This is a genomic window from Streptomyces vilmorinianum, from assembly GCF_005517195.1.
Taxonomy (GTDB): domain Bacteria; phylum Actinomycetota; class Actinomycetes; order Streptomycetales; family Streptomycetaceae; genus Streptomyces; species Streptomyces vilmorinianum.
This window is the reverse complement of sequence record NZ_CP040244.1, coordinates 4912723-4969409: the sequence shown is the minus strand read 5'-3', so window position 1 is coordinate 4969409 and position 56687 is coordinate 4912723. Positions and strand designations below refer to the sequence as shown.

General features: G+C 72.1%; 53 protein-coding genes and 2 pseudogenes (2 of these 55 only partly in view). 39 read left to right on the top strand and 16 right to left on the bottom strand.

Annotation, left to right across the window (positions count from 1 at the left end; genetic code table 11):
- Positions 1-674: the 5' portion of a type I methionyl aminopeptidase gene (gene map / locus FDM97_RS23245; protein ID WP_137992434.1), read on the bottom strand. The gene continues 94 nt to the left of window position 1, outside the view; the window shows 674 of its 768 coding nt (coding positions 1-674); the start codon lies at positions 672-674; the stop codon falls past the left edge of the window.
- Positions 675-706: 32 nt separating this feature from the next.
- Here map and FDM97_RS23240 point away from each other — a divergent pair, with 32 nt between their 5' ends.
- Positions 707-958: a helix-turn-helix domain-containing protein gene (locus FDM97_RS23240; RefSeq protein ID WP_137992433.1), complete on the top strand. Its 252-nt coding sequence runs from the start codon at positions 707-709 to the stop codon at positions 956-958.
- Positions 959-981: 23 nt separating this feature from the next.
- On the opposite strand, the pseudogene FDM97_RS23235 reads toward FDM97_RS23240, so the two are convergent.
- Positions 982-2214 (bottom strand): annotated as a pseudogene (locus FDM97_RS23235) (IS701 family transposase).
- 166 nt (positions 2215-2380) lie between these two features.
- Here FDM97_RS23235 and FDM97_RS23230 point away from each other — a divergent pair.
- From FDM97_RS23230 to FDM97_RS23185, 10 genes and pseudogenes are all read left to right on the top strand, one after another.
- Complete coding sequence (locus FDM97_RS23230; protein WP_023547126.1) at positions 2381-2785, top strand: mRNA interferase PemK; 405 nt, start codon at positions 2381-2383, stop codon at positions 2783-2785.
- Between the two features lie 90 nt (positions 2786-2875).
- Positions 2876-3803 (top strand): annotated as a pseudogene (locus tag FDM97_RS23225) (RNA-guided endonuclease InsQ/TnpB family protein); the annotation flags it as partial.
- Positions 3804-3938: 135 nt separating this feature from the next.
- A complete protein-coding gene (locus FDM97_RS23220) occupies positions 3939-4331 on the top strand; it encodes a PPOX class F420-dependent oxidoreductase (RefSeq protein ID WP_137992432.1) in 393 nt (130 codons plus the stop codon).
- A 120-nt stretch (positions 4332-4451) separates the two neighbouring features.
- Positions 4452-5720, top strand: a complete 1269-nt coding sequence (locus tag FDM97_RS35980; RefSeq protein ID WP_175439211.1) for a UL36 very large tegument protein — start codon at positions 4452-4454, stop codon at positions 5718-5720.
- Positions 5721-5958: 238 nt separating this feature from the next.
- Positions 5959-6801, top strand: coding sequence for a nitrilase-related carbon-nitrogen hydrolase (locus FDM97_RS23210; protein ID WP_137992431.1), 843 nt, complete (start codon positions 5959-5961; stop codon positions 6799-6801).
- Positions 6798-8078, top strand: coding sequence for an aspartate aminotransferase family protein (locus FDM97_RS23205; protein ID WP_137992430.1), 1281 nt, complete (start codon positions 6798-6800; stop codon positions 8076-8078). The genes FDM97_RS23210 and FDM97_RS23205 overlap by 4 nt, the downstream gene beginning before the upstream one ends.
- A gap of 32 nt (positions 8079-8110) precedes the next feature.
- A complete protein-coding gene (gene hydA, locus FDM97_RS23200; RefSeq protein WP_137992429.1) occupies positions 8111-9514 on the top strand; it encodes a dihydropyrimidinase in 1404 nt (467 codons plus the stop codon).
- 11 nt (positions 9515-9525) lie between these two features.
- The gene (locus tag FDM97_RS23195) at positions 9526-10524 is read left to right on the top strand and encodes a TIGR03842 family LLM class F420-dependent oxidoreductase (protein WP_137992428.1); all 999 of its coding nucleotides are present in this window, start codon (positions 9526-9528) and stop codon (positions 10522-10524) included.
- Positions 10525-10611: 87 nt separating this feature from the next.
- Positions 10612-10848, top strand: a complete 237-nt coding sequence (locus tag FDM97_RS23190; RefSeq protein WP_137992427.1) for a DUF6186 family protein — start codon at positions 10612-10614, stop codon at positions 10846-10848.
- A gap of 58 nt (positions 10849-10906) precedes the next feature.
- Complete coding sequence (locus FDM97_RS23185) at positions 10907-11254, top strand: DUF6256 family protein (RefSeq protein ID WP_137992426.1); 348 nt, start codon at positions 10907-10909, stop codon at positions 11252-11254.
- Between the two features lie 89 nt (positions 11255-11343).
- Here the strand turns inward: FDM97_RS23185 and FDM97_RS23180 are convergent, their stop codons facing one another.
- Complete coding sequence (locus tag FDM97_RS23180; protein WP_137992425.1) at positions 11344-11595, bottom strand: twin-arginine translocase TatA/TatE family subunit; 252 nt, start codon at positions 11593-11595, stop codon at positions 11344-11346.
- 39 nt (positions 11596-11634) lie between these two features.
- Positions 11635-12210 carry a TerD family protein gene (locus FDM97_RS23175; RefSeq protein WP_137992424.1) on the bottom strand — a complete coding sequence of 192 codons (576 nt, stop codon included), beginning with the start codon at positions 12208-12210 and terminating at the stop codon, positions 11635-11637.
- A 213-nt stretch (positions 12211-12423) separates the two neighbouring features.
- Between FDM97_RS23175 and FDM97_RS23170 the strand changes: the two genes are divergently transcribed.
- Genes FDM97_RS23170 through FDM97_RS23160 form a run of 3 tightly spaced genes read left to right on the top strand, consistent with a single transcriptional unit; the run spans position 12424 to position 14191 of the window.
- Positions 12424-12828 carry a BlaI/MecI/CopY family transcriptional regulator gene (locus tag FDM97_RS23170; protein ID WP_137992423.1) on the top strand — a complete coding sequence of 135 codons (405 nt, stop codon included), beginning with the start codon at positions 12424-12426 and terminating at the stop codon, positions 12826-12828.
- Between the two features lie 4 nt (positions 12829-12832).
- Complete coding sequence (locus FDM97_RS23165) at positions 12833-13765, top strand: M56 family metallopeptidase (protein WP_137992422.1); 933 nt, start codon at positions 12833-12835, stop codon at positions 13763-13765.
- A gap of 60 nt (positions 13766-13825) precedes the next feature.
- A complete protein-coding gene (locus FDM97_RS23160) occupies positions 13826-14191 on the top strand; it encodes a hypothetical protein (RefSeq protein ID WP_137994979.1) in 366 nt (121 codons plus the stop codon).
- Positions 14192-14249: 58 nt separating this feature from the next.
- Here FDM97_RS23160 and FDM97_RS23155 read toward each other — a convergent pair whose 3' ends face one another.
- The 3 genes from FDM97_RS23155 to FDM97_RS23145 form a co-directional block, all read right to left on the bottom strand.
- Positions 14250-14705, bottom strand: coding sequence for a tellurite resistance TerB family protein (locus FDM97_RS23155; RefSeq protein ID WP_137992421.1), 456 nt, complete (start codon positions 14703-14705; stop codon positions 14250-14252).
- A 121-nt stretch (positions 14706-14826) separates the two neighbouring features.
- Positions 14827-15378, bottom strand: coding sequence for a redoxin domain-containing protein (locus tag FDM97_RS23150; RefSeq protein WP_137992420.1), 552 nt, complete (start codon positions 15376-15378; stop codon positions 14827-14829).
- Between the two features lie 222 nt (positions 15379-15600).
- The gene (locus tag FDM97_RS23145; protein WP_137992419.1) at positions 15601-16605 is read right to left on the bottom strand and encodes a sporulation protein; all 1005 of its coding nucleotides are present in this window, start codon (positions 16603-16605) and stop codon (positions 15601-15603) included.
- A gap of 274 nt (positions 16606-16879) precedes the next feature.
- Here FDM97_RS23145 and FDM97_RS23140 point away from each other — a divergent pair, with 274 nt between their 5' ends.
- The 10 genes from FDM97_RS23140 (at position 16880) to FDM97_RS23100 (ending at position 28824) form a co-directional block, all read left to right on the top strand.
- Positions 16880-17116: a hypothetical protein gene (locus FDM97_RS23140; RefSeq protein ID WP_137992418.1), complete on the top strand. Its 237-nt coding sequence runs from the start codon at positions 16880-16882 to the stop codon at positions 17114-17116.
- A gap of 278 nt (positions 17117-17394) precedes the next feature.
- Entirely contained in the window at positions 17395-18729 is a 1335-nt protein-coding gene (locus FDM97_RS23135; protein WP_137992417.1) for a hemolysin family protein, read from the top strand.
- A complete protein-coding gene (locus tag FDM97_RS23130) occupies positions 18729-19745 on the top strand; it encodes a hemolysin family protein (protein WP_137992416.1) in 1017 nt (338 codons plus the stop codon). The genes FDM97_RS23135 and FDM97_RS23130 overlap by 1 nt, the downstream gene beginning before the upstream one ends.
- Before the next feature lie 139 nt (positions 19746-19884).
- The gene (locus tag FDM97_RS23125; RefSeq protein WP_137992415.1) at positions 19885-21207 is read left to right on the top strand and encodes a hemolysin family protein; all 1323 of its coding nucleotides are present in this window, start codon (positions 19885-19887) and stop codon (positions 21205-21207) included.
- Positions 21204-22223, top strand: a complete 1020-nt coding sequence (locus FDM97_RS23120) for a hemolysin family protein (protein ID WP_137992414.1) — start codon at positions 21204-21206, stop codon at positions 22221-22223. The genes FDM97_RS23125 and FDM97_RS23120 overlap by 4 nt, the downstream gene beginning before the upstream one ends.
- A 164-nt stretch (positions 22224-22387) precedes the next feature.
- Entirely contained in the window at positions 22388-22870 is a 483-nt protein-coding gene (locus tag FDM97_RS35975; RefSeq protein WP_175439210.1) for a hypothetical protein, read from the top strand.
- Entirely contained in the window at positions 22867-23145 is a 279-nt protein-coding gene (locus tag FDM97_RS35970) for a hypothetical protein (RefSeq protein WP_175439209.1), read from the top strand. The genes FDM97_RS35975 and FDM97_RS35970 overlap by 4 nt, the downstream gene beginning before the upstream one ends.
- Positions 23146-23474: 329 nt before the next feature.
- On the top strand, positions 23475-25640 hold the full coding sequence (gene helR, locus FDM97_RS23110) for an RNA polymerase recycling motor ATPase HelR (RefSeq protein ID WP_137994978.1): 2166 nt from the start codon (positions 23475-23477) through the stop codon (positions 25638-25640).
- A 218-nt stretch (positions 25641-25858) separates the two neighbouring features.
- A complete protein-coding gene (locus FDM97_RS23105) occupies positions 25859-27391 on the top strand; it encodes an NCS1 family nucleobase:cation symporter-1 (RefSeq protein ID WP_137992413.1) in 1533 nt (510 codons plus the stop codon).
- A gap of 32 nt (positions 27392-27423) precedes the next feature.
- Positions 27424-28824, top strand: a complete 1401-nt coding sequence (locus tag FDM97_RS23100) for an amidase (protein WP_137992412.1) — start codon at positions 27424-27426, stop codon at positions 28822-28824.
- Here the strand turns inward: FDM97_RS23100 and FDM97_RS23095 are convergent.
- Positions 28821-29705, bottom strand: a complete 885-nt coding sequence (locus tag FDM97_RS23095; RefSeq protein WP_137992411.1) for a hypothetical protein — start codon at positions 29703-29705, stop codon at positions 28821-28823. The two genes, FDM97_RS23100 and FDM97_RS23095, sit on opposite strands and share 4 nt — an antisense overlap.
- A 27-nt stretch (positions 29706-29732) precedes the next feature.
- On the bottom strand, positions 29733-30788 hold the full coding sequence (locus tag FDM97_RS23090) for a lipoate--protein ligase family protein (protein WP_137992410.1): 1056 nt from the start codon (positions 30786-30788) through the stop codon (positions 29733-29735).
- Between the two features lie 112 nt (positions 30789-30900).
- On the opposite strand from FDM97_RS23090, the gene FDM97_RS23085 reads away from it, so the two are divergent.
- The 3 genes from FDM97_RS23085 to FDM97_RS23075 all read left to right on the top strand — a co-directional run bounded on the left by FDM97_RS23085 (position 30901) and on the right by FDM97_RS23075 (position 33793).
- The gene (locus FDM97_RS23085; protein ID WP_137992409.1) at positions 30901-31737 is read left to right on the top strand and encodes an inositol monophosphatase family protein; all 837 of its coding nucleotides are present in this window, start codon (positions 30901-30903) and stop codon (positions 31735-31737) included.
- A 63-nt stretch (positions 31738-31800) separates the two neighbouring features.
- Positions 31801-33222 carry a phytoene desaturase family protein gene (locus FDM97_RS23080; protein ID WP_137992408.1) on the top strand — a complete coding sequence of 474 codons (1422 nt, stop codon included), beginning with the start codon at positions 31801-31803 and terminating at the stop codon, positions 33220-33222.
- A gap of 52 nt (positions 33223-33274) precedes the next feature.
- Positions 33275-33793, top strand: a complete 519-nt coding sequence (locus tag FDM97_RS23075) for an O-acetyl-ADP-ribose deacetylase (protein WP_137992407.1) — start codon at positions 33275-33277, stop codon at positions 33791-33793.
- Here the strand turns inward: FDM97_RS23075 and FDM97_RS23070 are convergent.
- The gene (locus FDM97_RS23070; RefSeq protein ID WP_137992406.1) at positions 33786-34280 is read right to left on the bottom strand and encodes an Lrp/AsnC family transcriptional regulator; all 495 of its coding nucleotides are present in this window, start codon (positions 34278-34280) and stop codon (positions 33786-33788) included. The genes FDM97_RS23075 and FDM97_RS23070 overlap by 8 nt on opposite strands.
- Before the next feature lie 221 nt (positions 34281-34501).
- On the opposite strand from FDM97_RS23070, the gene FDM97_RS23065 reads away from it, so the two are divergent.
- Positions 34502-35404: a DMT family transporter gene (locus FDM97_RS23065; RefSeq protein ID WP_254705724.1), complete on the top strand. Its 903-nt coding sequence runs from the start codon at positions 34502-34504 to the stop codon at positions 35402-35404.
- The gene (locus FDM97_RS23060) at positions 35397-36587 is read left to right on the top strand and encodes an amino acid aminotransferase (protein WP_137992405.1); all 1191 of its coding nucleotides are present in this window, start codon (positions 35397-35399) and stop codon (positions 36585-36587) included. Before FDM97_RS23065 ends, FDM97_RS23060 begins: the two co-directional genes overlap by 8 nt.
- A gap of 15 nt (positions 36588-36602) precedes the next feature.
- Here FDM97_RS23060 and FDM97_RS23055 read toward each other — a convergent pair whose 3' ends face one another.
- Positions 36603-38573 (bottom strand): cellulase family glycosylhydrolase, encoded by a 1971-nt coding sequence (locus FDM97_RS23055; RefSeq protein WP_137992404.1) that lies wholly within the window; start codon positions 38571-38573, stop codon positions 36603-36605.
- A 195-nt stretch (positions 38574-38768) separates the two neighbouring features.
- On the opposite strand from FDM97_RS23055, the gene FDM97_RS23050 reads away from it, so the two are divergent.
- On the top strand, positions 38769-40829 hold the full coding sequence (locus FDM97_RS23050) for a SpoIIE family protein phosphatase (protein ID WP_137992403.1): 2061 nt from the start codon (positions 38769-38771) through the stop codon (positions 40827-40829).
- 45 nt (positions 40830-40874) lie between these two features.
- Here FDM97_RS23050 and FDM97_RS23045 read toward each other — a convergent pair whose 3' ends face one another.
- Positions 40875-43652: a SpoIIE family protein phosphatase gene (locus FDM97_RS23045; protein ID WP_137992402.1), complete on the bottom strand. Its 2778-nt coding sequence runs from the start codon at positions 43650-43652 to the stop codon at positions 40875-40877.
- A gap of 214 nt (positions 43653-43866) precedes the next feature.
- Between FDM97_RS23045 and FDM97_RS23040 the strand changes: the two genes are divergently transcribed.
- From FDM97_RS23040 to FDM97_RS23030, 3 genes are all read left to right on the top strand, one after another.
- Positions 43867-45342 carry an AlkA N-terminal domain-containing protein gene (locus FDM97_RS23040; protein ID WP_137992401.1) on the top strand — a complete coding sequence of 492 codons (1476 nt, stop codon included), beginning with the start codon at positions 43867-43869 and terminating at the stop codon, positions 45340-45342.
- Positions 45343-45358: 16 nt separating this feature from the next.
- Positions 45359-45856 carry a methylated-DNA--[protein]-cysteine S-methyltransferase gene (locus tag FDM97_RS23035; protein ID WP_137992400.1) on the top strand — a complete coding sequence of 166 codons (498 nt, stop codon included), beginning with the start codon at positions 45359-45361 and terminating at the stop codon, positions 45854-45856.
- A 182-nt stretch (positions 45857-46038) separates the two neighbouring features.
- Complete coding sequence (locus FDM97_RS23030; protein ID WP_137992399.1) at positions 46039-46242, top strand: type II toxin-antitoxin system VapB family antitoxin; 204 nt, start codon at positions 46039-46041, stop codon at positions 46240-46242.
- 43 nt (positions 46243-46285) lie between these two features.
- Here the strand turns inward: FDM97_RS23030 and FDM97_RS23025 are convergent, their stop codons facing one another.
- The 3 genes from FDM97_RS23025 to FDM97_RS23015 form a co-directional block, all read right to left on the bottom strand.
- Entirely contained in the window at positions 46286-46777 is a 492-nt protein-coding gene (locus tag FDM97_RS23025) for an NUDIX domain-containing protein (RefSeq protein WP_137992398.1), read from the bottom strand.
- Positions 46774-47847, bottom strand: a complete 1074-nt coding sequence (locus FDM97_RS23020) for an ADP-ribosylglycohydrolase family protein (protein ID WP_137992397.1) — start codon at positions 47845-47847, stop codon at positions 46774-46776. Before FDM97_RS23020 ends, FDM97_RS23025 begins: the two co-directional genes overlap by 4 nt.
- Before the next feature lie 172 nt (positions 47848-48019).
- Positions 48020-49702: a BCCT family transporter gene (locus FDM97_RS23015; RefSeq protein ID WP_137992396.1), complete on the bottom strand. Its 1683-nt coding sequence runs from the start codon at positions 49700-49702 to the stop codon at positions 48020-48022.
- Between the two features lie 111 nt (positions 49703-49813).
- Between FDM97_RS23015 and FDM97_RS23010 the strand changes: the two genes are divergently transcribed.
- The gene (locus tag FDM97_RS23010; RefSeq protein WP_137992395.1) at positions 49814-50968 is read left to right on the top strand and encodes a glycerate kinase; all 1155 of its coding nucleotides are present in this window, start codon (positions 49814-49816) and stop codon (positions 50966-50968) included.
- 351 nt (positions 50969-51319) lie between these two features.
- Here the strand turns inward: FDM97_RS23010 and FDM97_RS23000 are convergent, their stop codons facing one another.
- The gene (locus FDM97_RS23000; protein WP_137992394.1) at positions 51320-52519 is read right to left on the bottom strand and encodes a PucR family transcriptional regulator; all 1200 of its coding nucleotides are present in this window, start codon (positions 52517-52519) and stop codon (positions 51320-51322) included.
- Positions 52520-52714: 195 nt separating this feature from the next.
- Here FDM97_RS23000 and FDM97_RS22995 point away from each other — a divergent pair, with 195 nt between their 5' ends.
- The 5 genes in view from FDM97_RS22995 to FDM97_RS22975 are tightly spaced (each overlapping or abutting the next) and all read left to right on the top strand, a layout consistent with a single transcriptional unit that may run on beyond the window.
- Positions 52715-53536 (top strand): ABC transporter ATP-binding protein, encoded by an 822-nt coding sequence (locus FDM97_RS22995; protein ID WP_137992393.1) that lies wholly within the window; start codon positions 52715-52717, stop codon positions 53534-53536.
- Positions 53533-54312 carry an ABC transporter ATP-binding protein gene (locus FDM97_RS36895; protein ID WP_137992392.1) on the top strand — a complete coding sequence of 260 codons (780 nt, stop codon included), beginning with the start codon at positions 53533-53535 and terminating at the stop codon, positions 54310-54312. The genes FDM97_RS22995 and FDM97_RS36895 overlap by 4 nt, the downstream gene beginning before the upstream one ends.
- Entirely contained in the window at positions 54309-55199 is an 891-nt protein-coding gene (locus FDM97_RS22985) for a branched-chain amino acid ABC transporter permease (RefSeq protein WP_137992391.1), read from the top strand. Before FDM97_RS36895 ends, FDM97_RS22985 begins: the two co-directional genes overlap by 4 nt.
- Positions 55192-56289: a branched-chain amino acid ABC transporter permease gene (locus tag FDM97_RS22980; RefSeq protein WP_137992390.1), complete on the top strand. Its 1098-nt coding sequence runs from the start codon at positions 55192-55194 to the stop codon at positions 56287-56289. Before FDM97_RS22985 ends, FDM97_RS22980 begins: the two co-directional genes overlap by 8 nt.
- Positions 56286-56687, top strand: the 5' end (the start) of a protein-coding gene (locus FDM97_RS22975; protein WP_137992389.1) for an ABC transporter substrate-binding protein. It continues 873 nt past the right edge of the window; 402 of the gene's 1275 nt are visible here — the first part of the coding sequence; its start codon is at positions 56286-56288; its stop codon lies beyond the right edge, outside the window. Before FDM97_RS22980 ends, FDM97_RS22975 begins: the two co-directional genes overlap by 4 nt.

Sequence of the window (56687 nt, the reverse complement as noted above, 5' to 3'; positions counted from 1 at the left end):
CACCCGTCCCGCGCCGTGCAGTGACCGTCCCCGCCACCGCCGATCAGCATGGGCTCGATCGCGATGACCATGCCGTGGCGCAGCGGCATGCCCCGGCCCGGGCGTCCCTCGTTGGGCACGCCCGGGTCCTCGTGCATCGTGCGACCGATGCCGTGGCCGCCGAAACCGTCCGGGATGCCGTAGCCCGCGCCCCGGCACACGCGACCGATCGCGTGCGCGACGTCGCCGATCCGCTTGCCGACGACGGCCGCGCCGATGCCCGCCTCCAGGGCGGCGTACGCGGTGTCGATCAGCCGGGTGTCCTCGGGGCGGGCCCGGCCGACCGTGAAGCTGACCGCGGAGTCGCCCACCCAGCCGCCGAGGGTCGCCCCGCAGTCGACGGAGACGAGGTCCCCGTCGGCGAGGCGGCGGTCGTCCGGGATGCCGTGGACGATCGCGTCGTTCACCGAGACGCACACGACCGCCGGGAAGGGCACCGGCGTCCAGTCGGGGTGGTAGCCCAGGAACGGCGACCCCGCTCCGGCCGCCGCCAGTATCTCCCGGGCCGTCAGGTCCAGTTCTCTCGCCGTGACCCCGGGCGCCGCCTTCGCTCGTACGGCCTCCAGCGCCTGGGCGACCACCCGTCCCGCCTCGCGCATGGACCGGAGGGACTCGTCCGTCTTGATCTCCACCATGCCAATTACTATACCGGTATTAGAATGGTGTCATGGTGCGTACACCCCTGACCCCCGAAGAGCGCGAACGCGGCGAGCGGCTCGGCCTCCTCCTGCGCGAGGCCCGCGGCGGCCGGTCCATGGTCGAGATCGCCGCGGCCGCCGGACTCTCCGCGGAGACGCTCCGCAAGATCGAGACCGGCCGGGCCCCGACCCCCGCCTTCTTCACCGTCGCGGCGCTGGCGGGGGTCCTGGGCCTCTCGATGGACGAGATCGTCGTACGGTGCGCCCTGGTGCCGCTCTAGCACTCCAGCAGTAATCGTGATCTTCACGTTCGAGCGGCTTGCCGCCGGTAGCGGCTGGTCTGGGATCGGGCCTGGTGGCGGCGTCGCCGGTCGGACCAGCCGAGCCGGTGGACCGTGTCAAAGGCGGGCCGGATGACGAGCGTGATGGACAGCCGTTGGATCTCGTTGCGTGAGCGGTATGAGGGCGTCTGGTGCGGGATCGCGGTCGTGTTCGTTCGCGCGGACGACGGTGAGGAAGGCGTGCGCGAGCATGGCCAGGGTGACCCAGCGGGACCAGGACGGGTAGCGGCGGACCTGGTGCTCGTCCAAGGCCGCCAGGCCCTTGCCGGACTGGAAGAACTCCTCGACCCGCCACCTTGATCCAGCGACGCGCACCAGGGTGGTTAGCGGCACTGCGGCGGCCGGCGAGTAGCAGCGGTAGTACGCGAGTTCGCCGGTGCTGCGGTTGCGGCGGATCAGCAACTGCCGGCTCCCGGGCCGGGGGTCGGTGAGGTCGATGACGGCCCAGTCGTAGAAGCGGTGGCCCTTGGCTCCGCTCCCTGCGGACAGCTTCTGCCAGGCCCTCTTGGGCACCTTCCTGGCCAGCGTGTCCGCGCGGAACTTCCGGGCGCCTGTGGTGACTTCGTGCGAGCAGGCCGCCGCGAGGACGTAGCGGATGCCGTCTTCCAGCGCGGCGCGTAGCGTCGGGTTGCCGCCGTGGACCTCGTCTCCCGCGAGCCAGGCGGCCCGGCGCCCGGCGTCCAGGAATCGGGTGACCATGCGGGCGGCAAGCTGCGGTTTGGTCGCGAATTCGGTCTTGTCACCGAGTCCGGCGGCCCGGCAGCGGTCGGGTCCGAGGTCCAGGAACGCGGAACGTACAGTTCCCGGTCTACCGCGGCGTGTCCGCGGCGGCCGGCGTAGACGAGATAGACGGCGACCTGCGCGTTCTCGATCCTGCCCGCGGTGCCGGTGTACTGGCGCTGGACACCGACGGTGTCGGTGCCCTTCTTCACGTCGCCGATCTCGTCGACCACCAGAACCGCCTGGTCGTCCCGCAGATGCTCCACCACGTAGGCCCGCACGTCGTCGCGGACCTGGTCGGCGTCCCACTTGGCACGCCCGAGCAGGTGCTGCATGCCGTCCGGGGTGCTCTCTGCGGCCCACTCTGCGATGGTCCAGCAGTTCTTGCGCGGCAGGTCCGACAGCAGCCCGAGCACCAACCGCCCGACCTGACGTCGGGGTTCGACCCGTGCGAACCGGCCCGCGATCCGGGCCATCAGGCCCTCGAACGCCTCCTGCCAGCGGGCAGGGTCTACGCTGTGACCCGCGGCCACCGCATGATCTTCAGTCTTCACACACCGATGATCAACGGTGGCCGCACCCGTCTCCACAGCGCGTCAGGGTCGCGCAGCGTCTGCCTGCCGTCATGTGTCTGGAGGACTTGTGCAACGTGGCGAAGTCTGGTGGGTCCAGTTCGACGAGCGGAGGTTGGTCGTACTGCTGTCGGGAGACGACACGTCCGGGATCCGGGTGATGCAGGTCGTCGCTCCGGCGGGCGTCGACATCAGCGGTCTGGGCATCGAAGTGACGGTCGGCGCCGGTGAAGGACTGCCGTTCGAAGGCGTGCTGCGGCTCGCGTTCCCGCGTCCAGGCTTCACCCCGTGCACGTGGCTGACCACTGTGTCCCGGGACGACCTGATAGAGCGGGCGGCCGTCCTGTCCTCCGTGAAGCTCAGCGAGATTGACGACGCCCTCCGACTCGCTGAACAAGCGCAGGAGCGGACCCCGGCCACGACCGCGAAGCTCAGCGAGATAAGGGATGCCCTCCGTCTCGGTGAACTCGGGTAGACGGGGAAGGAGCCGACGCCCGCGACGGCGTGGGCGATCTCGGGCGAGATGATCGACGCCGGCCACCTGCCGCCTCGGAAAGTGCCGTACATGCAGCTTCGCTACAACTACCGGGTCTATCCAGATGCCCGACAGCGCGCCGCGCTTGCTCAGGCTTTCGTGTCTGCGTGAGCGTAGAGAAGCTCATGCGGCGGGTCTGCCGTATGTGAAGTCGGCCGAACTGTCGAAGGTTCGCATTACGCGGGTCAAGCGCACCGAGAAGCGTGCGTGGCTGGCCGATGTGTCGGCGGTCGTGCTGCAGCAGGCCCTGCGGGATCTGGAGGCCGCCTACAAGAATCTCAAGGATTCGTCCGGCCGGTACTTCATGAGTTTCGTCGTGGACACCGTGCCGGACGTCCTGCCAGAGGTGGACACCGAGGCCGGTATCGACCTCGGACTGTCCACGTTCGCTGTTCTGTCCGACGGCACAAGGATCTCCTCGCCGAAGTTCCTGCGCCGCGCGGGAAAGAATCGGGCCAAGGCCAGGATCAAGGTCGCCCGACAGCACGCCAAAGTGGCCGACCGGCGCCGGGACTTTCGCCACAAGGCATCCATACGCCTCATCCGCGACAACCAAGCGGTGTATGTGGAAGACCTCGCGGTGTCCGGTCTCGCCCGCACCCGGTTGGCCAAGTCCGTGTACGACGCCGGATGGTCCCAGTTCGTGAACATGCTGGAGTACAAGGCCGCCAAGCACGGCCGCTATTTCGGGAAGATCGGCCGCTTCGAGCCGACCTCCCAGGACTGCTCCGCCTGCGGCGTCAAGGACGGCCCGAAGCCTCTCCATGTCCGGGAGTGGACGTGCAAGGCGTGTGGGACCATCCACGACCGCGACGACAACGCATCCAAGAACACCCTGGCCGCCGGACGGGCGGACAGGCTAAACGCCTCGCAGAGCGCAGGTAAGACCCGGACGAAAGTCCCGGCACCGCACGAAGAAGCAGGAAGCCACCCGGACGGTCAGGTGATCGTGGAGGGAACTCTCGCCCGTCAGGGCGGGAAGCGCGTCAATTCAACGGTACTGGGCTTTGGCGTCCCGGAGATCGCGGCGGGCGGGGACCTGCGAGGCGCCCTGACGCGGTGACGAATCCGCTACCTGCGTAGGCTCGGCCGCATGACGCCCCACGTGATCCCCGACGAGCTCCGGCGCGGCCGCTACGTCAGCCTGACCACCTTCCGTAAGAACGGGACCGGGGTGGCGACCCCTGTCTGGTACGCGGTGGAGGGCGACGAGCTGTACGCCTGGACGCGCAGCGACTCCTGGAAGGTCAAGCGGTTGCGGAACGACCCCCGCGCCGTGGTCGCGGTGTGCGATGTGCGCGGGAAGGTCGAGGAGGGTGCGGTGCGGTTGGAGGGGACCGCCCGGCTTCTGGAGGGGGAGGAGCTGCGGAGGGTGCGGAAGCTGTTGGCGCGCAAGTACACGTGGCAGTTCCGGGTCGTCGACTGGCCCGCCATGATCGCCCGGCTGGGCAAGCGTCCGCACACGGGGATCGCCGTGACGTTCTGACCCGTTCGCCGCGAGGCGGGCCCCGCCCGAAAACAGTCTGTAGCCGTCCCGTAACACGACTGGGGTCGAATACCTGCGGACCGGAAGGTTCCAGTCGAGTACGCGGGTGGTGCGGACGATATGACGGTGTATCAACTCCCGGTGGAGGTCGGCGCGTTCGCGCGCTATCTCAGAGAACTGGCGACCCGCCTGCGGCCGGGGGAGGGCTGGTACGGGGTCTTCGCGAGCCGGGACCCGGAGGGCCTGCGGGCCTGCTTCGACGGTACGGAGATCCTGCCCTGGGACGTCGTCGAATCCCTGCTCCAGGACCTGGGGGAGCCGGCCGTCGGGCCGCAGGCCGCCCGGGCGAGGGCCCTGTACGACGCGGCGGCCGCCGCGCACGACCGGCGGCCGGGCGGAGCGGAGGCGCTGCGCGAGCGCCTCGCGGCGATGGAGCGGGAGCGGCGGTACGCCGAGACCCGCTCCCAGGAACTCGGCGCCCAGCTGCGCGCGGCCCCGGCCTCCCCGGACGCCGCCCGGCTGAACGGCGAACTGGCCTGGACCCAGGACGATCACGCCCGTGCGACGGCGCGCATCGCGGAGCTGACGTCGCGACTCGCGGCGCTCGGGGCGGACGACGATCCCGCGCCGGTCCCCGTACCGGCGCACGCACCGCCCCCGCCACCCGCCCCCGCCCCGCCCAAGCGGCGGCCCCGGGGAGCCCGGTACGCATGGCTGGACGAGGCCGAGGAGGTCCAGGAGGCCGTACCCGTACCCGACCTGCCGGTCGCCGGCGCGGCCCCGCGCGGCGCCCGGTTCGGCGGATCCGAGGCGCCGGCCGCCCCCGCGCCCCGTACCGTCCCGCGCGAGGTCGCCGCGGAGGCGGCGCGGGCGGCCGGGAACGCGGTCTACGCCCTCCAGCGGCTGCGCGCCCAGGGCCGCAGCGGCGAGGCGCACGCGCTGCTCTGCGAGGCGGTGGCCGGTCCGCCCGCCTGGCTGCCGGCGCTCGCGGCGGAACTGCACCGCGTCGGCCTCGGCGCGGACTGGGCCACCCTGCTCTGGGAGGCGGCCTCGCTGCCGCCCGGACGGCTCGCCGCCGTCGCCGGGGCGCTCGCCGACGCGGGCCGGTCCGCGGACTGCGACCAGCTGCTGCGCCAGGGGGTCGCCCGCCCCGTGGAGGAGCTGGCCGGCGCCTGCGCCGCCCTGCACGCCGAGGACCACCACCGCGAGGCCCACGCCCTGCTCACCGCCTTCGTCCGGGTCCGCACGCCCGAGGACGCCGCCCACCTCGCCGCCGCCGACCCCCACGGCCTCGTCCCCCAACTCCTCGCGGCCGCCCGTACGGTGTCCCCGGCCCGCGAGCGGGACCTCCTGCACGCCCTGCGCGTCGGGGGCCTCGCGGGAGCCTGACGCGGAGGAGAAACGACGTACCGCGGAACTCGACGGCGGCCGGTCCGGGTTGCGTCAGGAACGCACCGTGACGTGTCGGTGCGTGTCCGACGTGGACCACTCGGGTAAGAAACATGATCGACTCCGGCGGTTCACGGCGGTGGTCTTGCTCCGGGATGTGACGGGGCTTACGTTCTCCTCCTACGCACCGTGTCTACGTGCGTAGAGGCTCTCTGACGCCGTGCCGAAGGAGCAGCTCATGACCGACGTCGTACGCGCCGCACTCGTCCAGGCGACCTGGACCGGCGACACCGAATCCATGATCGCCAAGCATGAGGAGTACGCCCGCGAGGCGGCCCGGCAGGGCGCCAAGGTCATCGGATTCCAGGAGGTGTTCAACGCTCCGTACTTCTGCCAGGTGCAGGAGCCCGAGCACTACCGCTGGGCCGAGCCCGTCCCGGACGGGCCGACCGTCACGCGGATGCGGGAGCTCGCCCGCGAGACCGGCATGGTGATCGTCGTCCCCGTCTTCGAGATCGAGGACTCCGGCTTCTACTACAACACCGCCGCCGTCATCGACGCCGACGGCTCCTACCTCGGCAAGTACCGCAAGCACCACATCCCCCAGGTGAAGGGCTTCTGGGAGAAGTACTACTTCCGCCCCGGCAACGCCGGCTGGCCGGTCTTCGACACCGCCGTCGGCAAGGTCGGCGTCTACATCTGCTACGACCGCCACTTCCCGGAGGGCTGGCGCCAACTCGGCCTCAACGGAGCGCAGTTGGTGTACAACCCGTCCGCCACCTCGCGCGGTCTCTCCTCCTACCTCTGGCAGCTGGAGCAGCCCGCCGCCGCCGTCGCCAACGAGTACTTCGTCGCCGCCATCAACCGGGTCGGGCAGGAGGAGTACGGCGACAACGACTTCTACGGCACCAGCTACTTCGTCGACCCGCGCGGCCAGTTCGTCGGCGAGGTCGCCTCCGACAAGGCCGAGGAACTCGTCGTCCGCGACCTCGACTTCCGCCTCATCGACGAGGTGCGGCAGCAGTGGGCCTTCTACCGCGACCGCCGCCCCGACGCGTACGACGGGCTGGTGCAGCCGTGACGAGCCTCCACGACCGGCACAAGGCCGTCATCCCCGACTGGGTCGCCCTCTACTACCAGGAGCCCCTGGAGCTCACCCACGGCGAGGGCCGCCACGTCTGGGACGCCGAGGGAAACAAGTACCTCGACTTCTTCGGCGGCATCCTCACCACCATGACCGCCCACGCCGTGCCCGAGGTCACCAAGGCCGTCAGCGAGCAGGCCGGCCGGATCATCCACTCCTCCACGCTCTACCTCAACCGCCCCATGGTGGAGCTCGCCGAGCGGATCGCCACCCTCTCCGGCATCCCGGACGCCCGCGTCTTCTTCACCACGTCCGGCACCGAGGCCAACGACACGGCCCTGCTGCTGGCCACCGCGTACCGCCGCTCCAACCAGATCCTGGCGATGCGCAACAGCTACCACGGCCGCTCCTTCTCCACCGTCGGCATCACCGGCAACCGCGCCTGGTCGCCCACCGGCCTCTCCCCGCTGCAGACCCTGTACGTGCACGGCGGCGTCCGCACCCGCGGCCCCTTCGCGCAGTACAGCGACGAACGGTTCATCGAGGCCTGCGTCGCCGACCTCGAAGACCTCCTCGGCCACACGCGCGACGTCGCCGCGCTCATCGCCGAACCCATCCAGGGCGTCGGCGGCTTCACCTCCCCGCCCGACGGGCTCTACGCCGCCTTCCGCCGGGTCCTCGACCGGCACGGCATCCTGTGGATCTCCGACGAGGTGCAGACCGGCTGGGGGCGCACCGGCGAACACTTCTGGGGCTGGCAGGCGCACGGCGAGAACGGGCCGCCCGACATGCTCACCTTCGCCAAGGGCATCGGCAACGGCATGTCCGTCGGCGGAGTCGTCGCCCGCGCCGAGATCATGAACTGTCTCGACGCCAACTCCATCTCCACCTTCGGCGGTTCGCCGGTCACCATGGCCGCGGGCCTCGCCAACCTCGGCTATCTCCTCGAACACGACCTCCAGGGCAACGCCCGCCGGGTCGGCGGCCTGCTGCTCGAGCGGCTGCGGGCCGTCGGCGCGGGCATCGAGGCGGTACGGGAGGTCCGCGGCCGCGGTCTGATGATCGGGATCGAGCTGACCCGGCCCGGCACCGACGAGGCCGATCCGGCGGCGGCCTCGGCCGTCCTGGAGGCCGCCCGCGAGAACGGACTGCTCATCGGCAAGGGAGGGGGCCACAACACCAGCTCCCTGCGGATCGCCCCGCCGCTCTCGCTCACCGTCGCCGAGGCCGAGGAGGGCGCGGCGATCCTCGAACAGGCCCTCCGTTCCCTGTAGTTCACCTCGTCCACGGCCCAGGGGAGAAGCCCGTGAGCACCCGAACCCTCATCCGCGGCGGTCTCGTCGTCACCGCCGCCGACGAGCTGCACGCCGACGTCCTGATCGAGGACGGCCGGATCGCCGCGCTCGCCGCGCACGGCTCCGACGCCGCCGCCGGCTGGACCGCCGAGCGCACCATCGACGCCACCGACCGCTACGTCATCCCGGGCGGCGTCGACGCGCACACCCACATGGAGCTGCCGTTCGGCGGCACCTTCGCCTCCGACACCTTCGAGACCGGCACACAGGCCGCCGCCTGGGGCGGCACCACCACGATCATCGACTTCGCCGTGCAGAGCGTCGGCCACTCCCTGCGCGAAGGACTCGACGCCTGGTACGCCAAGGCCGACGGGAAATGCGCCGTCGACTACGGCTTCCACATGATCCTCTCCGACGTCAACGAGCACACGCTCAACGAGATGGACAGGCTCGTGCAGGAGGGCGTCTCGTCCTTCAAGCTCTTCATGGCCTACCCCGGCGTCTTCTACAGCGACGACGGACAGATCCTGCGCGCCATGCAGCGCTCCGCCGACAACGGCGGTCTGATCATGATGCACGCCGAGAACGGCATCGCGATCGACGTCCTGGTCGAACAGGCCCTGGCCCGCGGGGAGACCGACCCCCGCTATCACGGGGAGGTCCGCAAGGTCCTCCTGGAGGCCGAGGCCACCCATCGGGCCATCCAGCTCGCCCGGGTCGCCGGAGCACCCCTGTACGTCGTGCACGTCTCCGCCGACGAGGCGGTACGGGAGCTGGCGGCCGCCCGCGACAAGGGGCTGCCCGTCTTCGGCGAGACCTGCCCCCAGTACCTCTTCCTCTCCACCGACAACCTCGCCGAGCCGGACTTCGAGGGCGCCAAGTACGTCTGCTCGACCCCGCTCAGGCCCCGCGAGCACCAGGAGGCGCTCTGGCGCGGCCTGCGGACCAACGACCTCCAGGTCGTCTCCACGGACCACTGCCCCTTCTGCTTCGTGGGCCAGAAGGAGCTGGGGCGCGGGGACTTCTCCCGTATCCCCAACGGCCTGCCGGGGGTGGAGAACCGCATGGACCTGCTCCACCAGGCCGTGGTCGACGGCCACATCAGCCGCCGCCGCTGGATCGAGATCGCCTGCGCGACCCCGGCCCGGATGTTCGGGCTCTACCCGCAGAAGGGCACGATCGCCCCGGGCGCGGACGCCGACGTCGTGATCTACGACCCGCACGCCGTACAGACCCTGTCCGTCGAGACGCACCACATGAACGTCGACTACTCCGCGTACGAGGGGAAGACCGTCACCGGACAGGTCGAGACGGTCCTGTCCCGGGGCGAACTCGTCATCGACCAGCGGAAGTTCACAGGCCGCGCCGGGCACGGCGTCTTCACCCCCCGATCCACCTGTCAGTATCTGAACTAGGAGGTCCCCACGTGGACTTCGGACTCGTCCTGCAGACCGATCCGCCCGCCTCGCAGGTCGTCGGGCTGATGCGCCGGGCGGAGCGCAACGGCTTCCGCTACGGGTGGACCTTCGACTCCGCCGTGCTCTGGCAGGAGCCCTTCGTCATCTACAGCCAGATCCTCGAGCACACGACCAAGATGCACGTGGGCCCCATGGTCACGAACCCGGGGACGAGGACCTGGGAGGTCACCGCCTCCACCTTCGCCACCCTCAACGACATGTTCGGCAACCGGACCGTCTGCGGCATCGGCCGCGGCGACTCCGCGATGCGCGTCGCCGGCCGCAAGCCGAACACCCTGGCCCGGCTGGGCGAGGCCATCGACGTCATCCGCGACCTCGCCGAGGGCAGGGAGGCGGTCGTGGACGGCAACCCGATCCGCATCCCGTGGATCAAGAACGGCAAACTGCCCGTGTGGATGGCCGCGTACGGCCCGAAGGCGCTCGCGCTCGCCGGGCAGAAGGCCGACGGCTTCATCCTCCAACTCGCCGACCCGTATCTGACGGAGTGGATGGTCAAGGCCGTCCGCCAGGCCGCCACAGATGCCGGCCGCGACCCCGACGCGATCACCATCTGCGTCGCCGCCCCCGCCTACGTGGGGGACGACCTGGCCCATGCACGCGACCAGTGCCGCTGGTTCGGCGGCATGGTCGGCAACCACGTCGCCGACCTGGTCGCCAAGTACGGGGAGCACTCCGACATGGTCCCCGAGGCCCTGACCGCGTACATCAAGGACCGGCAGGGCTACGACTACTCCCACCACGGCCGCGCCGACAACCCCGACACCACCTTCGTCCCCGACGAGATCGTCGACCGCTTCTGCCTGCTGGGCCCCGCCGAGGCTCACATCGAGAAGCTGCGGCACCTCAAGGACCTCGGCGTCGACCAGTTCGCCGTCTACAACATGCACGACGCGCGGGAGGCCACCATCGACGCGTACGGCTCCACGATCATCCCGTCGTTCAGCTGACTTTCGTCAGCGACGTACGGGCGCAGTGGCATCGGCCGCCGCACGGCGGGGGCAGCGCACGAGCGCACACGACTGTGGGAGGTCGCAATGGCAGCGCACCCGGTGATCGGGTATCTCGTCTGGGCGGTTCTGTTCGGTGCCATCTTCGCCTGGGAGGGGATCGGTCTGATCCGAGCCGGTGACGGCTTTCCCACCCTCAGCGATGCCACCGGCGCCGTCATGCGCTACCCGGTGGGGCGATGGGCGCTCTTCGCGCTGTGGCTGTGGTTCGGCTGGCACACCTTCGTACGCGGCTGGCACTTCCTGCTCCGGGACGCGTCGTGAGGGTTCATCAGCGGGTCGGAGGGGTTCCGTGCTCCCCGTCTCACTGAATATCGCGCTCATGCTGATCGGCTACCTGCTGGTCATGGGGTACCTCGCCATCGGCCTGCGCATCCTGCGCAGGCGGCCTGCCGGAGCCGCACGGGTGCCCCGGCGGTTCGTCGTGGGCGCCACGAGACGGGGGTGGCCCTTGCTGATCCGCCAGGTGGTCGGCACCGCGGTCGGCGGATACGTGCTGCTGATGGCCGTGGTGGTCCTCTACTACCAGGGTGTGGCGCGCCTGGGCGGCCGGTTCCTGGCGAGTGCGTTCACGGGTGCCGCGACGCTGGTGGGGATCACCCTGCCGGTGTTCTTCCTCGCGTCATGGGTGGTCGCACGGCGACGGAAGGACGGAGCGGCCACACGGTGATCAGCGACGGCGGACCCGCTGCCCCCACCACCAGCGATCACATCCTGCACGACCGCGCCTGTGGGGACCATCGAAGGCCCCGACTCGGATCAGGTGCGGGTGGAACCTGAGCCTTGGTCGCGGGTGTCGCTCGTGGGTGTGGGCGCAGCGGGTGGGGACTGCTTGATCTGGTAGGTCGGCTGTTGCTCGGCTGCGTCGCCCTCGGTCTTCATCGCCTTGGCCTCGCTCTTGAGGATGCGGGCCGCCTTGCCTGCGTTCCGGGCCAGCTCGGGGAGCTTCCTGGCACCGAGGAGGACTATGACGACGATCAGGATGATCGCGATCTCGCTGATTCCGAACACTGCTCTCCGCTTCCTGGCTGGGTAGGGGCTGGACCCGGGTCAGACGTTGACGCCGAAGTCGGCCGCGATGCCGGCGAGGCCGGAGGCGTAACCCTGGCCCACCGCACGGAACTTCCACTCGGTGCCGTGCCGGTAGAGCTCGCCGAAGACCATGGCGGTCTCGGTCGCGGCGTCCTCGGAGAGGTCGTAGCGGGCGAGTTCGGCGCCGCCGGCCTGGTTGACCACGCGGATGAAGGCGTTGCGGACCTGGCCGAAGCTCTGGCCGCGGTTCGCCGCGTCGTGGATGGAGACCGGGAAGACGATGCGCGAAATGTCGGCGGGCACGGTGGCCAGGTTGACCTTGATGGCCTCGTCGTCGCCGTCGCCCTCGCCTGTGAGGTTGTCTCCGGTGTGTTCCACGGAGCCGTCGGGGCTGGTGAGGTTGTTGTAGAAGACGAAGTGCCGGTCGGAGGCGACCTTCCCGGTGTCATCGAGGAGGAGGGCGCTCGCATCCAGGTCGTAGTCGTTCCCGGTGGTCGTGCGCACGTCCCAGCCCAGGCCCACCAGAACGGCGGTCAGGCCCGGCGCCTCCTTGCTCAGCGAGACGTTGCCGCCCTTGGCGAGGCTCACACCCATGTCGTCTTCCTTTCGGCCCGTAGCGTGCTGGAGCCAGCAAATCTACAGTGATGTAGAAGCGGCGGGAAGTGCGGAGCGCGTGACGTGGTCCGTATTCCCTCGCCGTAGGACATCGCCACCAACACCACAGAAACGGAAGCGGGCCGAACCGTGTCGTCTCAGTACGATGAACCGCCCCACAGAGGCGGGACGAGTCGGCGGGAGGGCGGCGGTATGACGGAACACAAGCGGGAGGGGCGTGACGTGCCTCCACGACGGCGGGGCCAGGGCGAACTCGAAGCGCAGGTGCTGGCCGCGCTGCGTCAGGCCCCCGGTGCCCGTACCGCGGGATGGGTGCAGGAGCGTCTCGGCGGCGATCTCGCCTATACGACCGTCATCACGATCCTGACGCGCCTTCACGCCAAGGGCGCGGTGAGCAGGGAGAGGGCGGGCCGGTCGTTCGAGTGGACGGCGGTCGCCGACGAGGCCGGACTCGCGGCGCTGCGGATGCGGAAGGTCCTGGACGCCGAGGCGGACCGGGAGGCGGTGCTGGCCAGCTTTGTGACGACGCTCTCGCCCCGCGACGAGCGCCTGCTGCGCGACCTGTTGGCTCAGGAGCCCGAGGAGGGGGAAGACTGACGGCATGGGGGTCTTCGTCTTCCTGCCGCTGGTCCTGCCGTTGACGGCATGGCCGGTCGCACGTCTCGCCGCACACCACCTGCATCCGCGGATGGCCACCTGGCTGCTGACCGGTGTCTCCGGCGTGCTCGCCGTGTGCAGCACGCTGTGCCTGGCCCTGCTGATGGTCGTCGGCACCGCGCAACTGCCCGGCAACCCGCTGCCGGACGGCTGGTCCGACCCTGAAGTCCGTGCGGCCGTCCCGTACGACGAGGTCGCGGGCAAGGTCGCCATCCCCACCCTGATCGCCGTTCTCGCCTCCTGTGCCAGGGCGGCGTGGCGGCACCATCGCGTACGACGCCGGGCCGGCCGGGCGCTGGCGGGCCTGCCCGCCACATCGGTCGTGGTGCTGCCCGACGAGACGCCCTACGCGTACGCCCTCCCGGGCCGGAAGGACCGCGTCGTGGTCACGACCTCGATGCTCGCCACGCTGACCGGACCGGAACGCCGCGCGCTGTTCGCCCACGAGCGTGCCCACCTGGACGCCCGGCACCACCGGTTCCTGCTGACCGTGCAGCTCGCCGCGCGGGCCAACCCGTTCCTGCGGCCCTTGCGTACGGCGGTCACCTACACCACCGAGCGCTGGGCGGACGAGGAAGCCGCCACCCGGATCGGCAGCCGCCGCACCGTGGCCCGAGCCGTCGGCAAGGCGGCGCTGATCTCCCAGGGCGCGCCCTCCGTGACGCTCGCGGGATTCGCCGCCTCGGCCGGACCCGTACCCCGCCGCGTGGCAGCCCTGTTGGGCCCTGCTCCCGCCGCACGACTCTGGCCGTCCTTGTTCACCACCGCGGGTCTGGCCGCGTGGGGGGCCGCGGCCGGCACGACGGTCTCCGCGCTCTCATCGGCGAACTCGGCGGTCACGCTGTTCTTGATCCTGAAGGCGTCGACCCCGCTCTGACACCCGCCGTCCGGTCTTATCTATCCTGGTTTCCAAGTACCGGGGGGCATAGGGGGAATGATGGACTGGTTCTGGTGGATTCTCATCCTGTTCTGGACAGGCGGCTTCGCGTGGGCGGCCGACAACGTCCGTACCGCGTTGCGTCATCGGCACGAGCGCAAGATGGAACGTCTGGAGGCGGCGAAGCAGGAACGTCTCGCCCTTGAGGCCGCGCACAAGACGCCGGAGCCGGTGTGCGGGTGCACGCACCATCTCGCGAAGCACGACAAGCAGGGCCGGTGCCATGAGCGTGTCGAGGTCCCGACGGCGTGGGACGAGAACAAGAAGCCGCTGCGGTATGAGGCCGGGCAGTGCAACTGCCAGCAGTACGTGGGGCCGCAGCCGTTGTCGCAGGTGTTCGCGGAGGAGCTGACCGACCGGGCCTGACGCGGAGAGGGCCGGGGCCCGCGACGACGGGACGGGCCCCGGCCCTGGACGAGGAGGACTACAGGTCGAACTCGTGCGGCGGGAGGTCGAGGGCGAAGCACGCTTCCCGTACGACCGCCTGCTCGTCCTTGTCGAAGTCGCCGTCGGCGCCGCCGATGATGATGCCGATCTGGATGACGGCGCGGGCCTCGGCGGGCTTCTTCTTCGCCTTCGCGACCTCCTGGAGGACGCTGACCTTGCCGAAGTCGAAGTCGGCGGTGAGCTTGTTGCAGTTGTCGTCGAAGCGGCGCTGGAGGTCCTCCGCCGGGAAGTTCTGCAGCACCTCGTTGTTCATGATCAGCTGGGCGACCTTCTGGCGCTCGGACGGGTCGATGCTGCCGTCGGCGGCGGCGACGAGCGCGCACATCGCCATGCTGGCGTCACGGAAGGCGCCGCTCTTCAGGTCGTTCTTCTTCGCCATGAGCTGGGTCTGCATCGTCGATGCGGACTCCTTGATGCGGTCCCACAGGGCCATTTCGCAACTCCGTCATGTGTCGGAGGTGGTCCGGGCCGGATGGGGACGGTCCGGACCACCCGCATCTTCTACATTGATGTAGAAGCTATCAGGTACCGGGAGGTAGTCGATGTGGTTCCAGTCAACTCGTGTGGGGCCACGTCACGCGGGAGGCGGCTTCCTTGGCGAGTCGCCCGTCGAGATCCCCGCGAACGGCGACCTCGCCCGTCGCGTCGAGCAGGGCGTACGAACCCGGCCGGGTGATCCCGAACCGCTGCCAGATGCGCCGGTCGGGATCCGCCAGGTGGCGCAGGTGCCGCGTGCCCGTGGAGGCGACGAACTCGTTCAGGTGGGCGGTGCCTCCCGCCCCTGCGATGCCGACGACGTTGAGCTCCCCCTCGTACAGGTCGGTTGTCATCGCGGTCTCGGAGCTCTGGGCGCGGCACTTGGCGCACGACGGCTCCCAGAACCACAGAACGGTGGGCTTGCCCGCGAGCTGCGAACCCTCGAACGGGCGCCCGTCGAGTCCGGTGCCGGTGAACCGCAGGATGTCCGGAACAGCTCCGGGCCGCGCCCCGCCCGCGGCCTGCCGGCCGGACGGGCCGTCAGCCGACGTCGCGAGGCCGGGCCCGCATGCTGATGCGGTCAGCAGGGTGGCGGCGATCAGAGTGAGGGTGAGGAGACGGGCTCGCATGGCGGGCTCCTGGGAGAGAGGTGGCGTCCCTGTGCCCCCCGAGCGCGGAATCTACAGTCCCGTAGAGGCAATGCCGGTGGACACACTCGGGTACGCCTACGGGTTGGTCCAGGTGGCCGTACGGAGTCGGGCTCCGGCCGGCCGCCGGTCGTGGAGAAGGCCCGCGACCGGATGCGGTCGCGGGCCCAGGAGGCGTCCGGGGGAGCACCCGGCAGGCTGATCTCAGCCTTCGTCGCCTTCCTCCTCGTCGCCCTCGAAGAAGTCGCCGATCTCGTCGACGGCTTCGGCGGCGACCATGCCGCCGACGACACCGACGGCGAGTCCAGCCGCACCGGCAGCGACCGCGGTGCCCATGCCAGGGCCGGAGCGGTGACCATGCCCATGCCCATGCCCGTGCCCGTCACCGTGCCCGTAGGCATCGTGGGAGCCGTACGAGGAGTGCGAGCCGTACGCGGCGCGGTGCTCCACGAGCTGCCGCATCCACGAGCCGACCTCGGCGTTCCAGTCGACCTGGCCGACGCCATGGTGGCTGACCGTGTAGCGGCTGACGGTGTCGTGGCCCTCGGTGAAGAAGCCGCCGCGCTTGTCGGCCTCCAGGACGACCTCCATCCCGGCCGGTCCTGCGAGGAAGGTCACCTCGATCTCGTTGACCTGGTGCGCGTACTGAGGTGAGGGTGCGACCTCGATCTCCTGGTAGAAGGGCAACTGCTGCCCCGTCCCCCGGATGTGCCCGAGTTCGAGGTCCGCCGACTTGAAACCGAAGCCGAGCTGGCCGAGGGCTTCGAGGACCGCCTCCTGGACCGGCAGGGGCCGCACCGCGAGTGGGTCGAGGTCGCCCTTGTCCTTCGCGCCGGCGACGCCGATTTCGGTCCGTACGCCGAGGGCGATGCCGAGGCCCTGGCCGTACAGTTCGGTGATCGGGGTCTCCCAGGGCAGGTCGACACTGAACGGGATGCTGCGCTGCTCGCCTTCGGCGAGGCGGAAGTTGCCGCCGACGGTGAAACGGTCGAAGACGACCATCCCCTCGGACTCCCCGTCCTCGTGCTCGGCCTCGACGCGGGCCACCAGTTCGAGGGTGATGTGCTCGATCGTGAAGTCGGCGTTGCCGCCCTTCAGGTGGACCTGGCCGGTCAGACTGCCGCCCGGCGTCACCGCGCCGGGGTCGAGGACCGTGTCCACCGAGGGGCCGCCGACACCGAGGGATCCGAGCAGCCGTTTGAACACCATCGTGGCGTTCACTCCTTCTTGCGTACGTGTGTTTCCGAGGTCGTCGCCGGCGCGCCGGCGCGGTGTTGCCGTTGATTGGGTAGCGAGGGGCCTGGATCAGGCCGCCGACACGTGCGTGAGCCCGGCCCCGCGCTCTCTACATCACTGTAGAAGAATAGGAGGGCGGGCACCTCAACCGAAGGGCGCCCCAAGGGGCTTTGGAAAGAAAGTCCGAAAGAAGCGTGTGCGGGGAAGGGCTGCGACGGGCGGGTTCCGCCGCGAGGAAGGTGGCGAAGTGACGGACGAGCCGCAGGATGCAGGCGTGACGGACAAGGGCGGCCCTGCCCGCCGATCCCGCGGCGCGGTGGCGGCGTTGGCGATCCCGCTCGGCCTGCTGGGCGGCGTCCTGTTCGGCGTGGTCTGGCTCGAAGACATCGGGCTCGGTATCGCCTTGGGGCTGGGCGCGGGTGCGGTCGTCGCCGGCGTCGGATCCAGGGACTGGGGCCGGCCCGAGAGGGGCGTGAAGCGATAGTCCGGCGCCTCCACAGGGGCGCCCATGGCACTGGCCAGGCCCTGGACGCATGCCCCCGGGTCTGCCCGCGCCCGCGTGCCCCGGCCAGGCGACGCGCCCTCGGCTCTCGATGCCCGTTTGCCTTTCCTTTACAGTGGTGTAGAAGCCCGTGTGGTCTCTGACCACCGATTCCGCCCGAGGAAGAGAAGGAGTGAGCGACCCGCAATGGGTGAGCCTCCCAGTACCGGCCGTGCCACCGCCTGCCCGGCCGAGTCGAGCCAGGGAGCGGGGGTGGCACGGTGACCGAAGTGCTTCTGCTGCTTCTGGCCCTGGCCCTCACGCTGGCGTGTGCGGTGTTCGTCGCGGCCGAGTTCTCCCTCACCACCGTCGAGCGCGGTGAGCTGGAGCGGGCCGTCGAGGCGAAGGAGCGAGGCGCCGAGGGTGCGCTGCGCGCCGTCCGGCGGCTGACCGTCCAGCTCTCCGGCGCCCAGCTCGGTATCACCGTCACCTCGCTGGTGATCGGCATGCTCGCCGAGCCTTCCCTGGCGGCGCTGCTGCGCGGCCCGCTGGAAGCGATCGGCCTCGGCGGCGCGGCGTCCTCGGTCGCCACCGTTCTCGGTGTGGCGATCTCCACCGTCGTGCTGATGGTCGTGGGCGAGCTGGTCCCGAAGAACTGGGCGATCTCGCGCCCGCTGGCCGTCGCCAAGGTCGTGGCCGGACCCCAGCGGGGCTTCACCGCCGCCTTCGGGCCGTTCATCCGGCACCTCAACAACACCGCGAACCGGTTCGTACGCCGCTTCGGCCTGGAACCGGCCGAGGAACTCGCCACCGTCCGCACCCCCGCCGAGCTGGCGTCCCTGGCCCGGCACAGCGCCGCCGAGGGCGCCATCGAGGCGGACTCCGTCGAGTTGTTCGTCCGTACCCTCCACCTGGGCGAGCTCACGGCCGAGAACGTGATGACGCCGCGCGTCGATGTCCGCGCCCTGGAGGCCCAGGCCACGGCCGCCGACGCCGCGAACCTCACGTACGCCACCGGGCTGTCCCGCTTCCCGGTCTACCGGGTCTCCCTGGACGACGTGATCGGCACCGTCCACATCCGTGACGTCCTGGCCCTGGAACCGGCCGCCCGGGCGGCCACCCCGATCACCGAGCTGGTGACCGAGCCGCTCCTCGTGCCCGAGACGCTGCCCGCCGACCGGCTCCTGGAGCGGATGCGGGAGCACCGGACCATGGCGGTCGTCATCGACGAGTACGGCGGTATGGCGGGTGTGGCGACGGTGGAGGACATCGTCGAGGAGGTCGTCGGCGAGGTCCGCGACGAGCACGACCCCGTCGAGGTCCCCGACCTGCTCCCCGCGCCGCCCACCGAGGACGGCCGCGCCACCTGGGAGGCCGACGGAGGCGTACGGATCGACGAGCTGGCCCGCATAGGGCTGAGGGCGCCCGACGGCCCGTACGAGACGGTGGCCGGCCTGATCGCCACCCGCCTCGGCCGGATCCCCGCCCAAGGCGACGCGATCCTGCTGGACGGCTGGCGACTCGACGTCCTCGACATCGAGCACCGCCGGGCCGACCGGGTCCACCTCACCGAGCCCGCCCGCCGTTCGGAGCACCAGCACGCCGAGGTGGCCTGATGACCGTGCTCCAGCTCACCATCGGCTTCCTCACCCTCCTGACGAACGCGCTCTTCGTCGGCGGCGAGTTCTCCCTGATCTCCGTGCGCCGCAGCCAGATCGAGCCGCCGGCCCGCGAGGGCGACCGGCGGGCCCGCATGGTCCTGTGGGGCCTGGAGCACATCTCCGCCCTGCTGGCCACCGCCCAGCTCGGCATCACCGCCTCGTCACTGGTGCTCGGCGCGGTCGCCGAACCGGCCATCGCCCACCTCCTGGAACCGGCCTTCGAGGCCACCCACGTACCGGACGCCCTCGTGCACCCGATCGCCTTCGTCATCGCGCTCACCCTGGCCACGTACGCGCACATGCTCATCGGCGAGATGGTCCCCAAGAACATCGCGCTCGCCGCCCCGGTGAAGACCGCGCTGCTCCTCGGCCCGCCGCTGGTCGCCCTCACCCACGCGCTGAAGCCCGTCGTCTTCGGCATCAACGCCTTCGCCAACGCCCTGCTGCGCCTGCTGCGCGTCGAACCGAAGGACGAGGTCTCCTCGGTCTTCACCGACGACGAACTCGCCCGCATGGTCCAGGACACCAGTGAGGCCGGACTGCTGTCGCCCGCCGACGGCGAGCGGCTGCGTGACGCGCTGGAGCTGGGGACCCGGCCGGTCGGCGAGATCCTCGTTCCGGCGGCGCGGATGGTCACGGTCGACCACCGGATCACCCCTGCCGAGCTGGAGCGGGCCGCGGCACGCGCGGGCTACTCCCGATTCCCGGTCACCGGCCCGGCCGGGGCCGTCCTGGGCTACCTGCACATCAAGGACACCCTCGGTGTCACCGACCGCGACAAGCCGTTCCCGCGCACCGCGTTCCACGCCGTGACGCGCGTACGGATCGACACCCCGCTGGACGACACCCTCACCGCCCTGCGCGCCGCCGGCAGCCACCTCGCCGCCGTCACCGGCCAGGCCGGGACCGTTCTCGGCTACGTGACGATGGAGGACGTCCTGGAGGAGCTGGTCGGCCCCGCCGCCGTGTGACCCGCGCGGCCCGTCGCGTACCCGTAGATCGCCGTACCCGCAGATAGTCAGTTCTGATCACCGCCCCACGAAGGAGCACCACCTTGTCCGCCAGACCGACGCACCCCTACGCGACGTACGTGATGGGGTGCGGCAGCCGATGAACGCCGCTCTCGGCCTGCTGGCCGTCCTCGTGCTGACCGCCGGCACCGGCTATTTCGTCGCGCAGGAGTTCGCCTACGTCGCCGCCGACCGCATCGCGCTCGCCGGTGAGGCAGCGGCCGGCGACAAGCGGGCCGCCCGCGCGCTGAAGGTCCTCGAACGGCTCTCCTTCATGCTCTCCGGCGCACAGCTCGGCATCACCGTCACCGGTCTGGTCGTCGGCTTCCTCGCCGAGCCGTCGGTCTCGGCGCTCCTGAAGCCCGCATTGGAGGGGACGGGGCTGTCCGAGGGCGCCGTCTCCGCGATCTCCGTCACGCTCGCCTTCGTGGTGGCGACCGTGCTGCAGATGGTGCTCGGCGAACTCGCCCCGAAGAACCTGGCGCTGGCGGTGCCCGAGCGGCTCGCCAAGTCGCTGGCCTCCTCCACTCTCGTCTATCTGAAGATCGTCGGACCGGTCGTCCACGTCTTCGACGGCGCCGCCAACAAGCTGCTGCGCAAGGTCGGCATCGAGCCGGTCGAGGAACTGCACCACGGCGCGACGCTCGAAGAGCTCAGCCACTTGATCGGGGAGTCCCACGAACAGGGCCAGCTGCCCGCCGACACGGCCGAACTCCTCGACCACGCCCTGGAGTTCTCCGAGCGGACCCTGGACGAGGTCATGGTTCCGCGCGTGGACGCCGTGTTCGTACGCAAGGACGCCCCGCTCGCCGAGGCCGTCGAGCTGATCGCGAAGTACGGCCACTCCAACTACCCGGTGCTCGGCGACCATCCGGACGACGTCGCCGGTGTCCTCGGTGTACGGGAACTCGTGCGCCTGTCGGCAGACCGCTTCGAGAACATGACGGCGGGGGAAGCCGGCCGCTCGCCACTGCTGCTGCCCGACACGCTGCCGCTGCCGCAGGCGGTGGCACAGATGCGGGAGGCGGACGACGAGTTCGCCGTCGTCCTGGACGAGCACGGCGGCGTCGCCGGCATCGTCACCTACGAGGACATCGCCGAAGAACTCGTCGGCGACATCGCCGACGAGAGCGACACCGTCGTCGCCCTCGCCGTCCAGGACGGGGAGGGCTGGCGGGTGGACGCGGGCCGCCGCCTGGACGAGGTCGAGGACGCCACCGGCATCGCCCTGCCCGAGGAGGAGGACTACGACACCGTGGCCGGCCTGATCATCGACCGCCTTGGCCGCTTCCCGACCATCGGCGACCGCCTCACCGTCGACGATGTCCGCATCGAGGTCCTCAGCCTCGACCGGCACGTCCCCGAACGCGTCCGCCTCGAACGCGTCGCAGCCGCCGAATCCGCCGAGGAGGCGCAGGCATGAGCTTCCCCATGGCCCTCTTCGTCACCGTCCTGCTCCTGATCGGCAGCGGCTTCTTCGTCGCCGCCGAGTTCGCGCTCGTCGCCGCCAAGCGCCACCGCATCGAGAAGGCCGTCGCGGACGGACAGCGCGGCGCGAAGGCCGCCCTCGCCGGTATGCGCGAGCTGTCGCTGATGCTCGCCGGCGCCCAGCTCGGTATCACCATCTGCACCCTGGGGCTCGGCTCGATCTCCAAGCCGGCGATCTCCCACGAGCTCGACCCCCTGCTGGTCGAGCTCGGTCTGCCCACGGCCCTCAGCTACGGCATCGCCTTCGCCGTCGCCATGATCATCGTGGTCTTCCTCCACATGGTCGTCGGCGAGATGGCCCCCAAGTCCTGGGCCATCGCCCACCCCGAGCGCTCCGCGATGCTGCTCACCCCGCCCTTCCGCGCCGTCGTCAAGGCCGTACGTCCCCTGCTCTGGGTCCTGAACAAGGTCAGCAACGCGCTCGTACGGTTGTGCCGCGTCCAGCCCCGCGACGAACTGACCGCCGTCCACAACCGCGAGCAACTTACCCACCTCGTCGAGGAGTCCGAGCGCCTCGGCCTGATCAACAAGACCGACTCCCAGCTCATCACCCGCTCCCTGACCGAACCACAGACCCCGGTCGCCGAACTCCAGACCCCGGCGGACGACATCGTCACCGTCCCGGCCGGAGCCGACCTCGACGCGGTCCTCGACCGGGCCTCCCAGACCGACCGCGCCCGCCTCCTCGTCCGCGACGGGGACCACATCCTCGGCTCCGTCCACGCCCGCGACGCCCTGGTCGCCCGCACCCGCGGCCGCACCCTCACCGCCCGCGACCTCGCCCGACCCGTCCCTGAACTGGCCGCGACCGACACGGTCTCCCACGCCGTCGAACAGCTCCGCCAGCGCCGTGCCTCCCTCGCCCTCGTACGGGACGAACAGGGAGCACTCACCGGGCTGGTCAGCCTCGACGACCTCCTTGTCCGGATCATGGGGCCGCAGACCGTGTGACCTGGCGGTGACGGCCGGCCGCAGCCAGGCCCGGGTGACATCCACGCCCGGGCTCGGCTGCGGACCGACGGCTTCCTCACCGCTTCAGGCGACATGGCCTCAACAGCGAAGGCGACGAGGTCCTGGCCACGGACCCCGAGACCGGTCTCACCGGGCCCCAGCCCGTGACCGGCCTGATCACCGGCTCGGGGGAGAAGCGCCTGGTCACCCTGACCGTGGACACCGACGGCGACGCGGGTGACCGCACCGACACCGTCACGGCGACGGACCGTCACCCGTTCCGGACCATCGGCTCGGGCGAAGGCCCCGGCGAGTGGAGCGACGCCGTCGACCTGTCGCGCGGCACGGCCACGCAGAAGCAGGTCGACGCCGTCGTCGTGGCGATCAAGGCCGACCCGAAGGTGCGCGCGGACATGATCAGGGTGACGAAGGGGGTCAAGGAGGTGTTCGAGTCCAGCGCCAAGGCCATGAAGGAAGGCCGCTCGGCGCGCAGCCCGCCGAGTGGGCGGACCGGCTGGGCGACGACTACGTCGACGACGCGGACGCGGGGCTCCGGCGCCGGGACTACGGGCTCGTGGAGCTGTCGTTCCAGGAGGAGCGGGGTTCCTGGCCCTGCTTCGGAATCAGCGTGCAGGTGCACCGGTTGAGGTGGGACCCGGAGTCGGCCGTGGTGGCCGCCCTTCGCAACTCGTACGGCGCCTTCGCCTCTTCGGCGCGCGCCGAGGACCTGATCGCGGCGATCAACGAACTGGGTCGCTCGGTCGAACCGGATGGCGACGCGACGGCCACGGACTTCCGCCGCTACCGGGTCCCCGGGTCCGGTGCGCGGCTCATCGTCCGGGTGGATGCCGACGCCCAGGGAGAGAGGGGCGAACTGTGGAGCCTCAGCGTGTCCCCCGCCTGGTGGCGTGAGACCGGCTGACCGAGCCGGGCCCCGGCCGACAACCGTCGGCCGGGGCCGAATCTCCGCATGGACCCTGGTCATGGGACAGCCATCGCGCAACTCCATGAGGAGCGAAGCTCGTTGAGAGAGGTGACCGTCCGTCGACGCCTACGGCGTGCAGATCGTCCCGGCATCGCCCTGGAGGCCGCCTCGTCACACCTGGCGCTTGGGCACACGAGCGCACCCACTCCCCGCCACTCTTAACGTATAGCGCACCGGGGGGCTTGCGGCAAGGCCCGGGTCGTGCCGCAGAATTCGCAGGCCGAAGCCACAACCTGCGGAAACGGGAGATTCACCAAGTGCGTGTGATGCACCACCTGACCACCAGCGCGTTCGACCTTCCCGACCGCCTCGCCCCCAAGGCCGACCCGCGGCTGATCGCCGACGACGAGCAGCACTTCGCCGCCATCGCGGAGAGCCTCGAGCAGGCGATCGCCGAACTGTCCGACCGCCTCGACGCCGTGCGCAAGGCGCCCGGCGGGGTCGGCCGTGAGGCGATGGAGCGGGACATGGAGATCCACCGGCTCAGCGGTCGGCTGCGCACCTTGCGTCGCTTCGGCCTGGACCTGTGCCTCGGACACGTCGTCGGCGTGGACAGCCCCGAGCCCGTGTACATCGGACGGCTCGGCCTCACCGACAGCGCCGGTCGACGGCTGCTGATCGACTGGCGCTCGCCCGCCGCCGAGCCGTTCTTCGCGGCGACCCACGCCGACCCGATGGGTCTGACGAGCCGCCGCAGGTACCGCTGGACCCGCGGCCGGATCAGCGACTACTGGGACGAGGTGTTCACCGCCGACGCGCTCGAGGGGCATGCCGCGCTCGACGACCAGTCCGCGTTCATCGCCGGCCTGGGCGGCAACCGGTCGTCCCGGATGCGGGACGTGCTCGCCACCATCCAGGCCGACCAGGACGCCATCATCCGGGCGGAATCCCGTGGTGCGCTCGTCGTCGACGGCGGTCCTGGCACCGGCAAGACCGTCGTCGCCCTGCACCGCACCGCCCACCTCCTCTACTCCGACCCCCGTCTCGGTCACCGTCGGGGCGGCGTGCTGTTCGTCGGTCCGCACCGGCCCTACCTGGCGTACGTGGAAGACGTCCTGCCCAGCCTCGGCGAGGAGGGCGTGCAGACCTGCACCCTGCGGGACCTCGTCGACGAGGGCGCCACGGCGGGGGTCGAGACCGACCCGGACGTGGCCCGCCTGAAGTCGTCCGCGGACATGGTGAAGGCGATCGAGAAGGCCGTCAGGTTCTACGAGGAGCCGCCCGCCGAGGGGATGACGGTCACGACCGACTGGGCCGACATCCGGCTGAGCGCCGACGACTGGGCCGAGGCGTTCGAGGCGGCGGGACGAGGCACCGCGCACAACGAGGCGCGCGAACAGATCTGGGAGGAACTGGTCACGATCCTCATGGACAAGTTCGACGGCGACGTCTCGCCCGAGCAGTTCCGCGCGTCGCTCATGCGGGACAGGGAGCTGGTCAGGACCCTCAACGGGGCGTGGCCGCTGCTCGAAGCGACCGACCTCGTCGGCGACCTGTGGTCGGTCCCCGCCTACCTGCGGATGTGCGCGCCCTGGCTCGACCGCGAGGACGTGCGCAAGCTCCAGCGCAAGGAGGCCCCCCACGCCTGGACGGTGTCCGACCTGCCGCTCCTCGACGCGGCGCGGCAGCGGCTCGGAGACCCGGAGGCGTCCCTGCGCAAGCGCCGGCGCGACGCCGCTGTCGCCGCCGAACGCGAGCGCATGGCCGGCGTCATCGACAACGTGCTCGCCGCCGACGACGACGGTGAGGGCGCGGTCACGATGCTGCGCGGAAAGGACCTCCAGGACAGCCTGATCGACGACTCCGCACTGCCCACCACCGACCGGGACCTGCTCGCGGGCCCGTTCGCGCACATCGTCGTGGACGAGGCCCAGGAACTGACCGACGCGGAATGGCAGATGCTGCTGCTCCGCTGCCCGTCCCGGAGCCTCACCATCGTCGGGGACCGCGCCCAGGCCAGGCACGGGTTCACGGAGTCGTGGGAGGAGCGGCTCGAACGGGTCGGGCTGAACCGGATCACCATGGCCTCCCTGAGCGTCAACTACCGCACGCCGGAAGAGGTCATGACGGAAGCCGAGCCGGTCATCCGGGCCGTGCTCCCGGACGCCAACGTGCCGACCTCCATCCGCAGCAACGGCGTCCCCGTCGTCCACGGATCCGTCACGGAACTGGACTCGGTCCTCGACACCTGGCTCGCCACGCATGCCGAGGGGATCGCCTGCGTCATCGGCACCGGTGACACCGGCGAGGGCACGTTCCGGGAGACCTCCCGTGTCCGGTCGCTGACCCCGGAACTGTCGAAGGGGCTCGAATTCGACCTGGTCGTCCTCATCGACCCGGAGACGTTCGGCGAGGGCGTCGAAGGAGCGGTCGACCGCTATGTCGCGATGACCCGGGCGACCCAGCGGCTCGTCGTCCTCACGAGCGCCTGACGGTTCGAGGAGCGCCGCACGCCGAGTGCGGCCCGGAGGAGGTGTGCGGGGTCGTCGCGCGCAGACCGTGCGCGTTCGGCGCCGACACGCCCGGGAAGCCCTACCATCGACGCGTACGGCTCCGAGATCATCCGCCATCGACGCCCGACCGGCTCCCCGTCGAACCCCCCACGCCCCGCACGGCCTCGTTCCGTCCCCGAACGAAGGGTTCCGCAAGGATGACCGCCACCGCCCCCTCGGACAGACCCCGGATATCCGCCCACCGTGTCGAGCTCGCGCCGGGCGCGGTCCCGGCCGACCCCCGCTTCGTCAATGACGACCTGCTGCCCGTCCCCGTCGAACGGCGCCGCTGGACCACGTACAACTTCGCGGCGCTGTGGGTCGGCATGGCCCACAACATCCCCTCCTGGCTGCTCGCCTCCGGTCTCGTCGCCCTCGGCATGGACTGGAAGCAGGCGGTGTTCACCATCGCCCTGGCGAACGTCATCGTGCTGCTTCCGATGCTCCTCACCGGGCACGCGGGACCCAAGTACGGCATCCCCTTCCCGGTCCTCGCCCGCGCCTCGTTCGGGCTGCGCGGGGCCAATCTGCCCGCGCTGATCCGCGCCGGGGTCGCCTGCGCCTGGTTCGGCATCCAGACCTGGATCGGCGGGCAGGGCATCTTCATCCTGCTCGACAAGGTCTTCGGCGGCTGGTCCGAGGCCGCCCGGGTCGGCGGCCAGCCGTGGACGCTCTGGCTCTGCTTCCTGCTCTTCTGGATCCTCGAACTGGCCATCATCTACCGGGGGATGGAGGCCCTGCGCCGCTTCGAGAACTGGGCCGCTCCCTTCGTCATCGTCGGCGCGCTGGTCCTGCTGGCCTGGATCGCCGTCAAGGCGGGCGGGTTCGGCCCGCTGCTCGACCAGCCCTCGCGGCTGGGCTGGGGAGCGGACTTCTGGCCGGTGTTCTTCCCCTCCCTCATGGGGATGATCGCCTTCTGGTCGACGCTGTCCCTGAACATCCCGGACTTCACCCGCTTCGGCGCCGGCCAGCGGGCCCAGATCTGGGGCCAGACCCTCGGCCTGCCGACCACGATGACGCTCTTCGCGCTGCTCTCCGTCTTCGTCACCTCCGGCTCGCAGGCGGTGTACGGGGCGCCCGTCTGGGACCCGGTCGCCCTGGCCGCGAAGACCGACAACGTCTTCGGGCTGCTCTTCGCCCTCGTGACCGTGCTCGTCGCCACGATCTCGGTCAACATCGCGGCGAACGTGGTCTCACCCGCGTACGACCTCGCCAACCTCGCGCCGAAGATCGTCAACTTCCGTACCGGTGCGCTGATCACGGGTGTCGTGGGCGTCCTGATCATGCCGTGGAAGCTGACCGAGACCCCCGAGCTGTACATCTTCACCTGGCTCGGCCTGGTCGGCGGACTCCTCGGTACGGTGGCCGGCATCCTCATCGCCGACTACTGGATCGTCCGCCGGACCGTCCTCGACCTCGCCGGTCTCTACCGGTCGGACGGCCCCTACTGGTACCGGGGCGGCTGGAACCCGGCCGCCGTCCTCGCCTTCGCCGTCGGCGGCGTCCTGGCGGTCGGCGGCTCGCACTCGGCCCCCGGCAAGGGCCCCTTCCCCGAGGACGGGCTCATCCCGTTCCTCCGTCCGCTCGCCGACTACGGCTGGGCCGTCGGCCTCGCCGCCGCCCTGGTCCTCTACACGGCCCTCATGGCAGGGCGGCGGAAGGCGGCTGACAACGAGGTTACGCTCCAGTAGGGTTCCGGCATCGCTGCGACGAGGGGGCTGCCGTGACCACGGCCGAGTACACCGGACTGGCCGAACGGGCACGGCAGTTGGCCGAGGGAGCGGTCACCTCGACCGCCCTCGTCCGATCCGCGCTCGACCGGATCGAGGCCACGCAGCCCACCCTCAACGCCTTCCGCTGCACCCGGCCCGAGGCCGCCCTCGCCGAGGCGGCAGAGGCCGACCGCCGGCTCGCGGCGGGGGAGCGGCTGCCGCTCCTCGGCGTGCCTCTGGCCGTGAAGGACGACACCGACGTGGCCGGCCTGCCCACCCGCTTCGGCTGCGCCGGGGACATCCCCGACGCGGCCGAGGACGGCGAGGCCGTACGGAGACTGAAGGCCGCCGGGGCCGTGATCGTCGGCAAGACCAACTCCTGCGAGCTGGGGCAGTGGCCGTTCACCGAGGGCCACGCCTTCGGCGCCACCCGCAACCCCTGGAACACCGGCCGCACACCCGGCGGTTCCTCCGGCGGCTCCGCCGCGGCCGTCGCCGCCGGGCTCGTGCCCGCCGCGCTCGGCTCCGACGGGGCGGGGTCCATCCGGATCCCGGCCGCCTGGACGCATCTCGTCGGCATCAAGCCCCAGCGCGGCCGCGTCTCCGTCCATCCGTACGACGACTGCTTCCAGGGCCTGACCGTCAACGGCCCCCTCGCCCGGACCGTCCGGGACGCCGCGCTGCTCCTCGACGCGGTCGCCGGGCCGCACCCCGGCGACCGGTACCGGCCGACCGCCGTGGACGCCTCGGCCGCCACGCGCCGGGAGCCCGGGCGGCTGCGGATCGCGCTCGCCCTGCGGCCGCCCTTCACCGCCACGTACAACCCGCTCGACCCCGGCATACGGGGGGCCGTCACCGACCTCGCCGAGACCCTTGCCTCACTCGGTCACACGGTGGAGGAGGCTCGCCCGCGCTACGGCCTCATCGGGCTGAGCTTCCTGCCCCGCGCGACCGCAGGGATCGCCGAGTACGCCGACCGGCACCCCCAGCCCGCGCTGCTCGACCCGCGCACCCGCAGCGCCACCCGCACCGGCCACCGCCTCGGCGGCCGCGCCCTGCGCGCCGCGCGCGCCAGGGAGGCGTACCAGCGTCGCAGGATCGGCGCGCTCTTCGACACGTACGACGTCCTCCTTGCCCCGACGACGGCCGCGCCACCGCCCCGGATCGGCACCTTCGACGCGATGCCCGCCTGGCGCACGGACCTGACCATCGCCTCCGCCTGCCCCTACGCCTGGCCCTGGAACGTCCTCGGCTGGCCCGGCGTGAACGTCCCCGCCGGCTTCACACCCGACGGGCTCCCGGTCGGCGCGCAGCTCCTCGGTCCGGCGGACAGCGAACCGCTCCTGATCTCGCTCGCGGCCCAACTGGAGGACGAGCGGAAGTGGTTCGTCCACCACCCGCCCGGCCTCTAGCCGTCGGCGTCCGGGGCCCAGCCCGGTACGTGCCCGGCGGCGGCCGCCTCCCAGGCCGCCACGCCGCCGGGCAGCGGCCAGGCCCTGGTCAGGTCGGGGGCGAGGGTGATGCTCCTGAGGTCATCCGCCAGCCGGCCGCCCGCGGCGGCTGCGTGAACCGCCGCGAGGGGGCCTTCGAGGGCGGCCATCCTCTTCTCGTACTCCAGGACCGGACGCTCGGAGCAGAGGGCGATCCAGCGCTCGTCCACCGCCCGGGACAGGATCAGGACGCGAGGGCGGCCGCCCTCGGCGAGCGCGGCGGTCAGCCGGTCGTGACCGTCCAGCACCACAGGGGAGTTGAGGCCGCTGATCCACCAGAGCAGGACCGGCGGCAGGACACCCTCGCGAAACTGGCGCCGGTACGCCTTCACACGGGGCGCCTCCGGGTGCGACAGCGCCCGCAGCGGCAGCAGATCGCGGGCGTCCTCCTCCGGATCGCCGTAGCCGAACCAGGTGAGATGACCCCGGTCGGGGTCATGGGAGAGGAGCTTGGGCCAGTTGCCGTCCACGAACCAGCGGCGGACATCCGGAGCGAGATGCCAATCCCCCTCATGGAGAGGGCTGTTGGTGGCCCCGCGCAAGGCGGCCTCGGCGTACGCGGCCCAGCGCTCGGCCCACTCCTGCGAGCCCGGTTCGGCGAACTCGGCGAAGACGCGTGCCTGTTCGGCCCGCAGCGGCGCGAGCGGGGAGACGTACCGGCCGGTCCGTGCGTAGTGCAGCCCTCGGCGCGTGACGCGCTGCCGGGCGAAGAGCACGGGGGCGTCGCCCTGCACCAGGACCAGTCGTCGCCCGTCGGCGCTCTCCATCCGCAGACCCGGTTTCACCGGCCGTTCGACACGCATCCGGCGAGCCTACGAGAGCCCGCAGGGCTACGGCACCCGGGCCGTCCACTCCTGTGTGCCGAACTTCGTCGCCGCCAGCTCCTTGGCCAGGGCCATCTCCTCCTCCGTGACGTGACCCTCGGACAGGCCGTAGCGGTCCCGGAAGGAGCCGATCATCCGCTCGATGACGGCCTCGCGCGGCAGACCCGTCTGGCGGCGCAGCGGGTCCACGCGCTTCTTCGCGCTCTTGGTGCCCTTGTCGGAGAGCTTCTCGCGACCGATCCGCAGCACGTCCGTCATCTTGGCGGCGTCGATGTCGTACGCCATCGTCACGTGGTGCAGGACCGCGCCCTCGCCCGCCACCATCCGCTTCTGCGCCGCTCCCGCGATCTTCCCGGCGTCCGTGGCGATGTCGTTGAGGGGCTGGTACCAGGCCTTGACGCCCATGTCGCCGAGGGCGCCGAGCACCCAGTCGTCGAGATAGGCATAGCTGTCGGTGAAGGACAGCCCCTGCACCAGGGCGTCGGGGACGGAGAGCGAGTACGTGATGGTGTTGCCGGGCTCGATGAACATCGCCCCGCCGCCGCTGATCCGGCGGACCACCTCGAAGCCGTGCCGCTCGGCCGCCTCCGGGTCCACCTCGTTGCGCAGCGACTGGAAACTGCCGATCACCACGGCCGGGGCGCCCCACTCCCACACCCGCAGGGTCGGCGCGCGGCGGCCCGCCGAGACCTCGGCGGTGAGGACCTCGTCCAGGGCCATGTGCAGGGCGGGGGACTGCGGCGACTCGTGGATCAGCTGCCAGTCGTAGTCGGTCCAGTCGGTGGCGTGCGCGAGGGCCCGGCGGACCGCGACCCCGATGCCCTCCGTGGTCAGCCCGAACATCTCCGTGCCCGGCGGCAGCGCCGCGTCGATCCGGGCCGCGAGCCCCGGCGCGTCCGTGTCGGCGGGCGCGCCCTCCAGTGCGCGGTCGATGGCGAGGATCGCCTCGTCCGGCTCCAGGAAGAAGTCGCCCGCGACCCGGACGTCCGCGAGGACGCCGTCGCGCGTCTCCAGGTCGACGACCACGAGCTTGCCGCCGGGAACCTTGTACTCGCCGTGCACGGGCCCTCCCTTCCCCGTAAGGGATCGACTCGGCCACAGCGTACTCCGCGGGGAAACGGAGAGTGACAAGCCGGATGCTCTGTTTGTCAGCCCGCCGTGCTTAGCTGGACGCATGATCGAAGACTTCCTTGACCACGTCCTCGCCGGTGGCACGACCGAGGTGGAGGAGGCGCTCCGCAAGGCGGCCGCCGCCGAGATCATGCCGCGCTTCCGGCAGCTCGCCGCCCACGAGATCGTCGAGAAGAACGGGCCCCACGACCTGGTGACGGTCGCCGACCGAGCCGCGGAGGCCCACCTGACCGCGTCCCTCACGGAGCTGCTGCCCGGCTCGGTGGTCGTCGGCGAGGAGGCCGTGCACGCCGACCCGGCCGTCTACGACGCGCTCCAGGGCGACGCCCCGGTCTGGATCGTGGACCCGGTCGACGGCACCCGCCAGTTCGTGCGCGGCGAGCCCGGCTTCTGCACCCTGGTCGCGCTCGCCCGACGCGGCGAGGTGCTCGCCTCCTGGACCTACGCGCCCGCCCTCGACGAGATGGCGGTCGCGGTGCGCGGACGCGGAGCGACCCTCAACGGGGAGCCGATACGGTCGGGTTCGCCGGCGCCGGGCGCGGTCCTGGAGGTCGCCACCTCCCACCCCGACTACACCACGCCCGACCAGAAGCGCGCCCTGCTCGGCCTGAACGCGGACGGCGTCCACCCGCGCCCCTGCGGCTCCGCCGGCCTCGAATACCTCGACGTGGCCCGGGGTCTCATCGACGCCCTCGCCTTCTCCTGGGAGTACGCCTGGGACCACGCGGCCGGACTGCTCCTGGTGACCGAGGCGGGCGGCGAACACACCACGCTTGCCGGCGAGCCGTTCCGTATCACCGGAGGCAACGCACTGCCGTTCACCGCGGCACGCGACCGGGCCACCGCCGACCGGATCCGGACACTGCTGAGGGGCCACTGAGGGCGGCCGGGGCACAGGAATATCCTGGGAGCCTTGGCCATCGGCTGACGAAGGAGTCCGAAGGTGCCGTCGATGCTCGATGCCGTCGTCGTGGGGGCGGGACCCAACGGACTGACCGCCGCCGTGGAACTCGCCCGACGCGGCTTCTCCGTCGCCGTGTTCGAGGCGAAGTCCACCGTGGGAGGCGGCGCCAGGACGGAGGAGCTGACCCTCCCCGGCTTCCTGCACGACCCCTGTTCCGCCGTGCACCCGCTGGGAGTCGGCTCGCCCGTCTTCAAGACGATGCCGCTGGAGCGGTACGGGCTCGAATGGCTGCACCCGCACCTGCCCATGGCCCACCCCTGGGACGACGGCACCGCCGCCGTGCTCTCCCGCTCCGTCGCCGAGACCGCCGCCTCCTTCGGGCCGCGCGACGCCGGCACGTACCGCCGGCTCGTCGCCCCGTACCTCGGCAAGTGGGACACCCTGACACGGGACTTCATGTCCCTGCCGCTCACCGCGCTGCCCCGCGACCCCGTCACGCTCGCCCGGTTCGGCCTCGACGGCCTGCGGCCCTCGACCTGGCTCATGCGCCGCTTCCAGGACGACAAGGCGCGCGCCCTGTTCGCCGGTCTCGTCGGTCATGTCATCGCCCCGCTGGGGGGGTTCGCCACCACGGCGGTCGGTCTCGTCTTCGCGCTCGCCGCGCACGAGGGCGGCTGGCCGATGCCCCGAGGCGGCTCCCAGTCGATCTCGGACGCCCTCACCGCGTACCTGAAGGCACTGGGCGGCGCCGTCCACACCGACTACGAGGTCAAGCGGCTCGACGACCTGCCGCCCGCCCGCGCGTACGTCTTCGACACCTCGCCCACCGCCCTCGCCCGGATCGCGGGGTTCGGCGGGTACTACGACGCGTACCGCTACGGCGCGAGCGTCTTCAAGGTCGACTACGCGCTCGACGGCCCGGTGCCGTGGACGGCGCAGGCGCCCCGCACGGCCGGCACCGTCCAGATCGGCCCCACCAGCGGCGAGATCGGCGCGGCGCTGCGCCAGGCGTCCTCCGGCACGGCCCCCCGCGCGCCCTTCCTCATCACCGCCCAGCCCAGCCTCGTCGACCCGGCCCGCGCGCCCGAGGGCAAGCACGTCTTCTGGGCGTACGGCCACGTCCCGAACGGCTGGGAGGGCGACCTCACCGACGCGATCGAGCGTCAGATCGAGCGGTTCGCCCCCGGCTTCCGCGACCTGGTCCTGGCCCGCGCCACCGCCGGACCGCCCGAACTCGCCGCACGCAACGCCAACTACGTGGGCGGCGACATCGCCTGCGGCGCGGCCCGCGGGCTCCAGCTGCTGCTGCGCCCCAAGCTGTCCCTGTTCCCGTACAACACCCCGCACCCCGCGGTCTTCCTCTGCTCCTCCGCGACCCCGCCGGGTCCGGGCGTGCACGGCATGTCCGGGCACAACGCGGCGAAGGCGGTCTGGCGTCGACTGCGCGCGACACGGAACTGACCGCCGTACGGCCCCCCCGCGCATCACGCGTGCGGCGAAGGATGATGGCCCCATGAGCACACAGCCGTCCCTCGTCCTGGTCCGCGGAGACATCACCGAGCAGCACGTCGACGCCATCGTCAACGCCGCGAACTCCTCCCTCCTGGGCGGAGGCGGCGTCGACGGCGCCATCCACCGCAAGGGCGGCCCCGCCATCCTGGAGGAGTGCCGCAAGCTCCGCGCGGGTCACTACGGCGGCGGCCTGCGGACCGGCCGGGCCGTCGCCACGACGGCGGGCCGCCTGGACGCGCGCTGGGTGATCCACACCGTCGGCCCGGTCTGGTCCCGCGAGGAGGACCGGTCGGAGCAGCTGGCGTCGTGCTACCGGGAGTCGCTCCGCGTGGCCGACGAGCTGGGCGCTCGTACCGTGGCCTTCCCCGCCGTCTCGACGGGCATCTACGGCTGGCCCATGGACGACGGCGCGCGCATCGCGGTCGAGACGGTGCGTGCCACGCGGACGAACGTCGAGGAGGTCAGGTTCGTCCTCTTCGACGAGGCGGCGTACGCGGCCTTCGAGTCCGCCCTCACCTGACCGGGCCACCGGCGCGCGGGCGGGACGGGACGCCCGGGCGCGGGAAGACCTTGGACTGCTTGACGCTGCCGAAGGCGAAGCTGGACTCGATCGACGCGATGCCCGGGATGGCGTGGATGCGGGTGCGCACCAGGACTTCGTACGCCTCCAGGCTCTCGATGACGACCCTGAGCAGGTAGTCGCTGCTGCCCGCCATCAGATAGCAGTCCTGGATGTGATCGATGAGGCCGACGTGCTCCTCGAAGACGTTGACCGCGTCGGCGGTGTGGCGTTCCAGGCGGATCCGTACGAAGACGGTGATCGGCAGACCGAAGGCGACCTGGTCCACCATGGCCGTGTAGCCGCTGATCAGGCCCGACTCCTCCAGGCGGCGGACCCGGCGCAGACAGGGCGAGGGGGACAGCCGGATCCGGTCGGCGAGGTCCTGGTTGGACAGCCGGCCGTCCGCCTGCAACTCGTGGATGATCTGGAAGTCCACAGCGTCCATCGTCACTTCTTACGTCGTTCTTGGCAGATTCTGCCCCCACGCTATGGCTGGAGGGCAGAACTGGCAATCGCCTGCTCCACCGAAAGCTCTACCGTTGCTCTGGCTTCGAGCGGGAGGAACATTCGGTGGTCGTGACGCAAACGGTGGGGGCACCCCCCACAGGCCGGCCCTCGGCCCGCGGTGCCGACGGGCCGGGGGAGTCCAGGCGGGCAAGGGGGCCCATGGCGCTCTCCCCGCAGGTCGTCGGTCTGATCGCGCTGCTGCTCACCGTGACCATCTGGGCCGCGTTCGCGCTCAGCGCCCGTGCGCTGAGCGCCTCCACGCTGCTGCCCGCCGACGCCGCCCTGCTGCGCTTCGGTGTGCCCCTCGTGGTCCTGGCGCCCGCCCTGTGGCGGCGCCGGCGGCGGCTCGCGGCGGTGCGGCCCGGCCCCGCGGCCAAGATCATCTGCGGTGCGGGGGTCCCGTTCTTCCTCGCCGCCATGTACGGCGGATCGCTGACGTCCGCCGCGTTCGTCGGGGCGATCGTCCCCGGCATGGTCCCGCTCTTCGTCTCCGCCCTCATGGTCGCGGGCGGCAAGCAGGCTCCGCGCGGCACCCAGACGGCCGGCCTCGCGCTGATCGCGGCCGGAGTCGTCGCCCTGGTCTGGCGCTACACCGCGGCGCTCGACGCGGACGTCCTGCTCGGCGCCGGAACACTCCTCGTCGCCAGCGGGCTGTGGGCCCTCTACACCGTCGGGCTGCGCGAGGTGGATCTCGACCCCATCGGGTCCATCGGGCTGCTGTGCCTGCCCTCCTTCGCCGTCATCGCGCTCCTGACCCTCACCGGAGTCCTGCCCACCGGCCTCGCCCACGCGGCCGGCGGCGACATCGTGCTCTTCCTCGTCGTCCAGGGCCTCGGCGTCGGCCTGTGCGCCGGCCTGCTGTACGCGTTCGCCATCCGCCGCCTGGGACCCGAGCGCAGCTCGGTCGTCGGCAGCCTCAGCCCGGTGGCCGTCGTCCTGCTCGCCATCCCCCTCCTCGACGAGATGCCGACCCTGCCCGTCGTGGTCGGCGTTCCCCTCATCACCCTCGGCGTCGCGCTCGCCAACCGACGCCCCCGATCCAAGGTCTCCGCCGATGCTTGAGCTGCTTCCCGCCCCGCCCGTGGACCCGCTGTGGGACCTCGCGGCCGAGTACACCGCCGACCCGCGCCCCGAGCGGCTGAACCTCGTCCTCGGCGTCTACCGCGACCACACCGGGATCACCCCGGTCATGGCAGCGGTCAAGGAGGCCGAGATACGCCTGGCGGAACGCTCCGACTCCAAGGAGTACCGCGGCCTCTCGGGCAACACCGCCTTCAACCGGGCCATGCTGTCGATGGTCCTCGGGGGCCCCGGCACCGAAGCCCTGACCGCACGCGCGACGGCCGTCCAGACCGTGGCCGGCACCGGAGCCCTGCGCCTGCTGGCCGATCTCGTACGCCAGACCCGCCCCGGCACCACGGTGTGGATCAGCGACCCCGCCTACGTCAACCACCGCCCGATACTGGAGGGCGCCGGGCTGCTCGTCCGGACGTACGGGTACGGCGCCGGCATGCTCGACGACCTGCGTGCCGCACGAAGGGACGACGTCGTCCTGCTCCAGGGCTGCTGCCACAACCCCACCGGAGTCGACCCCACCGCCGAGATGTGGGAGGAGCTCGCCGGACTCGCGGCGGCGAACGGCTGGGTCCCCTTCGTCGACCTGGCCTACCACGGGCTCGGCGACGGCCTCGCCGCCGACCTGTGGGCCACCCGGATGCTCGCCGAGCGGCTGCCCGAGGTGCTGATCGCCGTCAGCTGCTCCAAGAACTTCGGCCTCTACAGCGACCGCACCGGGTGCGCCATCGTCGTCGGATCGTCGCGGCAGGCGCTGCGGAACGTCGAGACCGCCCTGCAGAACGCCGCACGCACGATGTACTCGATGCCGCCCGAGCACGGCGCCGCCGTCGTCGCCACCGTCCTGGAGGACGAGCGGCTGCGGGCCGCGTGGCTGGCCGAACTCGACGTCATGCGCCACCGGATCACGGCCAACCGCGCGGACCTCGTCGAGCATCTGCGCGCACTCGGCTGCGCCGAGCAGGCGGCGCCCCTCGCACGGCAGAAGGGCATGTTCTCGATGCTGCCGCTCACGCCCGACCAGATGCGCCGGATGCGCCGGCAGTTCGGCATCTACGGCACGACCTCGGGACGCATCAACATCGCGGGCATCTCGGCGCACCGGATCCCGTTCCTGGCGCAGGGTATCGCCGCCTCCCTGGAGACACCCCACGCCGTCCCGTCCGTCTGACGGCCCCGCCCCCGGTCAGGACTCCGGGGGCGCCGTGCGGCACAGCAGGGCGGCCGGGGAGGGCCGGGAGCCGAACCGGGTGGTGAAGGCGATGCCCGCCGCGTACTCGGTGGGCAGGCACTGGCCCTTGAAGTGGCCGTACGCGTAGTCGCCGCCGGGTGCGCCGGCCGGGCGGTTGTCACCCCGGTCGAACCACACCGTGCGCCCCGCGCTCGTCGCGAGCGCGGTACGGGCCGGGGCGCACAGCGCGGCGGAGACCCGTGCGTCGCGCAGGCTGTAGCCGATGAGGAACTGCCCCGCCGGGCACTGGAACTTGGTGTACCCGGTGGCCCAGTCGCCGCCCGCCGGGACGTGCGACTCGTCGCGGACGACGGTGTGCCCGCCGGTGCCGGCCCGCAGCCCGGAGCTCGCGCACAGACCGCGGCCCCCGGTGTGGCTGAGCCCGGCGAGCCGGGAGCCGTCCGGGCAGACGGCCTTGCGGGCGCCGCTGTCCCAGTCCCCGCCGGCCCGGACGCGCAGCGAGGCGTTGTGGTCGCGGTGGTCGGTCGTCAGCTGGTACCAGGCCGCGGTGACGGGGACGGCGCCGGTGCGGCCGGGGGAGCCGGTCAGCCCGGTCCAGGCGGGGGCGCGCCAGTCGCCCGGGTCGAGGACCCCGGTCCTGCGGCCCCCGGAGTCGTACCGCAGCAGCGCCCAACTGTCCCCGCCGCTGCCGTCGGCGCCGCTGCTCCAGCCGACCAGCGGCCAGTACGCGTAGTCCACGTCGGCGTCCGTCAGGAGCTCGGTCAGATGGCCGAACCAGGCGCGCGGACGGTCGCCGCGCTCGTCGGCGCCGATGCCGAACTCGCTGATCCAGACCGGGGCGGTGAAGTGCCTGCCGGTCTCGGCGGAGACGTAGAGCGCCTGGTCGTGGACGACCTGGCGGAGCTGCTCGCGGGTGAGGTCCTGGTAGCGGAGGTCGCTGGTCTCGCCGATGCCGGTGGCGCCGGTGTGGTGCGGGCCGGTGTAGCCGTAGAAGTGGGCGGAGTAGACGAGCTTGTTCGACACCACCAGGGTGTGGGACAGGGTGCGGACGGGGGAGAGGGTGGGGCGGCCGTGCGCGAAGCCGTCCACAGGGATGCCCGTCCAGTTGATGCCCTCGACGACGATGAGCAGATGGGGGTTGGCCTCGGTCAGGATGCGGTCGCCGGCCTCCTGGGCGGCGGCGTGCCAGTCGTGGTTGTCGCCGAGACCCCAGTTGGGGTCGTCCCAGACGTCGCGGCGGACCTCGTTGTACAGGTCGGCGCCGACCACGCGCGGGTTGGCGCGGTAGCGGCTCGCCATGAACACCCAGTCGTCGGCCCACTGGGCGGTGGACCGGCCACTGCTGTTCCAGCGTTCGTTGCCGTCCACGCCGCAGCACCAACGGGTGGTCACGGTGTGGTTGTTCAGGATGACCGCGAACCCGTCGGCGGTGAGGGCGGCGACGACGGCGTCGAAGACCTGGAGCGGGGTCTTGCCACGCAGCGCCGGATTGGCCGCGACGGCCGCGTCGGGCACGGGGGCCGTGGTGCGCAGCATCTCGTTGGAGAACGGCAGCCGGATGCTGTTCAGGCCGAGGGCGCGGAAGTCGGCGAGGAGCGTGGGGAGCGGGGTGCGGTCCAGGCCGATCGGGATCCCGTGGGAGTTCTGTCCGGCATGGTGGGTGGCCGGGTCGACGGGGTCGCCGGAGCCGTTCCAGGAGCCCTGGGCGCCGTCCCAGTTGCCGGAGCGGAGCCGGAAGCGGTCGCCGTCGGCGTCGACGATGAAGCGGCCGCGGGTGGACAGCGGCGGCGTCCAGCCGGGCGCGTCGGGAGTGGCGGGCGCCTCGGACGCGTCGGGTGCGGAGAGTGCAGCCGGTGCGGCCGGAAGCGGGCCGGCCTGCGCGACGGCGGGACCCGGTACGCCCGGCACCAGCAGCGCGCCCACGAGCACGGCGCCTCGGACCACGCGTAACCACAAGCTCTGCATCTCGTACCTGCCAGGAGGGTGGGGGAGTGGGCGAGGCGCCAAGTTACCGGCGAGTCGGTACGAGGGGAACCCCTGGGACAGTGCTCCCGGCCCGCGCCCGTACCCACCGTCCGGAGTCGTGCCACAGCGCCCCGCATCGACGCCTCGGATAGGGTGATTGGGTAGGAAAACACCCCCCGGGGTTAGGTCGAAGCGTTGGACACTTTTCAGTCGCCGAGCGAAACGCCGGAGCGGCCGCCGGCGGCCATCGGGTACGCCGGTGTCCTGCGCGAACTGCTGCCGATCGCCCTGTGGAGAGAGGACGCGGACGGGCGCGTCGTGGAGTGGTCGCTGGCCGCCCAGGACCTGCTCGGCCACCGCCCCGAGGACGTCCTCGGACGCCCCGCCTCACCCATTCTGGTGCCCGACTCCAACCGGGAACTCGCCGATCAGCTGACGCGCCGCGTCCAGGCCGGTGAGACCGTCGTCGGCACCCTGCCCGTACGGCACCGCGACGGTCACCAGGTCACGATGGAGATGTGGATCGTCCCCGAGGTCGACCCCGAGGGGCGGCCGGGCGCGATGCTCATCGCCGTGGAGACCTCCGAGGTCCTGCGCATGCGGGACTCGCTCGCCGCCCTCCAGAGCCTCTTCACCCAGTCGCCCATCGGCCTCGCCACCCTCGGCCCCGACCTGCGGTTCCTGCGGGTCAACGACGCGCTGGCGCGGATGAACGGGGTATCGCCCGCCGAGCACCTGGGCAAGCGGCTGACCGAGGTGGTGCCCGGCGTCAACGCCGCCGCCCTCGAAGCCACCATGCGCCAGGTCCTCGAGAGCGGCGAGGCCTTCGTCGACGTGCGCCGCACCGGCCGGACCCCGGCCGACCCCGACCACGACAGGACCTGGTCCTGCTCGTACGCCCCGCTGCTCGACGGCTCGGGGCGGCGGCTCGGCCTGATCGCCTCCCTCATCGACATCACCGAGGGCCAGCGGGCCCTCGTCGAGGCCGAACGGGCCCGGCGCCGCTTCGCCCTGCTCGCCGAAGCGGGCACCCGTATCGGCACCACCCTCGACCTCCGGCAGACCGCCGAGGAGATCGTGGAGGTCCTGGTGCCCCAGCTCGCCGACTCGGCCGACGTGCAGATGCTCGAATCGGTCCTCGAACCGGACGAGGCGGGCGCCTCCGCCCACGGCCTGCTGCGCCGCCTCGCCGCCCTCTTCCCCGACCCGGCCGCGCCCACCGCGCTGCTCGCCCCCGGCCAGACCTTCCAGATCCCGCTCGGCACGGTGTACGAGCGGGTCATCACCGAGGGCAGGCCGATGAACCTCTACCAGTCGGACCTCCCCGCGCTCTTCCCCGACCGCCGCGCCGACGCGCTGCGCACCTACCTCGGCTCCAGCATCGGCTCGGCGCGCCTCGTCCCGCTCGTCGCCCGCGGCCAGGTGCTCGGCGCCGTCGCCGTGACCCGCGTCCGTGACCGCGAGCCCTTCGACGAGCAGGACTGCGTCCTCGTCGACGAACTCGTCGCGCGCGCGGCTCTGAACATCGACAACGCCCGCATGTACACCACCCAGCGCGCGGCCGCCCTCACCCTGCAGCGCAGCCTCACCAACAGCGCGCTGCCCAGGGTCGACGGCCTGGAGCTCACCGGCCGCTACCTCCCCGCGAGCGCCCACGACGTCGGCGGCGACTGGTTCGACGTCATCGCGCTGCCCGAGGGCCGTACGGGGCTCGTCATCGGCGACGTCATGGGGCACGGCATCCACGCGGCTGCCGTCATGGGCCAACTCCGGACCGCGGTACGGACGCTCGCCCGGCACGGCGTCCCGCCCGCGCGGCTGCTCCGCTCCCTCGACGCCGTCGTCGCCGACCTGGGCGAGGACGAGATGGCGACGTGTGTCTACGCCGTCCACGACCCGGCCACCGGCCTCGTCACGATCGCCCGGGCCGGCCACCCGCCGCCGGCCGTCGGCACGGCAGACGGGGCCATCACCTTCCTGGAGGGGCCGCCCGGCACCCCGCTCGGCACCGGCGGCCGGGACTTCCGGACCGAGTCGCTGCGGCTGCCGCCGGGCAGCCTGCTGGTGCTGTACACCGACGGCCTCATCGAGGCCAGGGACCGGGACCTCGACGAGGGCATGGACAAGCTCGCCCAGGCGCTGCTCCACCTCGAACGGCCGCTCAACCAGCTCTGCGACGACATCCTCGAACAGCTGCTGCCGTACGCGCCGCCGGACGACGTGGCGGTGCTCCTGGCCCGCACCTCCCTGAGGTGACGGCCCACCGGGCTGAGGTGACGGCCCACCGGGCGAGGTGACGGCTCACCAGGCCAGGTCCTCCAGCGTGTCGAGGTCCGGCACCGCCATCGCCGGCACCTCCCCGTCGGCCGTCGTCAGGGGAAGTTCCGCCCAGATGACCTTGCCGCGCTCGGTGTAACGGGTGCCCCAGCGCTCGGCGAACTGGGCCACCAGGAACAGGCCCCGGCCGCCCTCGTCGGTGTCGGCCGCGTACCGCAGATGCGGAGCCGTGCTGCTGCCGTCGGAGATCTCGCAGATCAGCCGGCGGTCGCGCAGCAGCCGGACCTTGATCGGCTCGGCTCCGTACCGGATGGCGTTGGTGATGAGCTCGCTGAGGATGAGCTCGGCGGTGAACGCGATGTCGTCCAGTTCCCAGGCGGAGAGCTGCGCGGCACCCTCGTTGCGCACCCGGGAGACGTCGGCCGGATCGGCGGGCACGTTCCACTCCGCGATCCGGTCGGCCTCCAGACGGCGGGTGTCGGCGACCAGCAGGGCGATGTCGTCGGCCGGCGCGGGCTTCAACAGCGCGGCGAGAACGTCGGTGCAGGCCTGCTCCGGGCTGCGGCCCGTCGTGGCCAGCGCCTCGCGCAGCAGCTGGAGGCCGGTGTCGAAGTCCCGGTCGCGGTCCTCCAGGAGACCGTCGGTGAACAGCACCAGCCGGCTCCCCTCCGGCAGATGCAGCTCCGCGGCCTCGAACGGCATCCCGCCCACGCCCAGGGGCAGTCCGGCGGGCAGCTCGGGGAACTCCACCCGGCCGTCGGCGTGCACGAGCGCGGGCCCGGGGTGCCCGGCCCTGGCCATGGTGCAGCGGCCGCTCGCCGGGTCGTAGACGATGTACAGACAGGTGGCGCCGGTGATCCGGTCGATCCGGTCGCCCCCCTCCTCGATCTCCCCCGTACCGCCCTCGCCCTCGCCCTCTCCCTCGCCCCCGGCGTCGCCGGTGTCGGGCCGGTCGATCCGGTCGATCAGCTCGTCGAGGTGGCCCAGGAGCTCGTCGGGAGGCAGATCCAGCGTGGAGAAGTTGTGGACCGCCGTACGCAGCCGGCCCATCGTGGCCGCGGCGTGCAGCCCGTGCCCGACGACGTCGCCGACGACCAGTGCCACCCGGGCGCCCGGCAGCGGGATCACGTCGAACCAGTCCCCGCCCACGCCCGCCTTGGCGGGCAGATAGCGGTAGGCGACGTCGACGGCGGACAGCTCGGGCAGGACACGGGGGAGCAGGCTGCGCTGGAGCGTCACCGCCATGGCGTGCTCACGGGTGAACCGGCGGGCGTTGTCGATGGAGACCGCGGCGCGCGCGGTCAGCTCCTCCGCGAAGGTCAGATCCTCCTCCCCGAAGGCGTCGGGGGTCTCGGACCGCCAGTAGTTGGCCATGCCGAGGGCGACGCCCCGGGCGAGCAGCGGCACGGCGACGAGCGAGTGCAGCCCGTACGCGAGGGCGGTCGCGGCCCCCTCGGGGTCCTGGGCCCGCCACCCCTCGGCCGTGGTCAGATCCTCCACCAGCACCGCGTGACCGCCGTCCAGCGCCTGCGCCATCGGGGTGGTCGGGACGACACACCTGATCAGGTCGCCCACCGGCTGGAGCGGATGCTCCGCGCGGATGCCGCTCAGCGCCGTACGGCGCATCTCGGTGTACGCGCCCGACGGCTCATCGCCCCCGAGCACCGGCTCCAGGAGCTCCACCGTGACGAAGTCCGCGAACCGCGGGACGGCGACCTCCGAGAGCTCCTCGGCCGTCCGCACCACGTCGAGCGTGGTGCCGATCCGCACCCCGGCCTCGTACAGCAGCTGCAGCCGGCCCCTGGCCACCTCGGCCCGGCCGGAGAGCGCGGCGAGCTCGGTCGAGTCCCGCAGCGTCATCACGGTCCCGGTGGGCCGGCCACGGTACGGCGCCGTGGGCCGCACGTTGAAGGCGAGCAGCCGGTCGCCCGCCAGGTGCACCTCGTCGGTGACGATCCGTCCGGAGGAGAGCAGCGCGGCCGTACGGGGGTCCAGACCCAGCTCGGTGACGTGCCGTTGCTCGGCATCGGGAGCCAGGTCGAGCAGCCGCCGCGCCTCGTCGTTGGCGAGCAGCAGCCTGCGGTCCGCGTCGATGATGAGCACGCCCTCGCGAACCGCGTGCAGGACCGCCTCGTGGTGCTCGTTGATCCGGGTCATCTCGACCGGGCCGAGACCGTGGGTCTGCCGCCGCAGCCTCCGGCTCACCAGCGCCGCGCCGCCCACGGCGAGCAGCAGGGCACCCGCCGCCGTGCCGATGAGCAGCGGCAACTGGCCCTCGACCACGTTGGCCACGTTCTCGATCTCGACACCGGCGCCGACCAGACCGACGATGTCGCCGTCCTCGGTCCGGATCGGGACGATGGCACGGACCGCGTCCGTCGGCTCCCCGGTGAAGATCTCCGTGAACGACTCACCGGCCCTGGCGCGCGCGATGTCACCGGTGGCGCGCTGCCCGATCAGCTCCGGACGGGAGTCCGTGTAGCGGATGCCGTCGGCGGTCATCACCGCGAGGAAGTCGAGTCCCGAGGCGAGTCGGGCGCCCTCGGCCCGGTCCTGGAGCAGTGCGGTCGGGTCGGGCGACTTCAGGGCGTCCACGAGCCCCGGCGCGTGCGCGAACGCCTCCGCGGCGGCGAGCGAGCGGTCGCGGGCGTTGCGCTCGGTGTCGTAACGGGCCTGGAAGATCAGGGCCAGCGCGCCCACGGTGACCAGCAGCGCCACGATGACTGCCTGCAGGGCGAACACCTGCCCGGCGACGCTGCGCAGCCCCAGCCCCTTGGGTCGGCGGCCAAGACGTCCGGTCATGGGGTGCTTCTCGGAGGTTCGGCTGTCATCACGGATTCGGCTGTCACCCGTCCCCTTCCTCGGTTCCTCTTACCATGCTGCTCCTGCTCCGGCGGGATATCGAGGCGGGGCACCCGGACCACTCCTCCCTCGTTCCTCCCCCGTTCCGGGCGCCGGAAGGTCCATGTCGTTTTCTCGCCAGCGGCCGACCGCGCGGACCCCCGATCATGGACTCATGCACACCGACACCGAGCGCTGCGTGCGGGCCGTCCGGTCGAAGGACGCCCGCTTCGACGGCGTGTTCTTCACGGCCGTCCTGACCACCCGGATCTACTGCCGCCCCAGCTGCCCGGTCGTGCCGCCCAAGCCCGAGAACATGGTGTTCCACCCGAGCGCCGCCTCCTGCCAGCGCGCCGGATTCCGGGCGTGCAAGCGCTGCCGCCCCGACACCAGCCCCGGTTCACCCGAATGGAACGTCCGCGCCGACGCCGTCGCCCGCGCCATGCGGCTCATCCAGGACGGGGTCGTGGACCGCGAGGGCGTGCCGGGGCTCGCCGCCCGGCTCGGCTGGTCCACCCGTCAGATCGAGCGCCAGCTCCTCGCCGAACTCGGCGCGGGACCGCTCGCCCTGGCCCGCGCCCAGCGCGCCCAGACCGCACGGCTGCTCATCGAGACCACCTCGTTGCCCATGGCCGAGATCGCCTTCGCGGCCGGCTTCTCCTCGATCCGCACCTTCAACGACACCGTCCGCGAGGTCTTCGCGCTCGCCCCCGGGGAACTGCGCGCCAGGGCCGCCCGTGGCGCCACGAAGGAACCCGCCACCCCCGGGGTGATCACCCTGCGGCTGCCGTACCGCACCCCCCTCAACCCCTCGAACCTCTTCGGCCATCTGGCCGCGACCGCCGTCCCCGGCGTGGAGGAGTGGCGCGACGGCGCCTACCGCAGGACGCTGAGCCTCCCGTACGGGCACGGCATCGTCGCCCTCGCCCCCCGCCCCGACCACATCGCCTGCCGGCTCCTGCTCACCGACCCGCGCGACCTCACCCATGCCATCAGCCGCTGCCGCTGGACGCTCGACCTCGACGCCGATCCGGTCGCCGTCGACGAGCAGTTGCGTACGGATCCGCTGCTCGCCCCGCTGGTCGACCGGGCGCCGGGGCGGCGCGTGCCGAGGACCGTCGACGCCGCCGAGTTCGCCGTACGGGCCGTGCTCGGCCAGCAGGTCTCCACGGCCGCAGCCCGCACCCACGCGGCCCGGCTCGTCACCGCGCACGGGGTCCCCGTCGAGGACCCGGAGGGCGGCCTCACCCATCTCTTCCCGACCTCCGAGGCCCTGGCCTCCCTGGACCCCGAATCCCTCGCGCTGCCCCGCAGCCGCCGCACCACGCTCCTCACCCTCGTCGAGGCGCTCGCCGACGGCTCACTGAGCCTCGGCCCGGCCGGCGACTGGGACGAGGCGCGGGCCCGGCTCCTCGCCCTGCCCGGCTTCGGCCCCTGGACCACCGAGGTCATCGCGATGCGGGCGCTCGGCGACCCCGACGCCTTCCTCCCCGGCGACCTCGGCGTCCGCCGCGCCGCCGCGGGCCTCGGCCTGCCCTCCACCCCCGCCGCGCTCACGGCCCGCGCCGCGCGGTGGCGGCCCTGGCGCGCGTACGCCGTCCAGTACCTCTGGGCCACGGACAGTCACCCGATCAACCATCTCCCCGCGTAAGGAAGTCGCCTCCGCCATGCCCACCGTCACGCACCTGGTCGTGGACAGTCCGTACGACCCGCTGACCCTGGTCGCCGTCGACGGCGTCCTCAGCCGCATCCACATGACCGAGCAGCGCCACCGGCCGCCCGAGGAGACCTTCGGCGAGCGCGACCCGCGCCCCTTCGACGAGGTGATCCGCCAGCTCGACGCGTACTTCGCCGGTGAACTGACCGAGTTCGACCTGCCGTTGAAGCTGATCGGCACCCCGTTCCAGCTCCGTGTCTGGGAGCAGCTGCGCCTCATCCCGTACGGCGAGACGCGTACGTACGGCGAGTTGGCCGAGGCCCTCGGCAACCCCGGGGCGTCCCGTGCCGTCGGCCTCGCCAACGGCAAGAACCCGGTCAGCATCGTCGTGCCGTGCCACCGCGTCGTCGGGGCGGACGGCGCCCTGACCGGTTACGGCGGCGGGCTCGGCCGCAAGCGGCGGCTGCTCGCCTTCGAGTCGGGCGCGGAGCCGGACTCCCTCTTCTAGCGCAGCTGTTGGAGGAACGCGGGCAGCGAGGTGCCGATCGGCTCGCGCACGACCTCGTCGGGAGCGTAGCGAATGGGGGTGCCCCCATTCGCTGCGCTCGAATCGCGACCGTGGTCATACCGGGAGCGTAGGCAGGTCCGCGCGCCTCCCGCGAGCGGATCACCGGGTGCTAGGTTCCCGGCATGGCCAAGGTGAACATCGCGCTCGACGCCGAACTCGTCGTGGAAGTCATGGTCCTCGGGGGCTTCGGCAACCCGCAGGACGCGGTCGAAGCCGTCGTCCGCGACTACGTCGCCCGCGGCCACCGCACCGAGTCCCGCGCCACCTCCCGCGACGAACCCCACCGCACGGGCGGCCTCCTCCCACCGGCGCCCGAACAGGGCTGACCCCTGCAGACCGGGTCCCGTACGGAGCCGCACCGGCACCGGTTCAGCGCGGCGACCGACCGTTCTCCAGTTCCACGGGACCCTCGCCGGACTCCAGGACGTCCAGGGCGGCGAGGACCCGCAGGCCCAGGGCGCCGAGGAGGTGAGCCGTGATCTCCTCGCGGGTGACCAGCTTCCAGGAGAGCAGCTCCTCCTCCTGGAGGCGGATCGCGGCGAACTGCTCCTGCGAGAGCACCCCGCCGTCGTACACGTACGCCACGATCGGGGGACGCGCCGGCCCGTGCACCCAGTCGACCGCGAGCAGCCGGCCCGGCTCCACGTCCAGGCCGATCTCCTCGGCCGTCTCCCGGCGGGCCGCCTGCCGCGGCGTCTCGCCCGTGTCGGACTCGATCGTGCCGCCGGGCAGCGCCCAGCCGTCGCGGTAGTCGGGCTCGACGATCAGGACGCGGCCGACCGCGTCCCGGAAGAGCGCGGCGGCGCCGGCCAGGACGCGGGGGAGGCTCGCGATGTACGTGGCGTAGTCGGTCGTCGTCATCCCGCCAGCGTAGCCAGTCGTCGCGTCCGCTCGGCCAGCTCGCTGATCCGTACCCCGTCGAAGCCGAACACCGCGCTGCGCACGTGGTCCTGCAGCGGCTCCGACCACTGCGGCGGGATCGCGGCCGCCCCGCACAGGACCCCGGCCACGGACCCCGCCGTCGCCCCGTTGGAGTCCGTGTCCAGGCCGCCGCGTACCGTCAGCGCGATCGTGCGGGTGAAGTCGCCCTCCCCGTACAGCAGTCCGGCGGTCAGGACGGCCGCGTTCGGGACGGTGTGGATCCAGCCGAGGCCCTTCGTCTCGCGCGCGAGCTCGCTCAGCGCGTCCGCCCACTCCACACCCGACTCGTACAGGGCGATCGTGTGGCGCACCGTCCGCGCGAGGCGGCTGCTCGCCGGGATCCGTTCGAGCGCCGTCTCCAGCGCGGTCCGCGCGTCCGGCGCCGTGAAGGCCGCGGCGATCAGCGCGGCCGCCCACATCGCCCCGTACACCCCGTTGCCCGTGTGGGACAGGACCGCGTCCCGGCGGGCCATCGAGGCTGCCCGGCGCGGGTCGCCGGGGGAGGTCCAGCCGTAGACGTCCGCCCGGATCAGGGCGCCGATCCACTCCTGGTGGGGATTGTCGTAGGTGGCGGTCAGCGGAGGCTTGAGGCCGTTGGTGAGATTGCGGTAGGCGGTCCGCTCGGCGGTGAAGGTCTGGAGGTAGGGCAGCCGGAGCAGCCAGTGCTCACCGACCTGCTCGGTGGTGAAGGCGAAGCCGCGGGTCTCCAGGAGGTGCAGGCCCAGGATCGAGTAGTCGATGTCGTCGTCCCGGCAGCTCCCGTGGATCCGCCCGCGCACGCACTGCGGCCACTCGGGCCGCAGCTCGAACCCCTCGGCCAGGGCGTCGGCGGGCGGCGGGGGCAGGTAGTCGGTGAGCGGGAGCGAGTCCGTCAGACGCAGGTACCGGTCGATGTGCTCGGGCGTCCAGTGGTCGCCCCGCTCGACGGGCTTGCCGAGCATGTTCCCGGCGATCCGTCCCGTCCAGCCGCCGAGGATGCGGTCGGCGAGTTCACTGTGCTTGAGCGCCATATGTCCGGTGTACCGAATGGGGGCGCCCGGCGCGCGGCGAGGGGGCCGACCGGCGCGGCGCGGGATGCCCTCGCGTGGCTCGGGCTCGGGCTCGGGCTCGGGCTCGGGCTCGGGCTCGGCTCGGCTCGGGCTCGTGGGTTGTGGGTTGTGGGCGCCCCGGCCCCGCGGCCCCTCAGGTGTCCGGACCCTGGTCCTCCTCCGTCTCGGTGCGGGACCTCGCCGCCCGGCGCAGGCGGTGGTGGCGGGACGCGCTCTGCTCCGTCATCGCGTCGCCGACCATCGCCCGCACCGCGTCCCGTACCCCGTGCAGCGCGTGGTGGCGGGCCGGGCCCGCGCCCGGGTCGTCGCGGAGTTCCTTCAGGAGCGCCCAGCACAGAGCCAGCATCACGAGCACGAACGGCAGTGCGACCAGGATCGTCGCCGTCTGCAGCGAGCTCAGGCCGCCCGCCACGAGCAGCACCGCGGCGACGGACGCCATGAGGATGCCCCAGGTGACCACCAGCCACGTCGGCGGGTGCAGCGAGCCCCGGCTCGTCAGCGAGCCCATGACCAGGGACGCCGAGTCCGCGCTGGTGACGAAGTACGTCATCACCAGGATCATCGCGATCACGGACGTCACCGCCCCGATCGGCAGCGCGTCCAGCATCGCGAACAGCGAGGCCTCCGCCCCCTCCTTCACCGCGGCCGCCAGATCCGCCTCGCCGGTCGACTCCAGCCGGATCGCCGTACCGCCCATCACGCAGAACCAGATGACGGTCGCACCGCTGGGCACGAGCAGGACGCCGATGAGGAACTCCCGGATCGTGCGGCCCCGCGAGATCCGGGCGATGAACGTACCGACGAACGGCGCCCAGGACAGCCACCACGCCCAGTAGAAGATCGTCCACGCCCCCAGCCACTCGGAGTCCGTGAAGGCGCCGGTGGTGCTGGCCAGCGGCAGCAGCTCGTGGAGATACCCGCCGATGGACGCCGGGATCGTGTCCAGGATGTAGACGGTCGGGCCGAGGAGGAAGACGAAGGCCGCCAGGCTCGCGGCGAGGACGATGTTGATCGTCGACAGCCACTTGACGCCCTTGTGCAGCCCGGAGAACGCCGACAGGACGAACGCCGCCGACAGCGACGCGATGATGATCAGCTGGGTCGTGGTGGAGTCCTCGACGTCCCACGTCAGGTTCATGCCCTTGGTGACCTGGAGGGCGCCGATGCCGAGGCTGGTCGCCGTGCCGAAGACCGTCGCGAAGACGGCCAGCAGGTCGATGGCCCTGCCCTGCCATCCCGCCGCCCGCCGCGCGCCGATCAGCGGGACGAACGCCGAGCTCAGCCGGCCGCCGCGGGCCTTGCGGAAGCCCGCGTAGGCGAGGGAGAGGCCCGCGATGCCGTAGATGGCCCAGGGGGTGAGGGTCCAGTGGAAGAAGCTGTACTCCATGGCGCTGCGGGCGGCCTCGCCCGTGGCCGCCTCGGCGCCGCTCGCCGGGGGAGGCGTCAGGTAGTGCTGGAGGGGCTCCCCGACCCCGTAGAACATCAGACCGATCCCCATGCCCGCGCTGAACATCATGGCGATCCAGGAGAGATTGGTGAACTCGGGCTCCGAGTCGTCGGGGCCGAGCCGGATCCTGCCGAAACGGCTCACCGCGATCACCAGGCACAGGACGAGGAACGTGTCGGCGGCGATCACGAAGAGCCAGGCGAAGTTGTTCAGGACCCAGCTCAGGGCGGAGGAGGAGGCGCTGTCGAAGGAGTCCTCGCCCAGCGCCGCCCAGGCCACGACCGCGACGACGGCCGCCACTCCGATGCCCACGACCTTCAGGTCGGGAGAGGGGGGTTGATCGGTCTGATCGATCGGTTCCGTGCTCATATGGCCCCACTATGGTGCGGTATATCGCGATATCGGGGGGTGGCACGCCGTCTGGGGGTGCGGATAGGGTCGGCTCGGCGCGACTGCCTGTTCGAAAGCAAGGGATGCAAGGTGACGGACGGAGCAGTAACTGAGGTCGCACGCGTGCTCGTCGCGGCCGACAAGTTCAAGGGTTCGCTCACGGCCGTACAGGTCGCGGAGCGGGTCACAGCTGGACTGCGACGGGTCGTCCCGGAGCTCGAGGTGGAGACGCTGCCCGTCGCGGACGGCGGCGACGGTACGGTCGCGGCCGCGGTGGCGGCCGGTTTCGAGCGTCGTGAGGTACGGGTGACCGGGCCGCTCGGCGAGCCGGTGACGGCGGCGTTCGCGCTGCGCGGCACGACGGCGGTCGTGGAGATGGCGGAGGCCTCGGGTCTCCAGCTGCTTCCCCCGGGGGTCTTCGCAGCGCTCACGGCGACGACGTACGGCTCGGGCGAGCTGCTGCGGGCCGCGCTGGACGCGGGCGCGACGACGATCGTCTTCGGCGTCGGCGGCAGCGCGACGACGGACGGCGGGGCGGGCATGCTCGACGCGCTGGGCGCGGTGTTCCTGGACGCGGCCGGTGAGCCGGTGGGTCCGGGCGGCGCGGCGCTGGCGGAGCTGGCCTCGGCGGACCTGTCGGGCCTCGACCCGCGGTTCGCCTCGGTGGACCTGATCCTCGCGAGTGACGTCGACAACCCGCTGACCGGCCCGAAGGGCGCGCCTGCCGTCTACGGGCCGCAGAAGGGCGCCTCCGCGGCGGACGTCGAGACCCTGGACGAGGCGCTCGCGCACTTCGTCACGGTCCTGGAGAAGGCGATCGGCCCCAAGGCGTCCGAGTGCGCGGTGGCGCCGGGCGCGGGCGGGGCGGGCGGGATCGGCTACGGCGCGCTCGTCGGCCTGGACGCGAGCTTCCGCCCCGGCATCGAGCTGATGCTCGACGTCCTGGGCTTCGCCCCGGCGCTGGAGCGGGCGACGCTCGTCATCACCGGTGAGGGCTCCCTCGACGAGCAGACCCTCCACGGCAAGGCCCCGGCGGGCGTCGCGGCGGCGGCCCGCGCGGCCGGCAAGGAGGTCGTGGCGGTCTGCGGCCGCCTGGCCCTCGCCCCCGAGGCCCTGGGCAGGGCGGGCATCCGCCGCGCCTACCCGCTCACGGACCTGGAACCGGACACGGCGAAGTGCATCGCGAACGCGGGCCCGCTGCTGGAACAGGTGGCGGCGAACATCGCGAGGGACTTCCTGGCGTAGCGCCCCGGCGGACACCTGATCCACAGGCGCCTCGGGGTGCCGGCCCCCGGCCTCCTCGGCCCCCGGGGGTGCCGGCCCCGGGCCCCCGGGCCCCGGGCCCCCCGGGCCCCCGGAGTTGCTGGCCCCGGGCCGCCGGTCCCCCGGGCCCCCCGGGCCCCCGGTCCCCCCGGGCACCGCGGGCCCCGCGGGCGACCGTGGGCACCGGCGGCGCGAAGCTGCCGCCCCCGTGGGCGCCGGGCCCATGGAGCGGAGGCGCTCGCAAGGGCACCGTCCGTTGTGCCCACCCGTTCCGCCCTGCGGAACGATTGCCCACAACGGGAGGGGCGGGGTGGGGGAGATTCCCCCGCCCGCTCACCCCGTCGGGGTCAGGCGGAACGCGTCCAGGGCCAGGGTCATCTCCGTCAGGTCCCGTGGGCGGGAGAGCGATCGGGACGTCAGTTGTTCCAGGCGGCGCAGGCGGTTGAAGACCGTGTTGCGGTGGCAGTACAGGCGCCCCGCCGCCCGCCCCGCCGAGCCCTCGCAGTCGAGCCAGACGTCCAGGGTCTCCAGCAGCACCGCCCGGTCCGCCGGGTCCAGTTCCAGGAGGCCCCCGAGGACGTCCGTGATCAGCAGGCCGGCCAGTTCCGGCTGGCCGACCACCAGCGCGCCCGCCATCCGGCGGTCCAGGCGGACGATCTGCTGGGAGTCCGGCGGACAGGTGCGCAGGGCCAGCTCCGCGAGCCGGCGGGCTCGGCCCAGCTCCGACAGACCCGTGACCACCGGACTGATCCCGCCAGGACCCGGGCAGCGGCCCTCCAGGAGCTCCGACAGCGCGTCCAGGCCCGTGCCCTCCGTCAGCGCCGCCACACCGACCTCGCAGTCCGCCCCCATCCGCCACAGGAACCGCACCCCGGCCCCCCGCACCCGCCGGTGGAACGGCTCCGGGACCTCCCGGCGGTCGTGCCGCAGCACCACCACCGCGTACCGTCCGTGCTCCGGCAGGTCCAGGCCCGCCGCCGCCCGTGAGGTCACCTCCGGCGAGCGCTGCCCCTGCAGCAGCGCGTCGAGGAGCGCGTGGAGCTGCTCGTCCGTGCGGCGCCGCAGCTCCAGCTCCGTCGCCCGGTACGCCTCCGACGCCGTGTCCGCCTGCGCGTCCACCGCCTGCCACACGATCGTCGCCGACTGCATCAGCGACGACAGCTGCGCCGGATCAGCCGCCGCGCCCTCGATCAGCGCGTCCCACACCAGATGCCCCGCGTTCCGGTACGAGTGCACCACCAGCTCCAGCGGCATGCCCTGCTCCGCCCGCAGCCGGCCCATCTCGTCCGCGTGCTCCAGGTCCCGCCGCGGCGAGTCCCGGGGCGCCGAGATCATCTCGATCCCGATCCGCATCGCGGCATGGGCCTCCTGCCAGTGCTGGTCGTACGGCACGATCCGGCCATAGGCGGGCTCGTACGCGTGGAGCTCCCTCATATGCTCGTCCACCAGCTCCGGCAGCCGCTCGAGCAACGCCGTGCACGCCCGCGCCAGCAGCTTCCAGTCATCGCCGGTCCGTCGTCTGCGCCGTCCCATGACCGGAGGATGCCATCCTTCCCGCCTCCCCACAGGCCCCCGACGAGCAGTGTTGTGCGCGTGCACAACCCGCCGCCGCGCCCGCTGGTCACCGGCAGCGTTTCGGCCGCCGGACGTGGACGCGCGGCCCGAGCGGTGCTGGGGTGAGCGCCACCGAACGGGCCCGGAGTCCGTACGCGTCACGGAAGGGGAGACATGGGAGGCACCGCACTCGCCTTGGAGGTGGCGGACCTGTCGGCGGGATACGGACCCGTACGCGCACTACGGCAGGTGTCGCTCGCCGTACCGGAGGGCAGCGTCGTCACCGTCCTCGGCGGCAACGGCGCCGGCAAGTCCACACTGCTGCGGGCCATCTCGCGCACGCTGTCGTTCCACGGCGGAGCCGTCACCTCCGGCACCGTGAGCTTCGGCGGCCGGCCGATCGACGGGCTCGCACCCGACCGGGTCGTGGCCGCCGGGGTCTCCCAGGTCCCGGAGGGCCGCCAGGTCTTCGCCCGGATGACGGTCGAGGACAATCTGCGCGCCGGAGCGCTGGGCGCGAGCGGCGACCGCGCCGCGAAGGCGGCCGCGCTCCAGCGGGTCCACGAGCTCTTCCCGGTCCTCGCCGACCGCTCCCACCAGCGCGCCGGGCTGCTCTCCGGCGGCGAACAGCAGATGCTCGCCGTCGGCCGCGCCCTGATGGCCTCGCCGAAGCTGCTGCTCCTCGACGAGCCCTCGCTCGGCCTCGCGCCGCTGATGGCGGCCCGGATCGCCGACACGATCCGCGAGATCAACGCCCAGGGCACGGCCGTGCTCCTCGTCGAGCAGAACGCGGCGCTCGCGCTCCGGCTCGCCTCACGGGCGTACGTCCTGGAGGTCGGCGAGGTCACCCTCTCCGGCCCGGCCGCCGAACTCGCCGCATCCGACGAGGTACGCCGCCGCTACCTGGGTGTCGTGGACGAGGAGGCGGCCGCCGACGCGGCGGGCGCCGCCGCCGTGCACCCGGTCCTGTCCCGCTGGCAGGAGGCCGTCCGATGACCTCCGTACCCGCCCTCGAAGTCCGGGACGTCACCGTCAGGTTCGCCGGGCTCACCGCCCTCGACTCCGTCGGCTTCACCGTCCGCCCCGGCACCGTGCACGCCGTCATCGGCCCCAACGGCGCCGGCAAGTCCACCTGCTTCAACGTGCTCTCCGGGGTCTACAAGGCGACCTCGGGCTCGGTCCGCTTCGGCGAGCACGAGCTCACCGCCCTGCCCCCGCACAAGATCGCCGACCTCGGCGTCGCCCGTATCTTCCAGAACCTCGCGCTGCCGCCCCGCGCCACCGTCGAGGACAGCCTGATGCTCGGCCGCCACCGGCTCACCCGGACCGGCTTCGTCGCCGCCGGGCTCCGGCTGCCCTCCGCCGTCCGCGAGGAGGCGCGCCACCGGGCCCGGGTCCGCGAGATCGCCGCCTTCGTCGGTCTGGAGAAGCAGTTGGGGCAGCCCGCGGGATCACTCCCGTACGGGCAGCAGAAGCTCGCCGAACTGGCCCGCGCCCTCTGCATGGAGCCCCGGCTGCTGCTCCTCGACGAGCCCGTGGCCGGCATGACGGCCGACGAGCGCCGCCGTACCGCCTCCGTCATCGCCGGCGTCCGCGACAGCCTCGGGATCTCCATCGTCCTCGTCGAGCACGACATGGGCGTGGTGATGCGGCTCGCCGATGCCGTCACCGTCCTCGACTTCGGCCGTCGCATCGCCGACGGCGCCCCCGCAGACGTACAGAACGACCCGGCGGTCGTCCGCGCCTATCTCGGAGAGGAGACCGCCGAGTGACCACCTTCGCCGAACTCCTGCTCAACGGCGTCTCGTTGGGCTCCATCTACGCCCTCATCGCCCTCGGCTTCGTGGTGATCTTCCGCGCCACCGAGGTCGTCAACTTCGCCCACGCCTCGCTGCTTCTCGCCGGTGGGTACATCACCGCCGTCCTCCACGAGGACCTCGGCTTCTGGCCGGCGCTGCTCGTCGGCATCGGCGGCGCGGCGCTGGTCGGCGCGGCCGTCGAGTTCCTCGTCATGCGCCGCTACCGGGGCTCCGACCACAGCGTCCTCGCCATCGTCACCATCGGCGTCGACATCCTGCTCGCCACCGAACTGACCCGCCGCATCGGTACGGACATCCTGTCGCTCGGCGACCCGTGGGGCGACGCCGTCGTCACCCTGGGCCCGGTCACGTTTCCGCAGACCCGGATCGCCGCCTTCCTCGCCGCGGCCCTGCTCATCACCGCGTTCCTGCTCGCCTTCCGGTACACCTCCTGGGGCGTCGCGATGCGCGCCGCCGCCGAGAACCGGGAGACCGCGGCCCTGATGGGGATCCGGCTCGGCCGGGTCTCGCTCGGCGCCTGGGCGGTCGCCGGCGGCCTCGCCGCCGTCGCCGCGCTCTTCCTCACCGTCTTCCCGACCCCCGGCCTGGAACGCACCACCTCGCTCGCCGCGTTGAAGGCCTTCCCGGCCGCGATCCTCGGCGGCCTCGACTCCACCACCGGCGCCCTCGTCGGAGGACTCCTGGTCGGCATCACCGAGTCCCTCGCCACCGGCTACCAGGGCGACCTGACCTTCCTCGGCCGGGGCATCGGCGACCTCGCCCCGTACCTCGTGATGGTCGCCGTGCTGCTGATCCGCCCGGCGGGACTCTTCGGCACGAAGGAGCTCGCCCGTGTCTGAAGTCCTCGCACGGCCGCGTGTCCTCGGCCGCCCGCGCGCCTGGGTCCTGGCCGCCGCCGGCCTCGTCCTCGCCGCCTTCCCCTTCTACCTGGACCGCTTCTGGCTCCAGGCCGGACTCTTCGCCATGGCCGCCGCGATCGGGGCCATCGGCATCAACCTGCTGACCGGCGCCACCGGCCAGCTCTCGATGGGCCACGCCTTCTTCCTCGCCGTCGGCGCGTACGGCTACTGCGCCTTCGCCGGGGACGGGAAGGACGGGCTCACCGGACTCGGACTGCCGGGCTGGCTCGCCGCCGTCCTCGCCGTCGCCCTCGCGGGTCTCGCCGGCGGGGTGTTCAGCCCCATCGCGGGCCGGCTGCGCGGCGCGTACCTCGGTATCGCCACCCTCGCGCTGATCTTCATCGGCCAGCACGTCCTGTTCAACGCCCACGACCTCACCGGCGGCTTCAACGGCCGCGCGGTGCCTCCGCTCAGCCTCTTCGGCCTCACCTTCGACGACAGCGAACTCCTCGTCGCCCAGGTGCCGTTCGGCTCCGCGGAGAAGCTCTGGTACCTCGGTCTCGTGCTTCTCCTCGCGGGCGCGCTCTTCGCCCGCGGAGTGCTCCGCGGCCGCCCCGGCCGCGCGATGAACGCCATCCGGGACCACCGGATCGCGGCGGGCGTCATGGGCATCCCCGTGGCCCGCTACCGGGCCGCCGTCTTCGTCCTGTCGTCCATGTACGCGGGCCTCGCCGGCGTCCTGCTCGCGCTGGTCTTCCAGCGGACCGTGCCGGAGTACTTCGGCATGATCCTCTCCCTCGAATTCCTGGCCATGATCGTCATCGGCGGTCTCGGTTCGGTCGCCGGTGCGGTGGTCGGAGGCGTCTTCGTCTCCCTCCTGCCGCAGCTCCTCAACCGGTACAGCGACGCGCTTCCCCTGGTCTCCGCCCCCGGGACGGGCGGGATCGCACCGGGGGAGGCCGCGCGCTATCTCTACGGCGCCGCCGTCGTCGCGGTGGTGCTCTTCCTGCCCGGCGGCCTGGTCCGGCTCGCCGCCCGCAAACCCAAGCGAACCGCCCAACCCTCGCACTCCTCTGGGGAGGAACGATGATCCACCGACGACAGGCGTCCAGAGGCCTGGCCGCCGCGCTCGCCACCCTCGTCGCCCTGACCGCCGCCGGCTGCAGCTCCAAGGCCAAGAGCGGAGACGACCGGGGCACCGGCGCCGACGGCGTCAGGACCGGCAAGGGCGTCACCGACAAGACCATCGCGATCGGCGCGCTCACGGACATGACCGGGGTGTACGCCACGCTCGGCAAGAGCGTCACGCAGGCGCAGCAGCTGTACGTGAAGCAGGTCAACGCGGCCGGCGGGATCTGCGGCCGGCAGCTGGAGCTGACGGTCCGCGACCACGGCTACGACCCGCAGAAGGCGCTGTCCGCGTACACCGAGCTGGAGCCGAAGGTCGTCGGCTACTCCCAGTTCATCGGCTCCCCGTTCGTCGCCGCG

Coding starts and splice junctions, on each gene's coding strand:
- FDM97_RS23055 (WP_137992404.1), bottom strand. CDS start 38,573: ATGCAGAGCTTGTGGTTACGCGTGGTCCGAGGCGCCGTGCTCGTGGGC.
- FDM97_RS23130 (WP_137992416.1), top strand. CDS start 18,729: ATGACCGTGCTCCAGCTCACCATCGGCTTCCTCACCCTCCTGACGAAC.
- FDM97_RS23120 (WP_137992414.1), top strand. CDS start 21,204: ATGAGCTTCCCCATGGCCCTCTTCGTCACCGTCCTGCTCCTGATCGGC.
- FDM97_RS23240 (WP_137992433.1), top strand. CDS start 707: ATGGTGCGTACACCCCTGACCCCCGAAGAGCGCGAACGCGGCGAGCGG.
- FDM97_RS23185 (WP_137992426.1), top strand. CDS start 10,907: ATGCTGATCGGCTACCTGCTGGTCATGGGGTACCTCGCCATCGGCCTG.
- FDM97_RS23155 (WP_137992421.1), bottom strand. CDS start 14,705: ATGGCCCTGTGGGACCGCATCAAGGAGTCCGCATCGACGATGCAGACC.
- FDM97_RS23170 (WP_137992423.1), top strand. CDS start 12,424: ATGACGGAACACAAGCGGGAGGGGCGTGACGTGCCTCCACGACGGCGG.
- FDM97_RS23020 (WP_137992397.1), bottom strand. CDS start 47,847: ATGGCGCTCAAGCACAGTGAACTCGCCGACCGCATCCTCGGCGGCTGG.
- FDM97_RS23160 (WP_137994979.1), top strand. CDS start 13,826: ATGGACTGGTTCTGGTGGATTCTCATCCTGTTCTGGACAGGCGGCTTC.
- FDM97_RS23015 (WP_137992396.1), bottom strand. CDS start 49,702: ATGAGCACGGAACCGATCGATCAGACCGATCAACCCCCCTCTCCCGAC.
- FDM97_RS23105 (WP_137992413.1), top strand. CDS start 25,859: ATGACCGCCACCGCCCCCTCGGACAGACCCCGGATATCCGCCCACCGT.
- FDM97_RS23095 (WP_137992411.1), bottom strand. CDS start 29,705: ATGCGTGTCGAACGGCCGGTGAAACCGGGTCTGCGGATGGAGAGCGCC.
- FDM97_RS23125 (WP_137992415.1), top strand. CDS start 19,885: ATGAACGCCGCTCTCGGCCTGCTGGCCGTCCTCGTGCTGACCGCCGGC.
- FDM97_RS36895 (WP_137992392.1), top strand. CDS start 53,533: ATGACCTCCGTACCCGCCCTCGAAGTCCGGGACGTCACCGTCAGGTTC.
- FDM97_RS23040 (WP_137992401.1), top strand. CDS start 43,867: ATGCACACCGACACCGAGCGCTGCGTGCGGGCCGTCCGGTCGAAGGAC.
- FDM97_RS23070 (WP_137992406.1), bottom strand. CDS start 34,280: ATGGACGCTGTGGACTTCCAGATCATCCACGAGTTGCAGGCGGACGGC.
- FDM97_RS23150 (WP_137992420.1), bottom strand. CDS start 15,378: ATGCGAGCCCGTCTCCTCACCCTCACTCTGATCGCCGCCACCCTGCTG.
- FDM97_RS23065 (WP_254705724.1), top strand. CDS start 34,502: ATGGCGCTCTCCCCGCAGGTCGTCGGTCTGATCGCGCTGCTGCTCACC.
- FDM97_RS23085 (WP_137992409.1), top strand. CDS start 30,901: ATGATCGAAGACTTCCTTGACCACGTCCTCGCCGGTGGCACGACCGAG.
- FDM97_RS35980 (WP_175439211.1), top strand. CDS start 4,452: ATGACGGTGTATCAACTCCCGGTGGAGGTCGGCGCGTTCGCGCGCTAT.
- FDM97_RS23000 (WP_137992394.1), bottom strand. CDS start 52,519: ATGGGACGGCGCAGACGACGGACCGGCGATGACTGGAAGCTGCTGGCG.
- FDM97_RS23060 (WP_137992405.1), top strand. CDS start 35,397: ATGCTTGAGCTGCTTCCCGCCCCGCCCGTGGACCCGCTGTGGGACCTC.
- FDM97_RS23075 (WP_137992407.1), top strand. CDS start 33,275: ATGAGCACACAGCCGTCCCTCGTCCTGGTCCGCGGAGACATCACCGAG.
- FDM97_RS23165 (WP_137992422.1), top strand. CDS start 12,833: ATGGGGGTCTTCGTCTTCCTGCCGCTGGTCCTGCCGTTGACGGCATGG.
- FDM97_RS23190 (WP_137992427.1), top strand. CDS start 10,612: ATGGCAGCGCACCCGGTGATCGGGTATCTCGTCTGGGCGGTTCTGTTC.
- FDM97_RS23145 (WP_137992419.1), bottom strand. CDS start 16,605: ATGGTGTTCAAACGGCTGCTCGGATCCCTCGGTGTCGGCGGCCCCTCG.
- FDM97_RS23045 (WP_137992402.1), bottom strand. CDS start 43,652: ATGACCGGACGTCTTGGCCGCCGACCCAAGGGGCTGGGGCTGCGCAGC.
- helR (WP_137994978.1), top strand. CDS start 23,475: ATGCACCACCTGACCACCAGCGCGTTCGACCTTCCCGACCGCCTCGCC.
- FDM97_RS23175 (WP_137992424.1), bottom strand. CDS start 12,210: ATGGGTGTGAGCCTCGCCAAGGGCGGCAACGTCTCGCTGAGCAAGGAG.
- FDM97_RS23210 (WP_137992431.1), top strand. CDS start 5,959: ATGACCGACGTCGTACGCGCCGCACTCGTCCAGGCGACCTGGACCGGC.
- FDM97_RS23035 (WP_137992400.1), top strand. CDS start 45,359: ATGCCCACCGTCACGCACCTGGTCGTGGACAGTCCGTACGACCCGCTG.
- FDM97_RS23030 (WP_137992399.1), top strand. CDS start 46,039: ATGGCCAAGGTGAACATCGCGCTCGACGCCGAACTCGTCGTGGAAGTC.
- FDM97_RS23025 (WP_137992398.1), bottom strand. CDS start 46,777: ATGACGACGACCGACTACGCCACGTACATCGCGAGCCTCCCCCGCGTC.
- FDM97_RS22995 (WP_137992393.1), top strand. CDS start 52,715: ATGGGAGGCACCGCACTCGCCTTGGAGGTGGCGGACCTGTCGGCGGGA.
- FDM97_RS23220 (WP_137992432.1), top strand. CDS start 3,939: ATGACGCCCCACGTGATCCCCGACGAGCTCCGGCGCGGCCGCTACGTC.